The 57,278-nt window shown below is 61.5% G+C and carries 54 protein-coding genes and 1 pseudogene (2 of these 55 only partly in view); 34 read left to right on the top strand and 21 right to left on the bottom strand.

From position 1 onward, the window contains the following. On the top strand, positions 1-321 hold the end of the coding sequence (gene nrdE / locus N2600_RS19745) for a class 1b ribonucleoside-diphosphate reductase subunit alpha (RefSeq protein ID WP_260297182.1). It extends 1,884 nt beyond the left edge of the window; 321 of the gene's 2,205 nt are visible here — the last part of the coding sequence; its start codon lies beyond the left edge, outside the window; it ends in the stop codon at positions 319-321. Positions 322-379: 58 nt separating this feature from the next. Here nrdE and N2600_RS19740 read toward each other — a convergent pair whose 3' ends face one another. Together N2600_RS19740 and N2600_RS19735 are read right to left on the bottom strand one after the other, a co-directional pair. Then, positions 380-1,300 (bottom strand): IS4 family transposase, encoded by a 921-nt coding sequence (locus N2600_RS19740; RefSeq protein WP_260297181.1) that lies wholly within the window; start codon positions 1,298-1,300, stop codon positions 380-382. Then, positions 1,297-1,689 (bottom strand): hypothetical protein, encoded by a 393-nt coding sequence (locus N2600_RS19735; protein WP_260297180.1) that lies wholly within the window; start codon positions 1,687-1,689, stop codon positions 1,297-1,299. Before N2600_RS19735 ends, N2600_RS19740 begins: the two co-directional genes overlap by 4 nt. A 368-nt stretch (positions 1,690-2,057) precedes the next feature. Here N2600_RS19735 and nrdF point away from each other — a divergent pair, with 368 nt between their 5' ends. Together nrdF and N2600_RS19725 are read left to right on the top strand one after the other, a co-directional pair. Beyond that, positions 2,058-3,032, top strand: a complete 975-nt coding sequence (gene nrdF, locus N2600_RS19730) for a class 1b ribonucleoside-diphosphate reductase subunit beta (protein WP_260297178.1) — start codon at positions 2,058-2,060, stop codon at positions 3,030-3,032. 104 nt (positions 3,033-3,136) lie between these two features. Beyond that, on the top strand, positions 3,137-4,369 hold the full coding sequence (locus N2600_RS19725; RefSeq protein ID WP_260297176.1) for an adenylate/guanylate cyclase domain-containing protein: 1,233 nt from the start codon (positions 3,137-3,139) through the stop codon (positions 4,367-4,369). Positions 4,370-4,386: 17 nt separating this feature from the next. Here N2600_RS19725 and queE read toward each other — a convergent pair whose 3' ends face one another. The 5 genes from queE to N2600_RS19700 form a co-directional block, all read right to left on the bottom strand. Then, entirely contained in the window at positions 4,387-5,115 is a 729-nt protein-coding gene (gene queE, locus N2600_RS19720; protein ID WP_260297175.1) for a 7-carboxy-7-deazaguanine synthase QueE, read from the bottom strand. After that, positions 5,112-5,468: a 6-carboxytetrahydropterin synthase QueD gene (gene queD / locus N2600_RS19715; RefSeq protein ID WP_260056795.1), complete on the bottom strand. Its 357-nt coding sequence runs from the start codon at positions 5,466-5,468 to the stop codon at positions 5,112-5,114. The genes queE and queD overlap by 4 nt, the downstream gene beginning before the upstream one ends. Beyond that, on the bottom strand, positions 5,468-6,178 hold the full coding sequence (queC, locus tag N2600_RS19710) for a 7-cyano-7-deazaguanine synthase QueC (RefSeq protein ID WP_260297174.1): 711 nt from the start codon (positions 6,176-6,178) through the stop codon (positions 5,468-5,470). The genes queD and queC overlap by 1 nt, the downstream gene beginning before the upstream one ends. Before the next feature lie 173 nt (positions 6,179-6,351). Then, positions 6,352-7,404 (bottom strand): LacI family DNA-binding transcriptional regulator, encoded by a 1,053-nt coding sequence (locus tag N2600_RS19705; protein ID WP_260297173.1) that lies wholly within the window; start codon positions 7,402-7,404, stop codon positions 6,352-6,354. Beyond that, positions 7,401-7,712 carry a hypothetical protein gene (locus N2600_RS19700; RefSeq protein WP_260297172.1) on the bottom strand — a complete coding sequence of 104 codons (312 nt, stop codon included), beginning with the start codon at positions 7,710-7,712 and terminating at the stop codon, positions 7,401-7,403. The genes N2600_RS19705 and N2600_RS19700 overlap by 4 nt, the downstream gene beginning before the upstream one ends. Between N2600_RS19700 and N2600_RS19695 the strand changes: the two genes are divergently transcribed. The 4 genes from N2600_RS19695 (at position 7,711) to N2600_RS19680 (ending at position 12,151) form a co-directional block, all read left to right on the top strand. Beyond that, on the top strand, positions 7,711-8,970 hold the full coding sequence (locus N2600_RS19695) for an ABC transporter substrate-binding protein (protein WP_260297171.1): 1,260 nt from the start codon (positions 7,711-7,713) through the stop codon (positions 8,968-8,970). The two genes, N2600_RS19700 and N2600_RS19695, sit on opposite strands and share 2 nt — an antisense overlap. A gap of 125 nt (positions 8,971-9,095) precedes the next feature. Beyond that, complete coding sequence (locus tag N2600_RS19690; RefSeq protein ID WP_260297170.1) at positions 9,096-10,049, top strand: carbohydrate ABC transporter permease; 954 nt, start codon at positions 9,096-9,098, stop codon at positions 10,047-10,049. Continuing rightward, complete coding sequence (locus N2600_RS19685) at positions 10,046-11,032, top strand: carbohydrate ABC transporter permease (RefSeq protein WP_260297169.1); 987 nt, start codon at positions 10,046-10,048, stop codon at positions 11,030-11,032. The genes N2600_RS19690 and N2600_RS19685 overlap by 4 nt, the downstream gene beginning before the upstream one ends. Before the next feature lie 3 nt (positions 11,033-11,035). Next, positions 11,036-12,151 carry an ABC transporter ATP-binding protein gene (locus N2600_RS19680; protein ID WP_260297168.1) on the top strand — a complete coding sequence of 372 codons (1,116 nt, stop codon included), beginning with the start codon at positions 11,036-11,038 and terminating at the stop codon, positions 12,149-12,151. Between the two features lie 3 nt (positions 12,152-12,154). Here the strand turns inward: N2600_RS19680 and N2600_RS19675 are convergent, their stop codons facing one another. From N2600_RS19675 to N2600_RS19660, 4 genes and pseudogenes are all read right to left on the bottom strand, one after another. After that, positions 12,155-14,398 carry a glycoside hydrolase family 2 protein gene (locus N2600_RS19675; protein WP_162119133.1) on the bottom strand — a complete coding sequence of 748 codons (2,244 nt, stop codon included), beginning with the start codon at positions 14,396-14,398 and terminating at the stop codon, positions 12,155-12,157. Between the two features lie 253 nt (positions 14,399-14,651). After that, a complete protein-coding gene (locus tag N2600_RS19670; protein WP_170259903.1) occupies positions 14,652-15,563 on the bottom strand; it encodes an SMP-30/gluconolactonase/LRE family protein in 912 nt (303 codons plus the stop codon). 95 nt (positions 15,564-15,658) lie between these two features. Continuing rightward, positions 15,659-16,481, bottom strand: a pseudogene (locus N2600_RS19665) (SDR family oxidoreductase). Between the two features lie 164 nt (positions 16,482-16,645). After that, positions 16,646-17,833 (bottom strand): phytanoyl-CoA dioxygenase family protein, encoded by a 1,188-nt coding sequence (locus N2600_RS19660; protein ID WP_260297167.1) that lies wholly within the window; start codon positions 17,831-17,833, stop codon positions 16,646-16,648. Between the two features lie 95 nt (positions 17,834-17,928). Here N2600_RS19660 and N2600_RS19655 point away from each other — a divergent pair, with 95 nt between their 5' ends. Together N2600_RS19655 and N2600_RS19650 are read left to right on the top strand one after the other, a co-directional pair. Next, positions 17,929-18,954, top strand: a complete 1,026-nt coding sequence (locus N2600_RS19655; RefSeq protein WP_260297165.1) for a LacI family DNA-binding transcriptional regulator — start codon at positions 17,929-17,931, stop codon at positions 18,952-18,954. 65 nt (positions 18,955-19,019) lie between these two features. Beyond that, on the top strand, positions 19,020-20,237 hold the full coding sequence (locus tag N2600_RS19650; RefSeq protein ID WP_026154555.1) for an adenylate/guanylate cyclase domain-containing protein: 1,218 nt from the start codon (positions 19,020-19,022) through the stop codon (positions 20,235-20,237). 17 nt (positions 20,238-20,254) lie between these two features. On the opposite strand, the gene N2600_RS19645 is transcribed toward N2600_RS19650, so the two are convergent. The 4 genes from N2600_RS19645 to N2600_RS19630 form a co-directional block, all read right to left on the bottom strand. Beyond that, positions 20,255-21,034, bottom strand: coding sequence for an SDR family oxidoreductase (locus N2600_RS19645; RefSeq protein WP_260297163.1), 780 nt, complete (start codon positions 21,032-21,034; stop codon positions 20,255-20,257). Positions 21,035-21,115: 81 nt separating this feature from the next. Then, the gene (locus tag N2600_RS19640; protein ID WP_017968005.1) at positions 21,116-21,511 is read right to left on the bottom strand and encodes a DoxX family protein; all 396 of its coding nucleotides are present in this window, start codon (positions 21,509-21,511) and stop codon (positions 21,116-21,118) included. A gap of 152 nt (positions 21,512-21,663) precedes the next feature. Beyond that, a complete protein-coding gene (gene dgoD / locus N2600_RS19635; RefSeq protein ID WP_018497475.1) occupies positions 21,664-22,812 on the bottom strand; it encodes a galactonate dehydratase in 1,149 nt (382 codons plus the stop codon). Positions 22,813-22,879: 67 nt separating this feature from the next. Continuing rightward, positions 22,880-23,635: a FadR/GntR family transcriptional regulator gene (locus tag N2600_RS19630; RefSeq protein WP_260297162.1), complete on the bottom strand. Its 756-nt coding sequence runs from the start codon at positions 23,633-23,635 to the stop codon at positions 22,880-22,882. Positions 23,636-23,848: 213 nt separating this feature from the next. On the opposite strand from N2600_RS19630, the gene N2600_RS19625 reads away from it, so the two are divergent. The 10 genes from N2600_RS19625 to N2600_RS19580 all read left to right on the top strand — a co-directional run bounded on the left by N2600_RS19625 (position 23,849) and on the right by N2600_RS19580 (position 37,070). Continuing rightward, a complete protein-coding gene (locus N2600_RS19625; RefSeq protein ID WP_222384490.1) occupies positions 23,849-24,832 on the top strand; it encodes an arabinose ABC transporter substrate-binding protein in 984 nt (327 codons plus the stop codon). A 70-nt stretch (positions 24,833-24,902) separates the two neighbouring features. Beyond that, entirely contained in the window at positions 24,903-26,408 is a 1,506-nt protein-coding gene (araG, locus tag N2600_RS19620) for an L-arabinose ABC transporter ATP-binding protein AraG (RefSeq protein ID WP_260056785.1), read from the top strand. Positions 26,409-26,427: 19 nt separating this feature from the next. Then, positions 26,428-27,378, top strand: a complete 951-nt coding sequence (gene araH / locus N2600_RS19615) for an L-arabinose ABC transporter permease AraH (protein WP_222384492.1) — start codon at positions 26,428-26,430, stop codon at positions 27,376-27,378. Further along, positions 27,375-28,265 carry an aldose 1-epimerase gene (locus tag N2600_RS19610; RefSeq protein WP_222384493.1) on the top strand — a complete coding sequence of 297 codons (891 nt, stop codon included), beginning with the start codon at positions 27,375-27,377 and terminating at the stop codon, positions 28,263-28,265. The genes araH and N2600_RS19610 overlap by 4 nt, the downstream gene beginning before the upstream one ends. Next, complete coding sequence (locus N2600_RS19605) at positions 28,266-29,045, top strand: SDR family oxidoreductase (protein ID WP_222384494.1); 780 nt, start codon at positions 28,266-28,268, stop codon at positions 29,043-29,045. Between the two features lie 207 nt (positions 29,046-29,252). Next, positions 29,253-29,684, top strand: coding sequence for an OsmC family protein (locus N2600_RS19600; RefSeq protein ID WP_170257601.1), 432 nt, complete (start codon positions 29,253-29,255; stop codon positions 29,682-29,684). Positions 29,685-29,957: 273 nt separating this feature from the next. Beyond that, a complete protein-coding gene (locus N2600_RS19595; RefSeq protein WP_170282091.1) occupies positions 29,958-30,566 on the top strand; it encodes a TetR family transcriptional regulator in 609 nt (202 codons plus the stop codon). Positions 30,567-30,616: 50 nt separating this feature from the next. Beyond that, complete coding sequence (locus N2600_RS19590) at positions 30,617-31,756, top strand: efflux RND transporter periplasmic adaptor subunit (protein WP_162119120.1); 1,140 nt, start codon at positions 30,617-30,619, stop codon at positions 31,754-31,756. A gap of 27 nt (positions 31,757-31,783) precedes the next feature. After that, the gene (locus N2600_RS19585) at positions 31,784-34,930 is read left to right on the top strand and encodes an efflux RND transporter permease subunit (RefSeq protein ID WP_260297161.1); all 3,147 of its coding nucleotides are present in this window, start codon (positions 31,784-31,786) and stop codon (positions 34,928-34,930) included. A 229-nt stretch (positions 34,931-35,159) separates the two neighbouring features. Further along, positions 35,160-37,070, top strand: a complete 1,911-nt coding sequence (locus N2600_RS19580; protein WP_260297160.1) for a beta-N-acetylhexosaminidase — start codon at positions 35,160-35,162, stop codon at positions 37,068-37,070. A gap of 48 nt (positions 37,071-37,118) precedes the next feature. Here N2600_RS19580 and N2600_RS19575 read toward each other — a convergent pair whose 3' ends face one another. Then, complete coding sequence (locus N2600_RS19575; protein WP_222384498.1) at positions 37,119-38,030, bottom strand: ROK family protein; 912 nt, start codon at positions 38,028-38,030, stop codon at positions 37,119-37,121. Between the two features lie 326 nt (positions 38,031-38,356). Here N2600_RS19575 and N2600_RS19570 point away from each other — a divergent pair, with 326 nt between their 5' ends. The 9 genes from N2600_RS19570 (at position 38,357) to N2600_RS19530 (ending at position 48,281) form a co-directional block, all read left to right on the top strand. After that, a complete protein-coding gene (locus N2600_RS19570; protein WP_246730980.1) occupies positions 38,357-38,926 on the top strand; it encodes an exopolysaccharide biosynthesis protein in 570 nt (189 codons plus the stop codon). A gap of 150 nt (positions 38,927-39,076) precedes the next feature. After that, positions 39,077-40,030: a sugar-binding transcriptional regulator gene (locus tag N2600_RS19565; protein ID WP_017967990.1), complete on the top strand. Its 954-nt coding sequence runs from the start codon at positions 39,077-39,079 to the stop codon at positions 40,028-40,030. Positions 40,031-40,176: 146 nt separating this feature from the next. Beyond that, a complete protein-coding gene (locus N2600_RS19560) occupies positions 40,177-41,487 on the top strand; it encodes an ABC transporter substrate-binding protein (RefSeq protein ID WP_017967989.1) in 1,311 nt (436 codons plus the stop codon). Between the two features lie 138 nt (positions 41,488-41,625). Beyond that, a complete protein-coding gene (locus tag N2600_RS19555; protein ID WP_017967988.1) occupies positions 41,626-42,498 on the top strand; it encodes a carbohydrate ABC transporter permease in 873 nt (290 codons plus the stop codon). 1 nt (position 42,499) lies between these two features. Continuing rightward, the gene (locus N2600_RS19550; RefSeq protein ID WP_017967987.1) at positions 42,500-43,330 is read left to right on the top strand and encodes a carbohydrate ABC transporter permease; all 831 of its coding nucleotides are present in this window, start codon (positions 42,500-42,502) and stop codon (positions 43,328-43,330) included. Between the two features lie 18 nt (positions 43,331-43,348). Continuing rightward, complete coding sequence (locus tag N2600_RS19545; protein ID WP_222280346.1) at positions 43,349-44,347, top strand: ABC transporter ATP-binding protein; 999 nt, start codon at positions 43,349-43,351, stop codon at positions 44,345-44,347. A gap of 82 nt (positions 44,348-44,429) precedes the next feature. Next, positions 44,430-45,911, top strand: a complete 1,482-nt coding sequence (locus N2600_RS19540) for a mannitol dehydrogenase family protein (protein WP_260297159.1) — start codon at positions 44,430-44,432, stop codon at positions 45,909-45,911. Positions 45,912-46,008: 97 nt separating this feature from the next. After that, positions 46,009-46,698: an HAD family hydrolase gene (locus N2600_RS19535; protein WP_017967984.1), complete on the top strand. Its 690-nt coding sequence runs from the start codon at positions 46,009-46,011 to the stop codon at positions 46,696-46,698. Beyond that, the gene (locus N2600_RS19530; protein ID WP_260297158.1) at positions 46,698-48,281 is read left to right on the top strand and encodes an FGGY-family carbohydrate kinase; all 1,584 of its coding nucleotides are present in this window, start codon (positions 46,698-46,700) and stop codon (positions 48,279-48,281) included. Before N2600_RS19535 ends, N2600_RS19530 begins: the two co-directional genes overlap by 1 nt. A gap of 53 nt (positions 48,282-48,334) precedes the next feature. Here N2600_RS19530 and N2600_RS19525 read toward each other — a convergent pair whose 3' ends face one another. Next, a complete protein-coding gene (locus N2600_RS19525; protein WP_260109464.1) occupies positions 48,335-49,189 on the bottom strand; it encodes a MurR/RpiR family transcriptional regulator in 855 nt (284 codons plus the stop codon). A gap of 238 nt (positions 49,190-49,427) precedes the next feature. Here N2600_RS19525 and N2600_RS19520 point away from each other — a divergent pair, with 238 nt between their 5' ends. Then, positions 49,428-50,141, top strand: coding sequence for a sulfate transporter family protein (locus tag N2600_RS19520; protein ID WP_222294258.1), 714 nt, complete (start codon positions 49,428-49,430; stop codon positions 50,139-50,141). Positions 50,142-50,144: 3 nt separating this feature from the next. Here N2600_RS19520 and N2600_RS19515 read toward each other — a convergent pair whose 3' ends face one another. Further along, complete coding sequence (locus N2600_RS19515; protein ID WP_222294256.1) at positions 50,145-50,570, bottom strand: VOC family protein; 426 nt, start codon at positions 50,568-50,570, stop codon at positions 50,145-50,147. An 80-nt stretch (positions 50,571-50,650) separates the two neighbouring features. Here N2600_RS19515 and N2600_RS19510 point away from each other — a divergent pair, with 80 nt between their 5' ends. Further along, a complete protein-coding gene (locus N2600_RS19510) occupies positions 50,651-51,229 on the top strand; it encodes a TetR/AcrR family transcriptional regulator (protein ID WP_170282084.1) in 579 nt (192 codons plus the stop codon). On the opposite strand, the gene nth is transcribed toward N2600_RS19510, so the two are convergent. Next, a complete protein-coding gene (gene nth / locus N2600_RS19505; RefSeq protein ID WP_260297157.1) occupies positions 51,194-52,000 on the bottom strand; it encodes an endonuclease III in 807 nt (268 codons plus the stop codon). The two genes, N2600_RS19510 and nth, sit on opposite strands and share 36 nt — an antisense overlap. On the opposite strand from nth, the gene N2600_RS19500 reads away from it, so the two are divergent. Further along, complete coding sequence (locus tag N2600_RS19500) at positions 51,999-52,496, top strand: DUF2244 domain-containing protein (protein WP_260298849.1); 498 nt, start codon at positions 51,999-52,001, stop codon at positions 52,494-52,496. The genes nth and N2600_RS19500 overlap by 2 nt on opposite strands. Positions 52,497-52,675: 179 nt before the next feature. Next, entirely contained in the window at positions 52,676-53,548 is an 873-nt protein-coding gene (locus N2600_RS19495) for a bifunctional helix-turn-helix domain-containing protein/methylated-DNA--[protein]-cysteine S-methyltransferase (RefSeq protein WP_260297156.1), read from the top strand. A gap of 146 nt (positions 53,549-53,694) precedes the next feature. Here the strand turns inward: N2600_RS19495 and N2600_RS19490 are convergent, their stop codons facing one another. Then, the gene (locus tag N2600_RS19490; protein ID WP_260297155.1) at positions 53,695-54,675 is read right to left on the bottom strand and encodes a sugar-binding transcriptional regulator; all 981 of its coding nucleotides are present in this window, start codon (positions 54,673-54,675) and stop codon (positions 53,695-53,697) included. A 425-nt stretch (positions 54,676-55,100) separates the two neighbouring features. Between N2600_RS19490 and tal the strand changes: the two genes are divergently transcribed. Both tal and N2600_RS19480 read left to right on the top strand, forming a co-directional pair. After that, entirely contained in the window at positions 55,101-56,066 is a 966-nt protein-coding gene (tal, locus tag N2600_RS19485; protein ID WP_170282082.1) for a transaldolase, read from the top strand. 93 nt (positions 56,067-56,159) lie between these two features. Beyond that, positions 56,160-56,828: a DUF1345 domain-containing protein gene (locus tag N2600_RS19480; RefSeq protein WP_170282081.1), complete on the top strand. Its 669-nt coding sequence runs from the start codon at positions 56,160-56,162 to the stop codon at positions 56,826-56,828. 54 nt (positions 56,829-56,882) lie between these two features. Here the strand turns inward: N2600_RS19480 and N2600_RS19475 are convergent, their stop codons facing one another. Next, positions 56,883-57,278: the 3' portion of an anti-sigma factor family protein gene (locus N2600_RS19475; RefSeq protein ID WP_170282080.1), read on the bottom strand. Its footprint extends 405 nt past the window's final position; the window shows 396 of its 801 coding nt (coding positions 406-801); its start codon lies off the right edge, out of view; its stop codon occupies positions 56,883-56,885.

Below are 57,278 nucleotides of genomic sequence, written 5' to 3'. Positions count from 1 at the left end.
ATCGAGATCCGCAAGGAGGGCAAGATCGGCCGCGTCTACTATCCGGCGCCGTTCATGACCAACGACAATCTCGACTATTATCAGGACGCCTATGAGATCGGGCCGGAGAAGATCATCGACACCTATGCGGCGGCGACCCAGCATGTCGACCAGGGCCTGTCGCTGACCTTGTTCTTCCGCGATACGGCAACGACGCGCGACATCAACAAGGCGCAGATCCACGCCTGGAAGAAGGGCATCAAGACGATCTACTACATCCGCCTTCGCCAGATGGCGCTGTCCGGCACCGAGGTGCAGGGCTGCGTGTCTTGTACACTGTAAGTTGATATTTCGCGCCGGAGCATTTTCCCCTCACCCTAATCCTCTCCCCGTTCTGACGCTAGGGCATATACATATCTCGCAAAGCCCATCCATCGGCGACGGCTCGAAAGTATTTGAGGCCGTTGAAGAAGGTGATTGGGCCCGGCGGCTTGGCCGAGGCGTAGCCGTTCCAGCCGCCGAGCTTGGCGATGATCCAGGCGGCCCAAGCCAGCGAGGCCTTAGAGTGGGGATTGGACTGCAGCTTGGTTGTGCCCTTGAAACGGCTTTCGAGGGCGGCGAGGGTATCGATCTCGGCTGCCGTGAAGGTCAGGCTTGCCGGCTGGTGATCGCCGCCGCTGCGGGCTTGGACGAGCTGGAGGACGATTGCTGCGGCCTTGGCGGCGATGGCGACGAGCTTTTCCAGCCGTGCCGCCAGATGCAACTGGCTGTCCTCGATCTTGAAGCCTTGGTTCTTCATCACCCGAAAGAACTGCTCGATCATCCAGCGCTGCTTGTACCAGGCGACGATCTGCCAGGCATCGGCCGGGCTGCTGAGCCAATGGGTGGTCAGGAGCAGCCAGTGCAAGGGCTCGACACCGTCGGGGGCGGCCGGTTCAACGATCTCGACCCAGCTCAGCCTGACGCCATCGGGCAGGCCGGCCTCGCGCAGGTTTTGCGGCCGCCGGATCGTCGCTTCGCCGAAGCGCAGGCACACCGTCGCCTGCCGCGCCGGACGGTCGGCGCGCTCGCGCAGATCAATCGTCTGAGTATCGCAAAACGCCACCGTTTCGACCGCGCGGCGCAGTTTGGAACCGTCGATGAGCGCATGGTCATGCATGACGCGCGACAAAAGATCGAAGCGCCGATCGGGCAGGCGCGCCCACATGATGAAGAAGTCACCCTCCCGGTCGGCGATCGCCGTGACCCGGGCCGCACGCGAAAGCACCAGTTTGGCCGCCTCTGCCGTCTCCACCCAGCGCCGCGATTCCTTTTCGTTCAACGGCCGCTCGGCATGCGGCGTAAGCTCTTCGCTACCCCGCGTCCAGACCCGCCGCCGCCCACCAGGCCAAGGCAGCTGCCGGTGTCGGCATCGAGCGCCAGCATCGGATGCAGCAAAAGGCCAAAGCAATTGCCTTTTTTGATCTTGCCCAATTCCCGCCGGCTGTCCGGCGTCGTCGCAAACTTGATCTCGCTGGTGTCCTGCAGCGCCAGCACGTGGCGACCCTCAACCGCAGACCGGGTCTCCTGGCTCCAGCCGGCAATGATCTCTTCCACGCTCACCGCACTGTTGTTGAGAAAACGCCCGAACCGGATCTCCTGCGAATGGTTGCCCTCGGCCAACTGGCGAAGGCAAACCGTCTCGCGCAGCACAATGCGACGGAGCAGCACCGCCCCCCTTTATCGAGACGACGATCTCCAAACCGGCCCAACGAAAAATCATGCCCTACATCCATCGGCGACGCTCCCAAATCAAAACGTCGCCAAAACAATCATACGGCCCGCAGTAAAGGAATCCGACCCCCGCAAACCGAGTCAATCCGTCGCACCGACTTATGTATATGCCCTAGCGTTCTGACGGGGAGAGGGGGCTTGCCAACGAACCGGCAATAAAAGACGGAAAAGGGCGCGGCATGTCCTCTTCGCCCCGCTGGCGGGGGTCCGTAGGACGGGTCGAGACCAGTGGCTCGACCCAGGCAACGGTGCCGGCAGGCGGATGAGGGGCAAATCCGGACACATTTCTCAAGAGGGACTACCTAATGAACATGCAAATCAAACCCGCCTCCCGCGTGCGCGCCATCAATTGGAATCGCATCGAGGACGACAAGGATCTCGAAGTCTGGAACCGGCTCACCGGCAATTTCTGGCTGCCGGAAAAGGTGCCGCTTTCCAACGACATTCCCTCCTGGGCAACGCTGACGCCGGCCGAGCAGCAGCTGACCATCCGCGTCTTCACCGGGTTGACGCTGCTCGACACGATCCAGAACGGCGTCGGCTCCATCCGGCTGATGGAGGATGCGGTCACCCCGCACGAGGAGGCGGTACTTTCCAACGTCTCCTTCATGGAAGCGGTGCATGCGCGCTCCTATTCCTCGATTTTCTCGACGCTGTGCTCGACGCCTGATGTCGATGATGCCTATCGCTGGTCGGAGGAGAACGAATTCCTGCAGCGGAAATCGGCGCTGATCATGGAGCAGTATCGCTCCGGCGATCCGCTGAAGAAGAAGGTCGCGAGCGCCTTCCTCGAAAGCTTCCTGTTCTATTCCGGCTTCTACCTGCCGATGTACTGGTCGAGCCGCGCCAAGCTGACCAACACGGCCGACATGATCAGGCTGATCATCCGCGACGAGGCGGTGCACGGCTATTATATCGGCTACAAGTTCCAGCGCGGGCTGGAGCGGCTCGGCGACGAGCGGAAGCAGGAGATCAAGGATTTCGCCTTCGAGCTGCTGCTGGAACTCTATGACAACGAGGCGAAATATACCGAGGCGCTCTATGACGGCGTCGGGCTGACTGAGGACGTCAAGAAATTCCTGCACTACAATGCCAACAAGGCGCTGATGAACCTTGGCTATGAGGCGCTGTTCCCGGCTGAGGCTTGCAAGGTCAATCCGGCGATCCTGTCGGCGCTTTCGCCGAATGCCGACGAGAACCACGACTTCTTCTCCGGCTCCGGTTCCTCCTATGTCATCGGCAAGGCGGTCGCGACGGAGGACGAAGACTGGGATTTCTGAGGCTCGATCGCCGTCTGCCTCTTATCATTTGCTCTCTGATCGCCCACATTCAGCGGAAACTAAATTCGGTCTTCGCCGATGATGCGGCATAGCGGGAGTTTTTGATGTCGTCTATTTTGAACAAGGTCGGGACTGCTGTCGAAGCGGAAGAGGGCGTCTGGCCGATCCGCAGAAGACGGATTCTCGACTGGCTGGTGAACGAGACGCGCGGCGAGCGGTTCATCGACAATATCCTGGTGGAGACGTGCGAGAAGCTTTTGGCCTCAGGAGTGCCGTTGGCGCGGGCGACATTGCATTTCAGGACGAACCATCCGCAATGGATCGGCGCCCGCATCCTCTGGAAGGAGGGCCTGGCCGAGGCGAAGATCAACACTTTCGCCTATGGTGTCGAAAATACGCCGGAGTTCCTGAACAGTCCCGTCAACGCGATCCATCAGGGTGCGGAGGAGGTGCGCAGACAACTGGAAGGCACAGCCAGCGGCGACGAGGATTCATTCTATCAGGAACTGCGCGATGACGGCCTCACAGAGTATATCGCCTGGCCCCTCGAGCATACTTTCGGCAAACGGCATGTCGCGACATTTTCCACCAGTCGCCCGGGAGGTTTTACCGGCGAGCATGTCGATTTCCTGCGCGATCTGCTGCCGGCATTAACCCTCGTCAGCGAAATCCGGCTGAAGAACATCATGGCACGCACGCTGCTGCAGACCTATGTCGGACCGCATGCGAGCGAACAGATCCTGTCGGGCGTCACGACGCGCGGCAGCGGCGCGACCGTCGGTGCCGCCATCATGATCTGCGACCTGCGCGACTTTACGGCGATCTCCGATCTCTGGCCGCGTGACGATGTCATCCATCTGCTCAACGACTATTTCGACGCCATGTCGGACCCGATCGAGCGGTATGGAGGAGAAATCCTGAAGTTCATGGGCGACGGATTGCTGGCGATCTTCCCATTGAGCAAGAACACGGCCTGTCACGATCTGCTGCAGGCGATCCGCGAAGGGCAGGCTTTAATGGCGCAATTGAACCAGCAATATGCGGGCAACGGACGCGAACCGCTGCGCTACGGCGTCGGCGTGCATGTCGGTGACGTCATGTATGGCAATATCGGCTCGCGCCGGCGGCTGGATTTCACCGTGATCGGCCCGGCGGTCAATGTCGCCTCTCGGCTGGAAACCTTGACCAAGGAGGTCAAGCGTCCAGTACTCTTATCGCGGGCCTTCGTCGAAATGGCGGGCTGCGCGAAGGACATGGATAGCCTCGGCACTTTCCCGCTGCGCGGGCTTGGAGAGCCCGTCGATGTTTTCGCCTTTCCGGAGCGTGTTGCCGCATAGTTTCAGTGCAGGCAGGCTCATACGCCTCGCTTGTTTCCCCAGAGCAGCACGTGCAATTGGGGCAGTACGCGTACCGCAAACCATTGGTCGGCCGTCACCTTATCGACAAGCCAGTGCATCCGATCCATCACGCCGTCGATATCAACGCGCGCGTCATCGTCATCGGGCGGCGGCGGCGTATGATTGCCGGGCTGAAGGAACAAGGGAATTTGGGGATAGCGCTGCCCCGCCTGTTGGGCGAATTCGTAGTCGGTTTCATCGAAGACAACGATCTTCAATGCGACCTCCGGTCCGCCGGCGGCCAGTTGAAGACAATGATCCACCTGGTTCCAATCCGTCAGCATTCCGCTTGATGGCGGTTTGGGGCTGATGACCAGGGTGTCGAGATCGCGAAACCAGCCCTGGGCTACGCTTCCCTGTGTTTCCAGGGCGAAGCGATATCCTTGCGAATGGCCAAGCTCGATCAGCGGCTTTAAGGGCTGAATCGCCGGATTGCCTCCGGAAAGGGAAACCGTCAGTGGCTTTCCCCCGGAGAGTTCGGTGACTTTATGCCAGATCGCCTCAGTGGACATGGGAATCCATTGATCCCGGAATGCGCTGTCGACCGCGTGAAGACTGTCGCACCAGGAACACCGATAGTCACAGCCGCCTGTCCTCACGAACACAGTCGGCAGCCCGATCAAAGCACCTTCACCCTGTATGGTCGGGCCAAAGATTTCGCTGACGCGAATGCTCCCCACGCTCACGGCCTGTACTCCGCCCAGGTTTTAGGGGTCTCGCTGACGCGAACGGACGATGTCTCCGGGAAGCGCTGTTTGCACCAGTCGTAAAAGTGCCTTGCCAGAAATTCGGAGGTAACTTTCGAATGGCCGAAGACATCGTTCAGGTGACGATGATCGAAAGTTTCGTCGATATAGCGTTTGAGCGGCGAGAGGTCGTGATAGTCACGGACGAAGCCATCATCATTCAGGTTTTCCGCAGCCAGTTCGACGACGACGACGTAGTTGTGACCGTGGAGCCGAGCACATTGATGGTCGACAGGCAGGTGATCCAATTGATGGGAGGCGGAGAGATGAAACTCCTTGGTGATGCGGTACATCAACGCACCTCCGTGGCCGAGTATCGCGACACGGCCGCTCTCCAAAAGTCCGGGTCTTCGTACTCCGTGGGATCGGGAACATTGGCAAGATGGAACGCTTCGCGGCGTTCCACGCAGGTTCCGCAGCACCCACAGTGAAGTTCGCCGCCTTTGTAGCAGGACCAGGTTTCCGAAAACGGCGTGCCGTGTTTTTCGCCGTCAACAACGATCGCGGCTTTGGAAACATCGACGTAGGGAGCAAGCAGTTTCACGCTGGCATAACCGTCCAGCGCTTCGTTCTGCATGCGCTGGAAGGCATCGATGAAGCCAGGCCGGCAGTCCGGATAGATGAAGTGGTCGCCGCCATGCACGGCGACGGCAACGGCATCTGCTTTTTGCGCCGCAGCCAGACCGAATGCGATTGCCAGCATGATGGCATTGCGGTTGGGCACGACGGTGGCTTTCATGGTTTCCTCGGCGTAGTGGCCATCCGGAACCTCGACATTGTCTGTCAGGGCCGATCCGCTGAGATGGCCGCCGATGCCGGCGATGTCGATGATATGATGGGGAACGGAGAGGCGTAAGGCACATCTGGCGGCGAAGTCGAGTTCCTTGCGATGCCGTTGGCCGTAGTCGAAGGAGACGAGACCGATAAGTTGTTTTTCCGTCGCTACCTTATGAGCAAGCGAAACGGAGTCCAGTCCGCCGGAGCAGACGACGATGGTTTTCATATTTTGGATCCCTTGTTTTGACCGGGTGGGCTGCGACCGGATTACGCGGTGCTTCTAGGACAAATCACGCGTCATGGAAACAGTTTTGAAGCGTGAGCGTCATTAAACGATGAGATGACATTGATTTCACGGCGGTGGCTTCGGGGTGCTAGCGCCTCCCATAGCCGAGTAGCCTAACCGATCGGAAAGTTGATCTGCGGCGGCAGCAGGAGCTGCAGATCCTCGGCGTCCGGATTGCTGATGCGCTGCAGCAGCATGCGTCCCAGATCCTCGCCGGCCGCCGTCAGGTCCTCGTGGATAGTGTCGACCTTCGGCTGCAGCTGGGTGAGAAGGCGGGACGTCTCCTTAGCGACGATATCGTAATCGACGGCGAGTATGCGGCCGGCATCGCTCATGCCGCTGATGACGGCGAGCGCCGAAACTTCGCCGGGACAGATGAAACCATCAGGAGCATCCGGGTCATCAGCGCGGCTGCGGATGAAGTCGCGCAGCACGTCTGCCGGTGTATCGAGATCGACTGCCTCGGGGATTTCATAGGCAATGCCTGCCTCCCGCACCGCCGTCATGAAGCCGTGCAGGATATGCTGGCAGAAGGTCAGCCGTTTTGGCGGCAGGATCAACATTACCTTTTTGCGGCCCTTGGCGATCAGCCGGCGCGCCGCCTCATAGGCAAAAGTGAAATTGTCGTAGTCGACATAGGGGTGCGGCGTCGAAAATTCGGTGCGGCCGTGGCAGACAAAGGGAAAGCCGGTTTCGAGCAGCAGGCGGACGCGGGCATCGAGCGGTTCGGTGCGCGTGAAGATCAGCCCGTCGGCGAGATGGTTGCGGATGATGTATTCGGCGGCCTCGATATCGGTCGTCAACAGGAAGTTCGGGGCGACGACAAGATGGTAGGAGGTCTCCTTCAGCGCCTTGGCGATGCCGTACATGATCGAGGTACTGAAACCGACCACTTCCTCGTGCGAATCGAGCAAGATGGCGATGACGTTGGTGCGGCCGGTCTTCAGACGTTGCGCGGCGCGGTCGGGGAGGTAGCCGATCTCGCGGGCGATGCGGTGCACCCGTTGACGGGTCTCGAGCGAAATCTGCGGCGCATCGGAAAGCGCCCGTGACACCGTCGTCACCGCAAGGCCGGCGATCGTGGCGATCGTTCGCAAGGTCGGCTTGCCGCGCTTATGCGTGATATCGAGATTTTCGCCGCGCTGCGGTCGGGACGGTTCGGTCACCCTTGGTTTTCCATGCTGGATTTGCCGACACAATAACACGACGATTCCCGCACGCAATCGACGAATGAAAACGTTTTAAATTTTAACGTTTTGTTGGTCACGAATATAATTCGCAGCAAATTCAATATAATGGCGAAATAGCCATATTTTTCTCGACTGTCGAGAGAGGGCTTGACGGCCAGTGACTTATAACGTTTTAAATTAGCAACCGCGCGGAGGAGTGCGGCCGTATGCTGACCGCTGCAAGAGCGGGAGGCATCGGGCGGCAGGGAGGTCCCGCCGCCGATTTGCAAACGGGAGGAATTCATGCGCAAGTTTTTGAGCTCGGCAGCTGTTGCTGTCGTGATGATGGCTGGCCTCAGTGCGGCCCACGCCGCCGATGTCAAGGAAGTCCAGATGCTGCACTGGTGGACGTCGGGTGGCGAGGCAGCGGCGCTGAACGTTCTGAAGCAGGATCTTTCGAAGGAAGGGTATGCCTGGAAGGACGTGCCGGTTGCCGGTGGTGGCGGCGATGCGGCGATGACGGCGCTGAAGGCGATGGTGGCGGCCGGCACCTATCCGACGGCCTCGCAGATGCTCGGCTATACCGTGCTCGATTATGCCCAGGCCGGCGTCATGGGCGATCTGACGGAGACGGCGAAGAAGGAAGGGTGGGACAAGTCGGTTCCGGCAGCCCTGCAGAAGTTCTCGGTCTATGACGGCAAGTGGGTTGCAGCGCCGGTCAACGTCCATTCGGTCAACTGGCTGTGGATCAACAAGGCTGTCATGGACAAGATCGGCGGCACCCAGCCGAAGACCTTCGACGAGCTGATCGCACTGCTCGACAAGGCCAAGGCCGCCGGCGTCATCCCGCTGGCGCTTGGCGGCCAGAACTGGCAGGAGGCGACGATGTTCGATTCCATCGTGCTGTCGACCGGCGGTCCGGAGTTCTACAAGAAGGCCTTCAACGACCTCGACGAGGAATCGCTGAAGTCCGACACGATGAAGAAGTCGTTCGATAACCTCGCGACGATCATCAAATATGTCGACCCGAACTTCTCGGGCCGCGACTGGAACCTGGCGACCGCCATGGTCATCAAGGGTGATGCGCTGGTGCAGGTGATGGGCGACTGGGCCAAGGGCGAATTCGTCGCCGCCAAGAAGACGCCTAACACCGACTTCCTGTGCTACCGCTTCCCCGGCACCGACGGCAGCGTGGTCTACAACTCCGACATGTTCGGCATGTTCAACGTTCCCGACGACCGCAAGGCGGCGCAGGTGGCGCTGGCGAAGGCAACGCTGTCGAAGAGCTTCCAGTCGGCCTTCAACGTCGTCAAGGGTTCGGTACCGGCTCGTACCGACGTTCCCGATACCGACTTCGACGCTTGCGGCAAGAAGGGCATCGCCGATCTGAAGGCAGCCAACGAGGGCGGCACGCTGTTCGGCTCGCTGGCGCAAGGCTACGGCGCCCCGCCGGCGATTGCCAATGCCTACAAGGATGTCGTCTCGAAGTTCGTCCACGGCCAGATCAAGACCTCCGACGAAGCCGTCAAGCAGCTCGTCCAGGCGATCGACGACGCCCGCTGAGACCAGGTGTGATGACAATGCTTCCCCGCATCTCGCGGGGAAGCTTCAGGCTCCGCGCCGATCATGCGGGATGATCATGCAGGGCGGATTGCCCGGACGATTATGCAGGGAGGAGATGATATTCCATGAGCACCGTTGCGACCACCGATCCGGTTCTCACGCCGCGGCATTCGACGGCGATCTCGTTGCGGGGCCGGCTGCAGGATGCGCTGCCGAAGATCGTCTTGGCGCCGAGCTTCGTCATCACCATCATCTTCGTCTACGGCTTCATCGTCTGGACGGCCTATCTGTCGTTCACCAATTCCAAGACCTTTCCCTCCTATGCGCTGACCGGCGCACGCGCCTATCAGCGGCTGTGGCGCTGGACCTTCGAGAGCGATCCGCCGTCTTCCTGGTATACCTCGATCACCAACATGGCGGTCTTCGGCTTCCTCTATGTCGGCATCTGCCTGGCGCTCGGCCTCTTCCTCGCCATCCTGCTCGACCAGAAGATCCGCGGCGAGGGTCTGCTCCGGCCGATCTTCCTCTACCCGATGGCGCTGTCGTTCATCGTCACCGGGGTTGCCTGGAAATGGTTCCTCGATCCCGGCCTCGGGCTGGAACAGACGCTGCACCATTTTGGCTGGACCAGCTTCCACTTCGACTGGATCAAGAACAAGGACTTCGTCATCTACACCGTCGTCATCGCCGGCGTCTGGCAGGCGTCGGGCTTCGTCATGGCGATGTTCCTGGCGGGCTTACGCGGCATCGACGGCGAGATCATGAAGGCAGCCCAGATCGATGGCGCGTCAGCCTTCCAGCTCTACCGGCGCATCGTCATTCCGCTGCTGCGGCCGATCTTTCTGTCGGCCTTCATCGTGCTCGCCCATATGGCGATCAAGTCCTACGACCTGGTGGTGGCGCTGACCTCGGGCGGCCCCGGCGGCTCGGCCTGGCTGCCGTCGAACTTCATGTATGAATACACCTTCAAGCGCAACGAGATGGCCGTCGGCTCGGCCAGCGCCATCATCATGCTGATGACCATCTCGGCAATCATCGTTCCCTATCTCTATTCCGAACTGAAGGAGAAGGCGCGATGAGCAGCGTGACCTCTTCAACCCAGACCTTGGCAGCAGCTTTGCCACAGGTCCGCGACGACAGGAACGACAGTAAGAACAGCACCAACACTCGCTGGATCGGCCGCACCGTCATCTATGGCCTGCTGCTGATCTTTGCCGTCCTCTATCTGATGCCGCTCTTCGTCATGCTGACGACCTCGTTCAAGACCATGGACGAGATCCAGAACGGCAACATGCTGGCGCTGCCGCAAGCGCCGACCTTCGATCCCTGGATCAAGGCCTGGGGCGAGACCTGCGTCGGGCTGACCTGCGCCGGCATCAAGGGCTACTTCTGGAACTCGATCAAGATGGTGGTGCCGGCGGTCGCAATCTCCACCATCATGGGGGCGCTGAACGGTTATGTGCTCACCAAGTGGCGCTTTCCCGGCCACACGCTGGTGTTCGGGCTGATGCTGTTTGCCTGCTTCATCCCGTTCCAGTCGGTGCTGCTGCCGATGGCAACGATCCTCGGCTCGCTCGGCCGCTTCGGCGCCACGCTGCAGAACGCCACCGGCTTCAACTTCGGCTTCGGCAATCCGACGGTCAATCTGGTCTTCGTGCATGTCGTCTATGGCTTGGGCTTCACGACGCTGTTCTTCCGCAATTTCTACGAGGCCTTTCCGACCGAGCTGGTCAGGGCCGCCCAGGTCGATGGCGCCAGCTTCTTCCAGATCTTCCGCCGCATCATGCTGCCGAACTCGCTGCCGATCATCGTCGTCACGGTGATCTACCAGTTCACCAATATCTGGAACGACTTCCTGTTTGCCTCGGCCTATGCCGGCACCGGTGAATCCATGCCGATGACGGTGGCGCTGAACAATGTCGTCAACACCTCGACGGGCGTCGTCGAATACAATGTCAACATGGCGGCGGCGATGATCGCCGCCGTGCCGACGCTCATCGTCTATATCCTCGCCGGCCGCTACTTCGTGCGCGGTCTGATGGCGGGCGCTGTCAAAGGGTAATCCATGGCCTTCCTCGAAATCTCCGGTCTCAAAAAGCGCTTCGGCGCCGTCGACATTCTCAAGGGGATCGACCTCGAACTGGAAAAGGGCGGCTTTCTCGTGCTGGTCGGCCCGTCCGGCTGCGGCAAGTCGACCCTGCTCAACACCATTGCCGGGCTGGAGACGATCACCTCTGGCGGTATCAGGATCGACGGGCGCGACATCAGCGGTCTGCACCCTTCCAAGCGCGACATCGCCATGGTGTTCCAGTCCTATGCGCTCTATCCGAACATGACGGTATCAGGCAACATCGCCTTCGGCATGGAGATCCGCGGCGTGCCGAAGGAGGAGCGCGCCAAGGCGATCGCCCAAGTCTCCGACATGCTGCAGATCGGCCATCTGCTCGACCGCAAGCCGAGCCAGCTCTCCGGCGGCCAGCGCCAGCGTGTCGCCATGGGAAGGGCGCTGGTGCGCAATCCGCAGGTCTTCCTGTTCGACGAGCCGCTCTCCAATCTCGACGCCAAGCTGCGCGTCGACATGCGCACCGAGATCAAGCGGCTGCATCAGCGCATGGGCACCACCTTCGTCTATGTCACCCATGACCAGATCGAGGCGATGACGCTGGCGACCAAGATCGCCGTGCTGAAGGACGGCGTGCTGCAGCAGTTCGGCACGCCGTCCGAGATCTATAACAGCCCCTCCAACATCTTCGTTGCCGACTTCATGGGATCGCCGGCGATGAACCTCTTGACCGCCACCGTCGAAAACGGCGCCGGCGGTCTCGAAGTCTCGCTGGAGCGGCCGAATGCCGCCCCGCTCCGATTGCCGGTCATCTCAGGCAATCACGGCCTGACCGCCTATACCGGCAGACAGGTGATCTTCGGCATCCGCCCCGAGGCGCTGACCGATCCCGATGGCGCCGACCGCAAGGCGCGCGCGCTGACCGAGGGCGATTGCCTGATCGAGGTGGTCGAACCCGCCGGCTCCGACACCTTCGCCGTCACTAAGCTCGGCGGCAAATCCGTCGTCGCCCGCCTGCGCGCCGATACCGGCATCGCTCCCGGACAACAAACCCGCCTGGCCTTCAATCTCGACAAGGCCGTGTTCTTCGATCCAGCGAGCCAGGTCCGGATTGGGTGAGGGTCAGGCAGCCGTGACACCGAGTGTCACCGGCGCGAAACGCGTGGAGACCGCTTCGACGGTGATCTCGCCAGTGAACCCCGTCGCCTCCAGCCAGAAGCCGGCGGTGCCGCCCTGCAGCGGCACATTGGTCGGTCCGACGATCCTGGCCGGGCCGTGAACCTTCAGCGAAATGCTGTCGTTCATGAAAGGCAGGCGCTGGCCGCGCTGGTCGAGGGCGCGGATGATGACGCGCGTGCTGTCGCGTTCACGGGCCTTCAGCGTCGAGCTATCGGCAACGACTTCCAGTGTCGTCGGCAGCGGATCGGCCGCCAGCGTCAGGCTGGCCACCGGCTCGCCGCCGATATAGCCGGTGAAAGTGCCGTCGATCCACTCGAGACCCCAGGTGCCGAGCTCATCGGCGGTGAAGTGCCGATGGTCGAGCACGACGGGCGGATGCGGCAGATGCGGATAGTTCTCGCGGTCCGGACCGATGCGCTTGCTGAGCGAGCCATATTGCAGCTCCACCTCGTCGCAGTTGGTCAGGATGATCAGCGGCAGCACGCCGCCGATATTGCGTTCGCCGCGCGCCCAGAAGGTCACCGGCTGCATGACGATCTCCTCGGAAGGGTCACACTGGCTGATATAGGCATAGGCCGCGAATTTCGGCTCGCGGAACATGTCCATCACGCCGTGATAGCAGATGCGGTCGCCGGAGCCGAAATCCTTGTGGGTGTTGTAATCGAACATGCACCAGCCGATGGCGCCGGATATATCGGGGTCGCCATAGGCGGCATTCAGCACTTCCAGGTGACGGCGCACATGCTCGGCCTGGCGCTGCTCCTGGTCATAAATCTTCGTCGGGTGCATGTGGCCGTTGAACTCGGTGATGAGGTACGGCACCTTATGGGACAGTCCGGTATTTTCCTGCTGGGCGCGCAAGGCGGTGCGCGGGCGGTTGGCGCCCGGCAGCTCTTCATTGCCAAGGATGAAGTCGTTCATCGTATAGACGTCTTCGAGCAGCTCGCTCTCGGTGAGATAACGCACGCCGCCGGTCTGGCGGGTGCTGTCGAGTTCACGGGCGAGGCGATTGGTCTCGGCGTAGAAATCGTGATTATCCTGCGACTCGTTGATGCGCACGCCCCAAATGATGATCGAGGGGTGGTTCCAGTCGCGCTCGATCATGCGACGAACGTTCTCGATCGATTCCTGCTGCCATTCGGCATCGCCGATATGCTGCCAGCCAGGGATCTCTTCGAAGACCAGCAGGCCGATCCCGTCGCATCGGTCGAGGAACCATTTCGACTGCGGATAATGCGAGGTGCGGACGATATTGCACTTCAGCACCGTCTTCATGATGTCGGCGTCACGCTCTTGGGCGGAGCGGCCGGCGGCATAACCGACATAGGGGAAGGCCTGGTGACGATTGAGGCCGCGCAGCTTCAGCGGCTTGCCGTTCAACAGGAAACCTTCCGGCGTGAATTCGGCAGTGCGGAAGCCGATCCGGGTGGAAAGACGGTCGGAGCCGTGTTCAGTCCTGAGCTCGACGGTGACGTCATAGAGCGTGGGATCGGTGATGTCCCAGAGAGCGATGCCGGTGAGCCCGCCAAAGGAGAGCGTGGTGCGGCTGCCGATCGTTTCGGTTGCGGCAGTGGCGACCACCGTGCCGTCGGCCTGTTTCAGCGTGGCGGTGACGGTCGCCGAGAAGCTGCGGCCCTCGGGGTTGGCGATGTCGACGCGTATGGTCGCCGATTTCTCTGGGCGAAGAACGTCGGTGGTTTCGATCTTGAGATTGCGGATCGAGACCGGGTTGGTGACCTTCAGCCAGACGTCGCGGTAGATGCCGGCATAGGTCAGATAATCGATGCGGCCGCCGAAAGGGGGAATGTCAGGGTTTTCGCTGCCGTCGATCTTGACGGTGACGAGGTTCTCGCCTTTGACCAGCTTGCCGGTGAGGCGGGCCTCGAAGGGCGTGTAGCCGTCCTTATGGGCAATGATCTCTTCGCCGTTCAGATAGACGACGCTGTCGGCCATAGCGGCATCGAAGACGAGCGAGATCTCGCGGCCCTCGAATTCCGGCAGCCAGCGCAGCACCTTCTGATAGGTGAAGGCGCGCTGATAGCTGGTCTCATCGAAATAGCTGAAGGGCAGTTCGACGGCGGTATGCGGCAGGCTGACCGACTTGGCGGCATCGAAAGCTTCGAGCAAACGCTGGCCGAAGCCCTCATGGAAACTCCAGCCTTCGTTGAAGGAAACGACGGAACGCATGTCAGGCTCTCCAGGTTGCGGCATCAAGGACGGTGCGGCGCCCTTCGGCGCATGAAAATTGGGTCATAATATTCCTCCTTGATGCAATCGATATGCTCGCCACCAGAACCGGATGCGGTCAGAAAACCGCTCACAAGTTTCGGCATCAGGCTCTGAGGCGCGCACATCGAATCTCATTCGTGTGACGCGCTTTAGCTTTTTTTACGGAACTCGTCATCCCGGAACGGCGATCTTGAAGCCGGCGCCCTGATCCTCACGGATATTGTGCGCCGGTCGTTTTGATGTAAATCGAATAGACCGAGCGCGTCGCGGTGATGAAGAGCCGGTTTTTCTTGGGGCCGCCGAAGGTGAGGTTGGACACCGTCTGCGGCACCCTGATCTTGCCGAGCAGGGTGCCGTCCGGCGAAAAGCAGTGTACGCCGTCGGACGCGCTCGTCCAGAGATTGCCGCTGACATCGAAGCGGAAACCATCAGGGTTGCCGACGTCTAGGCTGCAGAAATAGCGGCTGTTGGCAAGCGCCCTGCCGTCTACGACGTCGAAGACGCGGATATGGCGCGGCACTTCATGTTTTGCTGAGCCGGAGTCGGCGATGTAGAGCTTCGTCTCATCGGGCGAGAAGGCAAGGCCGTTCGGTTGGATGAAATCCTCGACGACAGCGTCGATCGCGCCGCTTAAGGGGTCGATCCGGTAGACGTTGCGCGTCGGCTGCTCGGGCTCGGCCTTGTGGCCCTCGTAATCCGACAGGATGCCGTAGGTTGGATCGGTGAACCAGACCCCGCCGTCGGAGTGCACGACGACGTCGTTCGGCGAGTTCAGCCGTTTGCCTTGGTAGCTGTCGGCGAGAACGGTGATGGTGCCGTCCGTCTCGGTGCGGGTGACGCGGCGGCCGCCATGTTCGCAGGAGACCAGCCGTCCCTGCCGGTCGCGGGTGTTGCCGTTGACGTAATTGGAGGGCGAACGGAAGACGGAGACGGTCCCATCCGGTGTCCAGCGCATCATCCGTTCATTCGGGATATCGCTCCAGAGAAGGCAGTTCAGGTCGGCAAACCAGACCGGGCCTTCCGTCCAGCGGCAGCCGGAATAAAGCTCCTCGAGGCCGGCGCTGCCGATGACCATTGCACCGAAGCGTTCGTCGCGGATCTCATAAATCGGATTGTCGCCCATGCCAGTTTCCTCCCTGAATGCTGCCGTTCTTTTCCTAGCGGCAAAAACCTGGAGGTGCCAGAGCCCGGCGATGGAAATGCCGGGCTCCGGTTTCGTCAGAGCGCCGCGACCGGATGCGGCGAGCCGTCGTAAGCGCCCCAAATCGACTGGTCGAAACAGATGACCGAGCCGGTCATCAGGCCGGATTCGGAAGACGACAGGTAAGCGCAGGCGCGCGCCACCTCGTTCGGATCGACGAGGCGGCCGAAGGGCTGGCTTGCCGCCGCCTTCTCCAGCCAGTCGGCGGGGGCATCGTGATATTCACGCTGGATCCGGTCCTCGCCTTCGGAGGCCATCCAGCCGATGTTCAGACCGTTGACGCGGATGCGGTTGCGCAGGAGCGCGTAGGCGGTGTTCTTCGTCAGCGTTTCCAGCGCGCCCTTGGAGGCGCAATAGGCGGCGATGAAGGGTTGGCCGGCTTTGGCCGACATCGAGCCGATATTGACGACCGTACCCTCGATGTTTTCGCGGCGCATGACCTTCACCGCCTCCTGCATCAGGAAAAACGGCGCGCGAACATTGACGGCGAACATGGCGTCGAAGAGCTCCGGGCTGGTATCGAGGATGGTGCCGCGATCGGTGATGGCGGCGGCGTTGACCAGCGCGTCGACGCGGCCGAAGGTCTCGTCACAGGCGCGCACGACATTCTGTGCATCCTCGACCTTGCCGAGGTCGGCTTTGACGTAGACGATCCTGGCGCCGGTCGCAGCCGAAATTTCCGCCGCCTTCGCTTTGCCCTTGGCTTCGTTGCGGCCGCAGATGACGATGCCTTCCGCGCCGCGTTCGGCGAAGATGACGGGCAATGGTTGCGCCCAATCCTTGCGTGCCGCCGGTGACGATGGCGATCTTGCCGTCGAGGCGGCCGTGGTCTGTGCTCATGTGGTTCCTCCATGTGTAATTGATTTGCGTGGCCTCCCGCCGGTTCGGGAGGCTGTTATGTCCGTGCGGATGAGAAGAGATTCGCGGCAACGTCTCGATTTCCCCTTCTCCCCTCAGGGAGAAGGTGCCGTAGGGCGGATACAAGGGGGCTCCAGCCTCCCAAGTTAGCTCAACTTCTTGCTGGTCTGCTCGGCAAGTGCTGCCGCAAATACTTCAGCGCTCCAGCCTTCCTTTAGCGCCTCATGCATCAGCTGCGCCTGTGTCTTCGGCGCCAGCCCGCCGAGCGGCGGGTCGCGGTCGAGGTTGGTCGGGAAGGAGTAGCCCTCGGAGCAGGCGGCGACGGCGTTGGCAATTTCGTCAGGTGAGAGCCTTCCCTGCAAGGCCTTCAAGGCGGGAAACAGCCTGGCGCTCATCCTCTCGCGGTTGACGGTTTCCATTGCCCGGCCGAAGGCGGAGGAGATCTGAAGGAGATTGGCGACACGTTTGATATCGGCCGAGTGGTTGGTGCCGGCGGCATGGAAGAGGGCGGGATTGAAGAAGACGACGTCACCTTTTTCGAGCGGCAGCTGGACATGGTTGGTCTCGAAATAATCCCGGAACTCCTGCCGCTTCAGCGCCAGGTAACCCGGCACATAGGTCTGGCTGTGCGGCAGGAAGAGCGTCGGGCCGCTTTCGAGCGGCATATCGCAATGGGCAACCGCACCCTGCAATGTCAGTACCGGCGAGAGCCGATGCACATGTGCCGGGAACTGCTCGATCACCTTTGAGGACTGAAAGCCGAGATGGTAGTCGCGATGCGCCGACTGCGCCGAACCGCCCGGATTGACGCGGTTGACCTGCGCCGTCATCTGGTAGTTCGGGCCGAGCCAGGCTTCGCTTGCCAGCGCGACGATGGCGTTGCCGTAATATTCGGCGAAATTTGCCGGATCGGCAAGGCAATGTTTTTCCAGCGAATTCCAGATGCGGTCGTTGGCGCCAGGCTTGGCGAAGTGGTCGCCACCGCCGGTCGAGGTGCGGTGCTGTTCCTCGATGATCGCATCGAAGATCGTGCTGGCGCGGTCGACGATGCCGGTGTCTTCGTAAGCGCGCTTGAACACGACGACGCCAGGACCCTCGCCGAAGGCCTCGCAGATTTCCGCCAGCAAGGCGCGTCGGCCTTCTGGCGTTGCGGCTGCCGTCATCACCTTGCGGCTGTCATAGATCAGCACGTTTTTTTCGACCGCAGACGCTGCGGGGTAATCGGCAAGTGCCGTCGTCTTTTCCGCAAGGGCGCGAAACTCATCGAGATCGCAGGCGTCTTCGCTCAGCCAGACGCGGTCGGCGCGCAGTTTCTGCTGGTTGTCGGTTTTCATGGCGGGCTCCTCCCTCTTTCCAATGGAGGCACTATACGCCGCGATGCCTGGTGATATAGATCAGAAATCCATCAAAAAACCATCAGGCCGGTCGCATGGCACACCCCTTTCTCGTCAAGGATATTGCCTTCCAGGCAGGGCTCAGCACCGCGACCGTCGACCGGGTGCTGAACGGCAGACCGGGTGTACGCCGGCAGACCGAGATGCGGGTGAAGGCGGCGATCGCGGAGCTGGAGAAGCAGCAGGCCGGGGCGATGGGCAGCGGCCGCATGCTGGCGATCGATATCGTCATGGAGACACCGCAGCGTTTCAGCGATGCGGTGCGCGCCGCCTTCGAGGCGGAGATGGCGACCTTCCTGCCGGGCATCTTCCGCTGCCGGTTCCATTTTGCCGAGGTGATGAAGCCGGCCGAGCTGGTGCAGCTTCTCGATCGCATCCGGCTGCGCGGCACGCACGGCATCGTGCTCAAGGCGCCTCACGTCGCCGAGGTGGCTGCCGCCGTCGCGCGGGCGGATGCGGCCGGCATTCCCGTCGTGACGCTGGTGACCGACCTGCCGAATTCGGCACGCATCGCCTATGCCGGCGCCGACAACCGGGCAGCGGGAGAGACCGCTGCCTATCTGATCGGCGAATTCCTCGGGGCTGGCGGCGGCAAGGTGCTGGTAACGCTGTCGAGCGGACGGTTCCGTGGCGAGGAGGAGCGCGAAATCGGCTTTCGCCGCGTCATCCGCGCCCGTTATCCCGACATCGGCATTACCGAGATCAGCGAGGGCCACGGCACCGATGCTGCGACGGGAACGCTTGCCGCGGCAGCGCTTGCGGCCGATCCCGCCATCAACGCCGTCTATTCGATCGGCGGCGGCAACCGGGCGGTGCTTGCGGCCTTCGACATGGCCAAACGCCCAGTCCGCGTTTTCGTCGCCCATGATCTCGATGCCGATAATCGCGCCCTGCTTGCGGCGCGTCGGATCGGCTTCGTGCTGCATCATGATCTCAGAACCGATGCGCGTTCGGCCTTCCGGGCGATCATGAGCCGGGCGACCGCCTTGACGCGCGCGGCTACGCCCTCGCTTTCATCAGTCGAAATCGTCACGCCCTACAATATGCCCGCGGCCGATTGAGCCAATTGACTTTCCTTCGATGCCGAATTCGGGCTACAGCTTTGACACGAGTGAAGGTGAGTGGCATGGATTACAGCGACGTCAGCACGATTGCAGCCTGGATCACGGAGCAGGGACTGAAAGGCGCTTCGGAGGCCGAACTCATGACCGGTTTCTGCTCGGCTTGCCGGGATGCCGGCCTGCCGCTCGACCGCGGTCTGGCGCTGATGGATACGCTGCATCCGGTGCATGAGGGCCGCGCCTTCCGCTGGGACAGCGTCGAGGAAGTCCAGACCGAATTCGAATATGGTCCGACGATCTCGGGGGAGGCGGCGTCGAACTGGCAGCGTTCGGCCTTCTATCATCTTTGGTCTCGCAACGAGCGGGAGATACGCCGGCGTCTCGGCTTCGGTGATCCGATCGATTTCTCCATGCTCGATACGATCGCTGAAGCCGGTCACACGGATTTCGTGGCGATGATGCATCGTTTTTCCGAGGCCGGCACGATCGGCGAGATGGATTGCTTCTTCTCGCATTTCGCGACGAAACATCCGGAGGGCTTTTCCGATCACGACCTCGCCATCCTGCGCAAGCTGGTGCCGGTGCTGGGGCTGGCGATCAAATGTATCGCGCTCGGGCGTATCGCCCGCACCATCGCCGAGGTCTATCTCGGCGAGGACGCCGCGCGCCAGGTGATGGAAGGCAAGATCAGCCGCGGCAAATCGGAGCGGATTTCCGCGGCACTCTGGTTTTCCGACCTGCTGAACTACACCAAGATCTCCGACAGCGTGCCGCCGGAGGAGATCATCCCGCTGCTTAACGACTATAGCGAGGCGGTGATCACGGCGATCCACGAGTCCGGGGGCAACGTGCTGAAGCTGATCGGCGACGGTGTGCTCGCTATCTTTAAGGGTGCGGTGCCGGCGGAGACATGTCGTGCGGCGCTGAGCGCCGAATCGTTGCTGCGGGAAAAGCTGACCACGCTGAATGCCGTGCGTGCGACCGACGGCCGGGCGACGACCGACGTCTATATCGGCCTGCATATCGGCGACGTCTTTTACGGCAATATCGGCAGCCAGGACCGGTTGGACTTCACCGTCATCGGACCTGCCGTCAACGAGGTCAGCCGCATCGCCTCGATCTGCCGCTCGGTCGATCTCAACGTCTTGATGTCCTCCGATTTCGCCGCAGCGATACCAGAGGAGGAACGCACATCACTCGCCTGCATCGGGCGCTATGTGTTGCGCGGCGTGCAGCGCGCGCAGGAACTGTATACTCTCGACAGCGCCCGGCTGAACGGCTGAGTTCCTGACTGCAAGGGCTATCGCAACAAGCCCTGGCCACCGTCGATCCAGATCGGCGTACCGGTGATATGTCGGGCGCGTTCGGATGCGAGAAAGAGGATGGCTTCGGCAACATCCTCGCTCTTGCCTGCCTTGCCGCCGGCGATCGGAATATCGCCCTCAGGCCAAATGACCGGAACCTCCGTCTCCTCGCGATGGCGGCTGTCGGTATTGGCGCTGATATTGGTGTCGATCTCGCCCGGGCAGACGGCATTGACGCGAATGCCGTGCCGGCCGAGTTCGAGGGCGAGTTGCTGGGCCATGGCGACCTGGCCTGCCTTGGTTGCGGTGTAGGCGGTGGCGCCCGGCGTGGTGAAGGTTCGGGTGCCGTTGATCGAGGAGACGACGATGATCGAACCGCCGTGCCGCTTCAGATGCGGAACCGTCAGATGCAGGGTCAGGTAGGTGCCGCGCAGATTGACGGCGATGGTCTTGTCCCATTCTTCCGGCTTCAGATCGTCGATCGGCGCCCAGACGCCGTTGATCCCAGCATTGGCGACAACGATGTCGAGGCCGCCGAAGGTGTCGGTCAGTTGCGCGACGGCGCCCCGCATTTGAGCTTCGTCGCTGGTATCTGCCGTCAACGCTATTGACTGGCCACTGGCGGCCTTGATCTCGGCGCAAGTTTTTTCGACCTCGTCGGTGGTGCGGCTCAATGCTGCGACCCTTGCACCCTCGGCGGCGAGCCGCAATGCGGCCGCTTTGCCGATGCCGGAACCGGCGCCTGTCACCAATGCGATCTTTCCCTTCAGCTCCATGGGCGGGCTCTCCTTGCCGTTTTGCCGCTAGGCCAATGTTCGGCACGGCTCTTGGTTCCGGAAGAGAGCGGGTCGTCGCGGTTATCTTAGAAGCGTTTGCTTCAAGGCCCATTTTTCCGGTCCATGGACGGCGGCAAAGAGCAGGCCGGCGAGGAAGGTAAAGTGATCGATGAAGAAGCCGAACTCGGCCTGGTTCTGCTGCCAATGGGACGGACCGTGGAAAGCGAAAGCGAGGAAGATCACATAGATGCCTGCGAGCAGGCTGGCCTCGGTGAAGAAGGCGCCTGATATGAAAGCGAGCGCCAGCGCGATCTCGAAGAAGGCGGCGACCCAAGCAAGAAATGTCGCCATCGGAAAGCCTGCGGCGGCGATATAGCCTGCCGTCGCGCCGATGTCGGCGAACTTGAAGCCGGCGGCCATGAAGAAGACGAAGCTGAAGATGATGCGGGCGACGATGATTGCGATTGCTCTGGCCATTTTGAAATCTCCTCTTTGAGCTTCCACTATGACGGACGAGACACGCGATATCCGACACGAGCAATGAAAAAGGGCCGCTTGCGCGGCCCTATCACTTTGAATTGCACAATTCTTTCCGAAAATCGGTTCCGATTTTCGGGGGTTATGCGCTCTCACCATTCGGCGAAGCTGCCGTCGGCGTGTCGCCAGATCGGGTTGCGCCAACGATGGCCTTCCCTCGCGCGCTCGATGACATAGGCTTCGTCGACCTCGATGCCGAGACCCGGACCCTGCGGGATTGAGACGAAACCATCGGCATAATGGAACACCTCCTTGTTGGAGATGTAGTCGAGGATGTCGTTGCCCTTGTTGTAGTGGATGCCGAGACTCTGTTCCTGGATGAAGGCATTGTAGCTGACGGCATCGACCTGCAGGCAGGCGGCGAGCGCGATCGGGCCCAGCGGGCAATGCGGCGCCAGCGCCACGTCATAGGCCTCGGCCATCGCCGCGATCTTACGGCATTCGGTGATGCCGCCGGCATGGGAGAGATCCGGCTGGATGATGTCGACATAGCCGTCGGACAGAACCTGCTTGAAGTCCCAGCGCGAAAAGAGCCGCTCGCCGAGTGCGATCGGCGTCGAGGTATGATTGACGATATCGCGCAGCGCTTCCTTGTTTTCGGAAAGCACCGGCTCTTCGATGAACATCAGCTTGTAGGGATCGAGCTCCTTGGCGAGAACCTTCGCCATCGGCTTGTGGACGCGGCCGTGGAAATCGACGCCGATGCCGATATGCGGGCCGATTGCCTCACGGATGGCGGCAATGGTCTCGACTGCTTTCTCCACCTTCTCGTTGGTGTCGACGATCTGCATTTCCTCGCAGCCATTGAGCTTGATCGCCTTGAAACCGCGGGCAACCACTTCCTTGGCATTGTTGGCGACATCCGAGGGACGGTCGCCGCCGATCCAGGAATAGACCTTGATGCGATCACGGAGCTGGCCGCCGAGCAGGGAATGGATCGGCTGGCCGAGCGCCTTGCCTTTGATGTCCCACAGCGCCTGGTCGATGCCCGAGATCGCACTCATGTGGACGGCGCCGCCGCGATAGAAGCCGCCGCGATACATCACGGTCCAGTGGTCCTCGATCAGGAAAGGATCCTTGCCGATCAGGTAGTCTTCCAGCTCATGGACGGCGGCCTGAACCGTGAGTGCGCGGCCTTCGACGACCGGTTCGCCCCAGCCGACGATGCCTTCATCGGTCTCGACCTTCAAAAACAGCCAGCGCGGAGGAACGATATAGGTGGTGAGTTTGGTGATCTTCATCGCTGTTCTTTCAGTCTCTTCCCGGGTTTTGCGATCGGCGGCGCGTCCGCAGATTTGTCGTGATCGGTCATTTCGTTCTGCCGATCGCTTTTTCGGCCGCGGCTAGATCGCGCACCGCAAGATCGAGCATGCGGTTGGCACATTCGCGGGCGCCCGCCTTGTCACGCATGCGCAGGGCCTCGACCAACTGGCCATGAACGAGCACCGCGTCCTCGCGGTTCTCGACGCCGATATTGGAGGCATGCAACGCATATTTCAGCGCCGCGTGAATGGCGCTCGACAGGCGGCGAAAGACCTGATTGTGGCTGGCGGTGAGCAGCACCGTATGGAACATGACGTCGGCCTCGGTGAAGCTTTCCGGGTCGCGGGCGCTGTCGCGCATCTGCCGCCAGGCATTGTCGAGATCGGCGATCTCCTGGGCGCTGGCGCGTTCGGCGGCATATTCGGCGGCTGCCGGCTCGATGGTGCGGCGGGCTTCGAGGATGCAGCCGAGCAGGTCGAAATCCTTGATATAGGGACCCATCCATTCAAGCACGTCGGCGTCGAGGATATTCCAGTCGTCCTTGTCGCAGACGGTGGTTCCGATGCGCGGCTTGCCACGGACAAGGCCTTTCGACTCCAGCACTTTCAGCGATTCGCGAATGACGGTGCGGCTGACGCCGTATAGCTCGCAGAGATCGTTCTCGCGGGGCAGCGGCGAGCCTGCGGGATAGCGGTCCGCACAGATATCCTGAGCGATCGCCGCCGTGACGTTGCGGCGTACGCGCGGGCGGCGCTCGATGCGGCGGCTTTCGGCCCCGCCCTTTCGTTCGATTGTTTCCAATTCACCTCTCCGCTCTGTCTCGCGTGCTAGGCAACCGAACCTGATTATCGGAATTCGATCCGCTTTGCGACGCTTCCTCCCGCCACCTCGTCAACAATCCTATTATTCCAATCATCATACATTGGCAATTGACTGGTATGATGATTTGTCATAATTCATTGGGCGTTGCCTGGGAGGCAGCTGCTCGGTTTTTGAGAGTTTAGGGAGAGAGACATGCGCTTGTTCAAAGCAGCCATTCTGGCTGGCACTTTCGCCATTCTGGCAGCCGGCTCGGCATTTTCCGCGGACGTCAAGATAGGGTTCATCGTCAAACAGCCCGAGGAGCCGTGGTTCCAGGACGAATGGAAATTCGCCGACCAAGCCGCCAAGGAAAAAGGCTTTACCGTCGTCAAGATCGGCGCCGAAGACGGCGAGAAGGTCCAGTCGGCGATCGACAATCTCGGCGCCCAGGGTGCGCAGGGCTTCATCATCTGCACGCCCGACGTGAAACTCGGCCCCGGCATCGTCGCCAAGGCCGAAGCCAACCAGCTGAAGCTGATGACGGTCGACGATCGCCTCGTCAGCGCCGACGGCAAGCCGCTGGAAGACGTGCCGCATATGGGCATTTCAGCCACCAAGATCGGCGAGACCGTCGGCCAGGCGATCGTCGATGAAATCAAGAAGCGTGGTTGGGACATGAAGAATGTCGGCGCCGTGCGGGTCTCCTACGACCAGTTGCCGACCGCCGTCGACCGCGTCGAAGGTGCGATCTCGGTGCTGAAGTCCGCCGGCTTCCCGGCAGAAAACATCTACGACGCGCCGCAGGCGAAGACGGATACGGAAGCGGCGCTCAACGCGGCGACCACCGTTCTCAACAAACATGCCGACGTGAAATACTGGGTCGCTTTCGGCCTCAACGACGAAGCCGTCCTCGGCGCCGTCCGCGCCTCCGAATCGGTCGGTATTCCGGCTGCCAACGTCATCGGTGTCGGCATCGGCGGTGCGGAATCGGCGATCAATGAATTCAAGAAGCCGACAGCGACGGGCTTCTTCGGTACCGTCATCATCTCGCCGAAGCGTCACGGCTATGAGACGGCGCTCAACCTGTACGACTGGATCGCCAACGACAAGGAGCCGGCAAAGCTGACGCTGACCTCCGGTTCCCTGGCGCTGCGCGGCGATTACGAAAAGGTCCGCAAGGATCTTGGCATCGAGTGATCGTCCTTCCAAGATGATATCGTCCGGCGGCCGCTCAGCGTGCCGCCGGGTCTTTCTCGGCGGAGCGATGATGGCTTTCCTCGAATTCAGCAATATCTCCAAAGGTTATCCCGGCGTGCAGGCGCTGGCGAACGTGTCCTTCACGGTCGAGAGGGGCGCCGTCCACGGCCTGATGGGCGAAAACGGTGCCGGTAAATCGACACTGATCCGCGTACTGTCAGGCGATCAGGCGGCCGATGCCGGCAACATCCTCATCGACGGCGAGGAGCAGAAATACGCATCCGTTCGCGACGCCTTCCATGCCGGCGTGATCGTCATCCATCAGGAACTGCAGCTCGTTCCCGAGCTGACGGTCGCCGAAAATCTCTGGCTTGGGCGTTTCCCGGCCAAGGGCGGCGTCATCCATTCGAAGACGCTGATCGAGACGGTGCGCTCGAAGCTTGAGGAGATCGGCATCGATATCGATCCGTCGGCCAAGGTCGCTTCGCTGTCGATCGGGGCACGCCAGATGGTCGAAATCGCCAAGGCTGTCATGCTCGATGCACGGGTGATAGCGCTCGACGAGCCGACCTCATCGCTCTCCTCGCGTGAAAGCGAGATTCTGTTTTCGCTCATCGATACACTGAAGGCCAAGGGAACGGTCATTCTCTACGTCTCGCATCGCCTCGACGAGATTTTCAGGCTTTGCGACAGCCTGACGGTGCTGCGCGACGGCAGACTTGCCGCCCACCATCCTCAGATCGCCGAAACGACGCGCGAGCAGATCATCTCGGAAATGGTCGGACGCGAGATCAGCAATGTCTGGGGCTGGCGCGAACGTCCGCTCGGCGGCGTACGGCTGGAGGTCAAGGGCCTGTCGGGGCCGAGGCTGCGCCATCCGATCAGCTTTTCCGTCCGCCAGGGCGAAATCCTCGGTTTCTTCGGGCTGATCGGTGCCGGCCGTAGCGAGATGGCGCGGCTGCTTTACGGCGCCGACACCAGGCATCAAGGGCAGGTGACGATCGACGGCGTTGCCGTTTCGCCGAACAATCCGAAAGCGGCGATCAATGCCGGCATGGTGCTCTGCCCCGAGGACCGCAAGTTCGACGGCATCGTCCAGGGACGATCGATCGAGGAGAATATCGCCATCTCTTCGCGCCGGCATTTTTCGCCTTTCGGCATTCTGAGTCCGAGACAAGAGGCGGCGCTGGCGGACCGGTTCATCGCCAAGCTTCGGGTGCGAACGCCGTCGCGCCGGCAGGACATCATCAATCTCTCGGGCGGCAACCAGCAGAAGGTCATTCTCGGCCGCTGGTTGTCCGAGCAGGGTATCAAGGTCCTGGTCATCGACGAGCCGACGCGCGGCATCGATGTCGGGGCGAAATCGGAAATCTACGAAATCCTCTACGAACTTGCGGCCGGCGGCATGGCGATCGTGGTCATTTCAAGCGAGTTGCCGGAAGTCATCGGCATTTCCGATCGTATCATGGTGATGTGCCAGGGCAGAGTGGCGGCCAATGTCGCCCGTCCGGATTTCGATGAGCGCAGCATCCTGACGGCAGCGCTGCCCGACAAGAACGCCGCAGGCACCCTTTAGGACCGGGAAAATACGGACGATGAATTCGTTGAAAAAAATCCTTCTCGGCGAACAGGGGCTGGTGGTGATCTTCGCTGCTGCCTTCGTGATCGTCTCGCTTTTCGTTCCGAACTTCCTGACCGAGCGAAACATGCTGGGGCTGCTGCAGTCGGTCGTCACGATCGGCATCGTTGCCTGCACGATGATGTTCTGCCTGGCGTCGCGCGATTTCGACCTTTCGGTCGGATCGATCGTCGCCTTCTCCGGCATGATCGCGGTGATGGTCTCGAATGCGACGGGCTCCATTCCCGTCGGGCTGCTCGCCGCCCTGCTTTGCGGCGCCGTCGTCGGCCTCGTCAACGGCATCGTCATTGCGCGGTTTCGCATCAATGCGCTGATCACCACGCTTGCGACCATGCAGATCGTGCGCGGGCTGGCGCTGATCGCCTCTGACGGCCGGGCCGTCGGCATCAACGATGCCGATTTCTACCAGCTTGCCCTGTCGCGATTTCTGACCGTGCCGACGCCGATCTGGATCATGCTGATCCTTTTCATCCTCTTCGGTTTCGTGCTCAACCGCACCGTCTTCGGCAAGAACACCCTGGCGATCGGCGGCAATCCCGAGGCCTCGCGGCTTGCCGGCGTCAATGTCGTCAATATGCGGGTCTGGATCTTTGCGCTGCAGGGGCTTGTCTGCGGCATTGCCGGCATTCTGCTTGCCTCGCGCATCACCTCCGGCCAGCCGAATGCGGCGACAGGGCTTGAGCTTTCGGTGATTTCGGCCTGCGTTCTCGGCGGCGTTTCGCTGGCCGGCGGCCGGGCGGCGATGAGCGGCGTCATCGTCGGCGTGCTGATCATGGGTATTGCCGAAAACGTCATGAACCTCTTGAATATCCAGGCGTTTTATCAGTATGTGGTCCGCGGGCTGATCCTGCTGATCGCAGTGCTGCTCGACAATTTGAGGTCTTCGGCTGCGGGACGGCGCGGATGAACCAGGGACAAGCCGGCGATGACATCGAAATGAGGCACGGCGATTTCGCCGTACGGGCCAGCCGTCGGGGTGCCGCCGTCACCGCCGCGACCTACCGAGGCATGCCCTTTGTCGTGGCGGCCGGCGGCCCGGATGGAGCGATGGCGAATTTCGCAATGGTGCCGTTCGGCAATCGCGTGGAGGGCAATGCCATGTCCTTTGCCGGCCGCGACTATGCCTTCCAGCCGAATGCTTCCGATCCGCTCTATCTCCACGGCGACGGCTGGCTCAGCCTCTGGCAGCTTGAAGACTCAAGCTCGGAGCATGCGCAGTTCTCCTTTTCCCGGAGCGCCGACGGGGTTTCACCTTATGCCTATCTTGCCCGGCAGGAGATCCGTCTCACTGGCGATGCTCTGGTGCTGAGGCTTTCCGTGGAAAACCGCGGCGAAGCGGCTCTTCCTTTCGGGCTCGGTCAACATCCCTTCTTCGCGCGGACGCCAAAGACGCGACTGGCGATTGCGGCCGATCGCTATTGGAGCGAGCGGCCGGACCATCTGCCAGAGATGCCTGGCCCTGTGCCGGACCATTTCGATTTCAGATCCGAAAAGCTTTTGCCGCAGAGGTGGATGAACAATGCCTTCGAGGGCTGGAACGGGCGGGCGGCAATCGCCTGGCCGGAACTTGGAATTCAGGCGGCGCTGAAAGCCGACGGTGCGCTCGATCGCTTCATGCTGTATATTCCGGTCAACCGGAGCGACTTCTTCTGCCTCGAGCCGATGAGCCACCTGCCGAACGGCCACCACCTTCCTGATTTCGGCGGGCTCACGCCGCTTGCGCCGGGAGAGGCGCTTGCCGGCACGGTGACGATCCTGATGTCGGCGCTGCCGGTTCAACCGGAGGAGGGATAGATGAGCGGCCGCCTGCAGGGCAAGAACATCCTGGTCACCGGCTCTGCGCAGGGTATCGGCCTTGCGATCGCAAAGGCTTTCATGCGGGAGGATGCCGCCGTCTTTCTCGTCGATCGCGACGCCGCGCTGCTGGTGAAGACAGCGAAAGACCTCCAGCGCAGTGGTGGCCGGCTTGGTTATCTGCCGGCCGATATCACCGATTCCGGGACGATCACCACATTGGTCGCTCAGGCGAATGAAGAGATCGGACAGCTGAACGCGCTCGTCAACAATGCCGGGGTGAATGTCTTCGCCGAACCGCTCGAGACGACGGACGAGGAATGGAACCGCTGCTTCGACATCAATCTCAAGGGCGCATGGAATTGCTGCAGGGCGGTGCTGCCCGGCCTGATCGAACAGGGTGGCGGCGTCATCCTCAACATCGCCTCGACTCACGCTTTCACCATCATCCCGCACACATTTCCCTATCCGCTGGCAAAACACGCCCTGCTTGGAATGACGAAATCCTTAGGGCTCGAATATGCCGCCCGCAATATCCGCGTCAACGCGCTGGCGCCGGGTTATGTCTCGACGCAGAAGGTGATCGATTACTGGAACGGCTTTCCCGATCCGGAGGCGGCAAAGGCCGAGACGATGAAACTGCATCCCGGCGGGCGCATCGCGACGCCGGAGGAGATTGCCATGGCGGCCGTGTTCATGATCTCAGACGAGTGCCCGTTCATCAATGCCACCTGCCTGACGATCGACGGCGGCCTCAGCATGCTGCAGCATTCCGCCTGAAGGGCTTCGACCCCGCTATTTTACAAGCCTGTCGTCTTCTCGCGATAGAGCATTATATTGCCCATCGGGAAGGTTATCTGATCTCCCGCAGGCATGGAGCGGCGCCCTGCCGCTTCCTGGAAATAGTTGGAGCATGATGTCGTCCGAAAACCGTGTACACTTTTCGGCATCATGCGCTGAAAGCTCAATCAAAAACAGGAGGACGGCATGCAGATCAATCGTACGGCTTCGGCTCACTGGACCGGTGGCCTCAAGGACGGAAGAGGCCTGATCTCGACACAGAGCGGCGCCCTGAAGGATTATCCCTACGGCTTTGCGAGCCGCTTCGAAGGCGTTGCCGGCACCAACCCGGAAGAACTGATCGGTGCCGCCCATGCCGGCTGCTTCACCATGGCGCTGTCGTTGATCCTCGGGGAAGCCGGCTTTACCGCCGAGCATATGGAAACCTCTGCCAAGGTAACGCTCGAAAGCGTCGAGGGCGGCTTTGCCATTACCGCCATCCATCTTTCGCTCTCCGGCCGTATTCCCGGTGCCGATGAGGCGACCTTCACCGAACTCGCCAACAAGGCAAAGGCCGGCTGCCCGGTTTCCAAGGCGCTCGCCTCCGTTCCGATCACACTCGACGTCAAGATCGTCTGACACGTTACTTCATTGACGAGGTGCCGCGCGCTTCTCGCCGCGGCACTTTCCATTTGTCGCCTGCATTCTCGAGTCCGCCTATCCCGAAGTCGTCGGCTGTCGGCATGACACGGGCGGTACAGGCCTTCTCACCGCTTGATTGTCGCTTCCGCCGGATCGTGCTCGTCCCGCGACAATTTGTGCTGCGCCGCGGCATATTGACAAATAACGTCTTATATTTTACGACTGACGAAATTCGAAAATCGTCAGTCGTAAAATCAGGCCTCGGAACTTATGAACGACCTCGCGGAAAATACACTCGACATCACGCGGCAGGAGAATGTCACGCGCATTCTCGATTCAGCCGAGCGGCTGTTCCGTCACTATGGCTACAGCAAGACGACGGTGGCCGACATTGCCCGCGACCTCGGCATGTCGCCGGCCAATATTTATCGTTTCTTCGCCTCCAAGGTAGAGATACACCAGGCGCTCTGCGGGCGCATGCTCGCCATGTGCTATCAGATCGCCTATGACGTCCGCCATCAGCCGGCCAGCGCCAGCGAAAGGCTGCGCCGCTATGTCGAGACCCAGTATCAGTGGACGCTGGATGTGATGCTCGACGAGACGAAGGTGCACGAGATGATCATCGTCGCGATTGAGCGCGACTGGCATGTCATCGAAAAACATATCGACCGCGTTCATGATCTCATCGCCGAAATCATTGCCGAAGGCATTGCATCCGGCGAGTTCGCCGAGCAGGACCCGGTCGTTGCCTCGCGCTGCTTCGGCGCGGCGACGAACACGCTCTGCCATCCGCAGATGGTGGCGCAATGTCTTGCCAAAACGAACCGCGCGAGCGTCGACGAACTGATCGACTACGTGATCAGGGCGCTGAAGAAATAATGGACGGCGGCCGCCGTCGAAACCCCCGAAACGATCCAGGAGTGCGGAAGATGTTTTCGCTCAAGAACCTCAGCCATCGCATGCCGTCCGTCGCCAGTCTCGTGCTCGTGGGCGCCATCGGCATCGGCGTTTCCGCCTGCTCGGAAGAGAAGGCTGAGGTCAAGGAAGTCATCCGGCCGGTGAAGGTCGTCGAGATCGCCAAGGCCGGGGACACGCGCAAGCTCGATTATTCGGGTTCGGTCAAGGCGCGCACGGAGATGAACCTCGGGTTTCGCGTCGCCGGCAAGATCACCGAACGCCTCGTCGATATCGGCGACCGGGTGACGCCGGGCGACGTTCTCGCCCGCGTCGATGCCACGGACTACCAGCTGGCAGTCCGGACGGCGGAAGCCAATCTCGCCTCGGCGGAAAGGGGCGTCGAAACCACCGATCTCGTTAACAAACGCGCCGAGCAGCTTTTCGACAAGAGCGTCGCCCCGAAGTCGCAGGTCGAACAGGCTTCGCTCAGCCATGACCAGGCGATCTCACAGCGCGATGCCGCACTTTCCGCGCTCGACCAGGCGAAGAACCAGGTGAGCTATACCGAGCTCAAGGCCGGTCAGAACGGCATCGTCACTGCGATTAATGCCGATACCGGCCAGGTCGTCGGTTCCGGCACCGCCGTCGTCACGGTTGCGGTCGACGGCGAGAAGGAAGTGCAGATCGCCGTTCCGGAAAACGACATTGCCGAATTCAAGCCGGGCAAGACAGTCAAGGCAAGCTTCTGGGCCGACGACAGGCTGGTACTCGACGGCAAGGTGCGGGAAGTTTCCGGCAGCGCCGACCAGCAGTCGCGCACGTTCGCCGTCCGGGTGAGCCTGCCGAACGATCCGCGCGTGCTTCTCGGCATGACGGCGACGATCGAGGCCGAGGTCAGCAATGGCAGCAGCTATGTCTCGATCCCGCTCAGCGCCCTGGCTGAAAAGGACGGCAAGCAGATGGTCTGGACCGTCGACCGCGACACGGCGACCGTACATGGCCGCGACATCAAGGTCGCCGATTTCACCGGTGACGGCGTGCATGTGACCGAGGGTCTCGATAGCGGCGATCTCGTCGTTTCGGCCGGCACGCAGTTCATGAGCGAGAACCTGAAGGTGAAAGTGCCGGACCAGCAGTCGGCCCTGGCCGCCACGGACCAGGCCGTGCGCTGATCGCGCCATAGGATAGGGAACAAGACCATGGACGCCACCACCACCGAAAAGCGGCCCTTCAATCTGTCGCGCTGGGCAATCGGACATCCGAGCATCGCCCGCTTCCTCTTCGGGCTGATCATCGTCACCGGCGTGCTCGGCCTGATGCGCATGGGCCAGCGCGAGGACCCCGAATTCACCTTCCGCGTCATGGTTGTTCAGGCGATCTGGCCAGGTGCTTCCATTCAGGAAATGGAAGATCAGGTCGTCAACAAGATCGAGCGCAAGCTGCAGGAAACGCCGCATATCGACTGGGTCAAGTCCTATACGCGGGCGGGCAGTGCGATCATCACCCTGCAGGTCAAGGGCGACACGAATTCGCAAGAGGTGGCGGATGCCTTCTACCAGGTGCGCAAGAAGGTCGGCGACATCTCCAACGAGCTGCCGCAGGGCCTGCTCGGCCCTTATTTCAACGACGAGTTCGGCGATACCTTCATCACGCTGCATTCGATCAGCGGCGACGGCTATTCCTATCCGGAGCTGAAGAAATTCGCGATCCAGGCGCGCGACATGTTGCTGACGACGCCGGGCGTCGAGAAAGCCGTCATCATCGGCGACCAGCCTGAGAAGATCTATGTCGACGTCTCGTCCAAGTCGCTCGCCGAGCGCGGCCTGACGATCCTCGATCTGCAGAATGCCATCAAGGGCCAGAACAATGTCGATCCGGCAGGCTCGGTCGATACCGGCCTGCGGTCGGTGCGCATATCGGTCGAAGGCGACGTGAAGAAAGCAGCCGACATCCGCGAACTGCGCCTTCGCGCCGGCGGTCAGGTGACGCGCCTCGGCGATATCGCCACCGTCAGTTCCGGGCTCGAAGATCCCTACCAGCGCAAGTACCGTTTCAACGGCCACGACAGCGTTCAGGTCGGCGTCGTGATGGCCAAGGGCTTCAACGTTACCGATGTCGGCAAGGGCGTGGAGGCGACCTATCAGCGCTTCGAGGAGGCGCTGCCCTACGGCGTTGCCGTCGACCAGATCGCCAACCAGCCCGACGTGGTGACGGATGCTGTCAGCGAATTCATGCATGCGCTCGGCGAAGCTCTCATCATCGTGCTGGTCGTCTCGTTCGTGTCGATCGGCTGGCGATCGGGCCTCGTCATCGCCATCGCCATTCCGCTGGTACTCGCCGCCACCTTTGCGCTGATGTACGAACTCGGCATCGATCTGCAGCGCATCTCGCTCGGCGCGCTGATCATCGCGCTCGGCCTGCTCGTCGACGATGCGATGATCGTCGTCGAGATGATGGAACGAAAGCTGGAGGAGGGGCTCGTCAAGATCGAAGCGGCAAGCTTCGCCTATTCCTCGACCGCCTTCCCGATGCTGACGGGCACGCTGATCACCACGGCCGGCTTCATTCCCGTCGGCTTCGCCGCCTCGACGGCCGGCGAATATGTGCGCTCGCTGTTCTACGTCGTCGGCATCGCGCTCGTCACCTCGTGGTTCGTCGCGGTCTACTTCACGCCGTGGCTCGGCTATATGATCCTCAAGCAGCGCCATCATGCCGGCGAGCATCGCGACGCCTTCGACACCGGCTTTTACCGTCGGCTGCGCGGCACGGTCGGCTGGGCGGTGCGCCACCGGGTCATCGTGCTGCTGCTGACGCTCGGCACCTTCGTCGCCAGCCTCTGGGCCTTCCAGTTCATTCCGCAGAATTTCTTCCCGCAATCCTCGCGGCCGGAAATTCTCGTCGATCTCTGGCTACCCGAGGGCACCAGCATTCGGGAAGTCGAGGTGCAGGCAAAGGCGCTCGAAGCCAAGATGATGGATGATCCCGACAAGCGGTTCATCGCCACCTATATCGGCGAAGGCGCGCCGCGCTTCTTTCTGCCGCTCGACCAGCAGCTGCGCAATCCGAACTTCGCCCAGCTGCTCGTCATGGCCAATGACGAACCGGCACGCGAGCGGCTGATCGTCAAGCTGCGGACGATCCTTGCGGAAGACTTCCCCGACATTCGCGGCAAGGTCGACCGCCTCTTCCTCGGTCCGCCGACCGGCTGGCCGGTGCAGATGCGCGTCATGGGACCCGACCGCCTGAAAGTCAGGGAGATCGCCGATCAGGTAAAGGCGCGCTTCCAGGCCAACCCGGAGCTCGGCGCCATCCATGACGACTGGCTGGAAGAGGTGCCGGCGATGAAGCTGGTGATCGACCAGGACCGCGCCCGGGCACTCGGCGTCACTTCGCAGCGCGTACGCCAGGTGCTGCAGACCGCCATGTCGGGGACGTCGCTCGACGATTTCCGTGACGGCGAGGAGACGGTCTCGATCGTCGCTCGCGAGCCGAATTCCAGCCGTTCGCTGCTGTCGGCCGTCAATTCCGTCTATGTGCCGACGGACTTCGGCAGTTTCGTGCCCGTTTCGCAGGTCGCCAAGGTCGTGCCCGTCATGGAGCAGGGCGTCGAATGGCGTCGCGACCGGCTGCCGACGATCACCGTGCGCGCCACGCTGCCGGACGGCGTGCAGCCGAACGACGTGGTGATGAAGATGTATGCCGACATGAAGGACCTGCGCGACAGCCTGCCGGCCGGCTACAATGTCGAGATCCAGGGCGGCGCCGAGGATGCGGCGGAGAGCCAGATGTCGATTGCCGCCAAGGCGCCGATCATGCTCGCCGTCATCATCGTGCTGCTGATGATACAGCTGCAGCATTTCGGCAAGGCGATGCTGGTGCTCGCCACCGGCCCGCTCGGGATCATCGGTGCGGCGGCCGCATTGCTGATCAGCGGCGCGCCTTTCGGCTTCGTGGCGATCCTCGGCGTCATCGCCCTGCTCGGCATCATCATGCGCAACTCGATCATCCTGGTCGATCAGATCGATCAGGATATCAAGGCCGGCATGCACCGGCAGGAGGCGATCGTCGGTGCTGCCGTGCGGCGTTTCCGGCCGATCATGCTGACGGCGCTGACCGCGGTGCTGGCGCTGATCCCGATTTCGCGCGGCGTCTTCTGGGGCCCGCTCGCCTACGCGATGATGGGCGGCATCCTGGTTGCCACAGTGCTTACCATTCTGGTTCTGCCCGCCGGTTACGCCCTCTTCTTCGGCCGGGAGCCGAAGGCAAAGGACGAGCCAGGCCAGCATGCCGACGCCATCCAGGAAGAGGCGGATGACAGATATCCGCCGGCGTTGGCAGCAGAGTGAGGACGGCGCGGCGAAAGCCGCGCCGTTTTCTTGCAGGGTCAGCTCTCCGTCAAAGCACGTTGCTGCTTAGCCGCGGCTCGGCAGCCAGCCTTTGAACGGCTCATCGCTGTCCGCTCCGCCTCGGACCCGGGCCACGATTCCATTGCCGCCTCGAAAAAGCTAAGCTGCGAAAGCATGCCGGGAGACCAACCGCGATCCCGGCCACTCAGCGACGAGGCAGGGCACGACCATGGTCGATTACCATCTGGAAGCAAGCTGGAGCCCGATCGAGGACAGTTTCGGGCGCCTCACCTTCACGCTTTTCAATCTTTCGGCAGAGCTGCTGTCCGGCTTCTCGCTCGCCTATACGTCAGAGACGCGGGTTGCCGACAAACATGTCTGCGACGGCGGCAGCCTCAGGCGGCAGGTCGCGCATTTCCACGAATTCCTGCCGCCCGAAGGGCTGAGCGTGCCGCCCGGCGGGCGCTGGCGGTTCACCGTCGAGGGGCTGACCAGGGCGCCGAAACATATGACATCAGGCGTCAAATCGGCCTATCTGACACTTGGCGACGGACGCCACGTTCCGGTTGGTTTCGGCGATCTCATGCTCGAAGGCCGGGATGCTGGCGTGGCGCCGCCGCTTCTGCCGCCGGGCCGCGCCGAGGAACCTTATTCGCTGCTGCCTTGGCCGCTGGCGCTTGGGCTGAAGGCGGGAGAGCTGCCGGTCGTCCTTCATCCGGTCGAGCGGACGCCGCCCGATGCGGTCAAGGCGCTCTCGCTGGTTCTTGCGCTTTACCAGCGGCTCTATCCGGCCGACAATATGCCGTTTTCCCTCAGTGCCGTCGAAGGCGGGCGGGCCATTCGTTTCGTTACCGAATCGTCGATCGCCGCCTCTGCTTACGAATTGCGTTTTACGGCGCATGAGATCGTGCTTTCGAGTGCGGATACGGCCGGGCGGCATTACGGGCTGATCAGCCTGGCGCAACTGCTGCACGGCTCCCGCGCCGATCGCGAGCGCTTCAAATTCCCCAATTTCGGCACAATCGCCGACCAGCCGCGTTATGACTGGCGCGGCTGCCATCTCGATGTGTCCAGGCAGTTCTATCCGGTGGCAGACGTCGTGCGGCTGATCGATATTCTCGCCTGGAACAAGCTCAACATCTTCCACTGGCATCTGACCGACGACGAAGCGTGGCGGCTGGAGATCAAGGCCTATCCGGCGCTGACGGAGATCGGTGCCCGGCACGGGCCGGATGAAGTGCTCGTGCCGCAGCTCGGCGACGGGGCTGAGACGCGCTCCGGCCATTACACGCAGCAGGACGCCAGGCGGATCGTTGCGCATGCAGCCTCGCTGCATATCGAAGTGGTGCCGGAAATCGATATTCCGGGTCACAGCACGGCGACGCTGTTCTCGTTGCCCGAACTCGTCGACGGGCAGGAGGCGCCGGACAGTTACCGCTCGGTGCAGGGTTATCCGAACAACGCCCTTAATCCGGCGGTGGAATTCACCTATGAATTTCTCGGCAAGGTGTTCGATGAGATGGTGACGCTGTTTCCCGGCGAATATCTTCATATTGGCGGCGACGAGGTGGCGCATGGCTCCTGGCTTTCCTCGCCGCTCTGCAAAGTGCTGATGGAGCGGGAGAAACTTGCCGGCACTGCCGAGCTGCAATCCTATTTCCTGAAACGCATCAAAGCCATGCTGTCGGAGCGCGGCAAGAAGCTCGCCGGTTGGAACGAGGTCTCGCATGGCGGCGGCGTCGATCGCGACGGCACGCTGCTGATGGCCTGGGAAAAGCCGGCCGTCGGCATCGAGCTCGCGCAAGAAGGTTACGACGTGGTGATGACACCGGGGCAGGCCTATTATCTCGACATGGCGCAGGCGGAGGCCTGGGCCGAGCCGGGCGCCAGCTGGGCGGGCCACGCACCGCCGGAACACACCTATGCTTACGAGGCCGAGGGCGAGCTGCCGGAGGCGCTGCAGGAGAAGATGCGCGGCATCCAGGCCTGTATCTGGACCGAGAACTTCGTCTCGCGCGCCTATTTCAACCGGCTGGTTTTTCCGCGTCTCCCGGCAATCGCCGAGGCTGCCTGGACGCCTTTGGCGCGCAAGGACTGGGATCGGTTCGCAGCAATCGTGCGGATGTGGCCGGTGCTTTAAGGAATGGCTGCGGACGGAAGATCGCTTCGCACTTTTCGCGGAATTGCTTCAGTCCGCCTTGGCCTTCAGTCCCAGCAGTGCCGCGCCGATCAGACCGGGTTCGATGCGGCATTCGCTGCGCACCACCAGCGGGCGATCGAGCTTGCGCAGGATGCGGGCGCGCACCGCGTGGTCGAGCGCGGCAAGCAGCGGCTCGGCATTGGAAAGCCCACCGCCGACAGGCACGATGGTCGCGCCGGTGATGTTGATCGTCAGCGCCAAGGGCGAGGCGACGAGATCGACATAGACGTCGATCGTCCGTGTCGCCTTCTCCTCTCCATGGCGCCACTGAGCGATGATCTCCTCGCTGGCAAGGTCGAGATCGTGCAGCGTCTTGTGCAGGCGTTCGAGGCCGCGGGCGCCGCCGACGGTGTCGACGCAGCCCCTCTGGCCGCAGCCGCAGGCATAAGCGGGAATGGCGACGGGCGGGTTGCCGGCCGCGGATGCGATGATCGGCCCGTGACCCCACTCGCCGGCAAAGCCGCCGGCCTCGTTGACGAGGCGCCCGTCGGCAACCAGGCCGCCGCCGACGCCGGTGCCGAGGATGGCGCCGAAGACGATGCGGTGGCCGCGGCCGGCGCCGAGACCGGCTTCGGCCATCGCGAAACAGTCGGCATCGTTGGCGATCAGCACCGGCAGGCCGAGTTCGGCTTCGAGATCGGCGCCAAGCGTGCGTTCGTGGATGCAGGGAATGTTGGCGCAGATCAGGCGCTGCGTATCGGGATCGACGACGCCGGCGATGGAGAGGGCGATGCCGTTCGGTTGTTGGCCGGTTTCGGCGATGATGTCGTGCAGGGTCTCGACGAAAGCGGCAAAATCATCCCTGGGCGTCGGGCGGCGGCCGAGGGGAACGATGTCTGTCTCGGAACGAGCGATGCCGCCCTTGATGGCGGTGCCGCCGATGTCGAATGAAATGATCATTGCCACTCTGCCGTTTCTCTCCCGCGTCTGCTTGCATTGTTGGCGGGGAATTTCAAGCGCTCATTCGGCGGCGGTGTCGCCGGGTTTAGGGTCGTGCCGTGTGGCACCTCCGCTGTTCTGCCGGACATCTCTCCTACAAGTGGGGAGATCAGATAGGCGGGACGGGTTTCCGTCCCCGCAAGTCATTCAATTGGCATATTGCATCGCCAGAATCCGGCCCTACACTTTCATCAACTGCCGGACCCACGACCATCGATACGAGAGAAAACAGTACCATCCGAAGACCACGTCCCAAAGGCCGCCGCCTCTCATCCATTTTGCGGCAAATGGCCGCCGATCAAAGCCGCGAACGGATCTCGATCGGCGATCTGTTCGACACGATGGGCGACAGGGCGATCAGCGCGTTGATGCTGATCTTCGCGCTTCCGAACGCCTTTCCTACGCCGCCGGGCACCTCGGCCGTGCTCGGGGCGCCATTGGTCTTCCTGGCAGCGCAACTGACCTTTGGGCTGAAACCCTGGCTACCGAAGGTGATTGCCAACCGTTCGATGCGCCGGGAGGATTTCGAGGCCATTGTCGGCCGCATCTACCGCTGGCTCGCCTGGGCCGAACGCATGCTGAAACCAAGGCTTGCGATCTTCGCCGAACCGCCGGCGGAATATCTTGCAGGGGCGGCATGCCTGCTGCTGGCGATCGTGCTGCTGCTGCCGGTCCCGCTCGGCAACATGCTGCCGGCGATCACGATCTCGGTCTTCGCCTTCGGCATATTGGGCCGTGACGGTCTCTTCGCGCTCATCGGCTTCGTGATGACGGCCGTGTCGCTCGTCGTCGCCGGCGGGGTGATTTACGGTCTCGTGAAGGCGGCGATCTATCTCGTCGTGCAATGGTTTGCCTAAACGGAGTTTGCTTGAGTGACGGCCGTTATTTGGCGAGGCTCTTTGCAATAGGCTCGACATTTGCCGGAATTTTGTTTTGATCTGGCGCGATACAGACTCAAATCATGTTCGGCGCCGGCCCGCCGGCTCACTTTGCGCGATAGGCATTAGATGGTAAAAAGATCCGAGACCCCCGCACGGCTGGACGATGCGGCGCGTGCCGGCTGGCTCTATTACGTCGCCGGGCGCACGCAGGATGAAATCGCCGCGGCGATGGGCATTTCACGACAATCGGCGCAGCGGCTGGTGTCGCTGGCGGTCGCCGAGCGCCTGATCAAGGTGCGGCTCGATCATCCGATCGCCGCCTGCCTGGAACTCGGCAATCAGCTGCGTCGGAAATTCGGGCTGAAACATGTGGAGGTGGTGCCGAGCGATCCCGCGTCGTCGTCGACGACGGTCGGTATTGCCGAGGCGGCCGCGGCCGAGATCGAGCGGTGGCTGAAACGGCCGGAGCCGATCGTACTCGCCATCGGGACCGGCCGCACGCTGAAGGCGGCCGTCGACCAGCTTCCGGCGATCGAATGTCCCAATCACCGCATCGTTTCGCTGACCGGCAATATTGCCCCGGACGGATCGGCCGCCTATTACAACGTCATCTTCAGCATGGCCGATGCCGTGAAGGCGCGGCACTATCCGATGCCGTTGCCGGTGCTCGTCACCTCGGCGGAGGAGCGGGAGCTGCTGCATGGTCAGCAGCTGGTACGCTCGACGCTTAATATAAGCGCGCAAGCCGATGTCACCTTCGTCGGCATCGGCGAGCTCGGCATCGATGGGCCACTCTGCGTCGATGGTTTTCTCGAGAAGGACGAGATGATGGAACTGATGCGCGGGGGTGCTGTCGGCGAAATCTGCGGCTGGATCTTCGATGTCGACGGCAGGTTGATCGACAACCCGATCAACGAGCGCGTCGCATCTGCCCCGATCCCGTCCCGCGATGCATCGATGGTCATTGGGCTGGCCAAGGGCAAGCGCAAGTTCAAGGCGATCAGGGCCGCCGTTGTCGGTCATCAAATCAATGCTCTGATCACTGACGAAGAGACGGCCGAGTTTTTGCTCAAGAGCTGAGCAAAAAATATCCGATTTAAATCAAGGGTATCACTACTGCCTTCGGCGTTGCAGCAACGATTGCCGATTGACATTCTTTATCGTTTGTTGAGTAATTGCCCATGAGCGAAGCGAATGCTCACACCCCATCTTCTGGGAGGAAGATTATGACATTGAGAACTTTTCTGCTGGGCGCCTGCTCAGCACTGGCGTTTGCCGGCATGGCTTCGGCCGAGACACTGACAATCGCGACCGTGAACAACGGCGACATGATCCGGATGCAGAAGTTGACGGATGATTTCAAGGCGAAGAATCCCGGCATCGACCTTGAATGGGTAACGCTCGAAGAAAACGTGCTGCGCCAGAAGGTCACGACCGACATCGCGACCAAGGGCGGCCAGTACGACGTCTTGACGATCGGCACTTATGAAGTGCCGATCTGGGCAAAACAGGGCTGGCTGGTGCCGCTCGACAATCTCGGCGCCAACTACGACGTCGACGACCTGCTGCCGGCGATCCGCAGCGGCCTGACCGTGGACGGCAAGCTCTATGCGGCGCCGTTCTACGGCGAAAGCTCGATGGTCATGTACCGCAAGGACCTGTTCGACGCCGCCGGCCTGAAGATGCCGGACGCGCCGACCTGGGACTTCATTGCCGACGCTGCCCGCAAGATCACCAACAAGGACAAGGAAGTCTACGGCATCTGCCTGCGCGGCAAGGCCGGCTGGGGCGAGAACATGGCCTTCCTGACGGCCATGTCCAATTCCTTCGGCGCACGCTGGTTCGACGAGAAGTGGAAGCCGCAGTTCGATCAGCCGGAATGGAAGGACACGCTCGACTTCTACGTCAAGCTGATGAAGGATGCAGGCCCTCCTGGCGCCTCCTCCAACGGCTTCAACGAGAACCTGGCGCTGTTCCAGACCGGCAAGTGCGGCATGTGGATCGACGCAACGGTTGCCGCTTCCTTCGTCGCCGATCCGAAGCAGTCGCAGGTCGCCGACAAGGTCGGCTTCGCGCTCGCCCCGGACAAGGGCCTCGGCAAGCGCGGCAACTGGCTCTGGGCCTGGAGCCTTGCCATCCCGGCAGGTTCGCAGAAGGCCGAAGCTGCCGAGAAGTTCGTCGCCTGGGCCACGAGCAAGGAATACAGCAACCTCGTCGCCGAGAAGGAAGGTTGGCTGAACGCACCTCCGGGCACTCGCAAATCTCTCTACGCGAATGCGGACTACCAGAAGGCGGCTCCCTTCGCCAAGATGACGCTCGACTCGATCGAGTCGGCCGACCCGACCAAGCCGACCGTCAAGCCGGTCCCCTATGTCGGCGTCCAGTTCGTGGCGATCCCGGAATTCCAGGGCATAGGCACGGCAGTGGGTCAGCAGTTCTCGGCAGCCCTTGCCGGCCAGCTTTCGGTCGACCAGGCCCTGAAGAGCGCACAGCAACTGGCAACCCGCGAAATGACCAAGGCCGGTTACATAAAATAGAACCTCCCGAGCAAGAGGCGGATACTTGACATTCCGCCTCTCTGGGCCGCCGATTGCCCGAACTGCATCGGCGGCCTCTTTTTTCAGACATAGCTGCCTTGCGGCCGCTCCCCGCTTCAGTCCAGATCGGTGATTGCCATGGCAACCTTACACACCCGCTCCTCCGCGCGTCTGATGATTGCGCCCTCCGTGCTGCTGCTTTTTGCATGGATGATCGTCCCACTTGCGATGACGATCTATTTCTCGATGCTGAACTACAATCTGCTCAGCCCCGGCATGGAGAGCTTCGTCGGCTTTCTGAACTACGAATATTTCCTATCCGATCCGGCCTTCATCGCCGCGCTGGTCAATACGCTGCTGCTCGTGGCCGGCGTTCTGTTGATCACCGTCATCGGTGGTATCGCCTTTGCGCTGCTGCTCGACCAGCCGATGTACGGCCAGGGCATCGTGCGCATCCTGGTGATCGCGCCGTTCTTCGTCATGCCGACGGTGGCAGCACTCGTCTGGAAGAACATGTTCATGAACCCGGTCAACGGGTTGTTTGCCCATCTTGCCAAGGCGATCGGCTTGCAGCCGATCGATTGGCTGGCGAATGCGCCGCTGTTTTCCGTCATTCTGATCGTCGCCTGGCAGTGGCTGCCCTTTGCCACCCTCATCATGTTGACCGCGTTGCAGTCGCTCGACGAGGAGCAGAAGGAAGCCTCCGAAATGGATGGCGCCGGTCCGATCTCGAAGTTCATCTACATCATCCTGCCGCACATGGCGCGTGCCATCACCGTGGTGATCCTGATCCAGACGATCTTCCTGCTTTCGGTCTTTGCCGAAATCCTCGTCACCACCAACGGCGGACCGGGCACCGACAGCACCAACCTCACCTACCTCGTCTATGCCCAGGCGCTGCTGCAGTTCGATATCGGCGGGGCATCGGCCGGCGGTATCGTGGCTGTTATCCTCGCCAATATCGTCGCGATCTTCCTCGTGCGCCTCGTCGGCAAGAATCTGGAGGCTTGAGATGGCCAGAAAAGTCACAACGAAGCGCAAGCTCATCGTCACCGCGATCGCCTGGACGCTCGGTATCCTGATCTTCTTCCCGATCCTGTGGACGTTCCTGACCAGCTTCAAGTCGGAAGCCGACGCCATTGCCTCGCCGCCGCAGTTCCTATTCTTCCACTGGACGACGGAAAACTATGCCGAGGTGCAGAGCCGGTCGAACTATCTCAGCCACTTCATGAACTCGGTGATCATCTCCTTCGGCTCGACGCTGATCGGCCTGATCATTGCCATTCCGGCCGCCTGGGCGATGGCGTTTTCGCCGACCAAGCGGACCAAGGACGTGCTGATGTGGATGCTGTCGACCAAGATGATGCCACCTGTGGGCGCACTGATCCCGATCTATCTGATGTTCCGCAATTCGGGTCTACTCGACACGCGCACCGGCCTGGTGGTCGTGCTGACGCTGATCAACCTGCCGATCATCGTCTGGATGCTCTATACCTACTTCAAGGAAATCCCCGGCGAGATCCTCGAAGCGGCCCGCATGGACGGAGCGTCGCTGATGAAGGAAATCGTCTACGTGCTGACGCCGATGGCCGTGCCCGGCATTGCCTCGACGCTGCTTTTGAACATCATCCTTGCCTGGAACGAGGCGTTCTGGACGCTCAACCTCACCGCCTCGAAGGCGGCGCCGCTGACGGCCTTCATCGCCTCCTATTCCAGCCCCGAGGGCCTGTTCTACGCCAAGCTGTCGGCGGCATCGACGATGGCGATCGCGCCGATCCTGATCCTTGGCTGGTTCAGCCAGAAACAACTCGTCCGCGGCCTGACCTTCGGCGCTGTGAAATAAGATAAAAGGGAGAGAAACATGGGCAGCATTACCCTTCAGAAGGTTTCCAAGGTCTTCGGCGAAGCCAAGGTCATCCCGTCGATCGATCTCGACATCAAGGACGGCGAGTTCGTCGTCTTCGTCGGCCCGTCGGGCTGCGGCAAGTCCACGCTGCTCAGGCTGATCGCCGGGCTCGAAGACGTCTCGGGCGGCAAGATTGTCATCGACGGCCGGGACGCCACCGAAAAGGCGCCGTCTGAGCGCGGCCTTGCCATGGTGTTCCAGTCCTATGCGCTTTATCCGCATATGAGCGTGCGCAACAACATCGCCTTCCCGCTGAAGATGGCCGGCATCAACAAGGCGGAGATCGACCGTAAGGTGACGGATGCGGCCCGGGTGCTCAACCTCACCGACTATCTCGAGCGCAAGCCGCGCCAGCTTTCCGGCGGCCAGCGCCAGCGCGTGGCGATCGGCCGCGCCATTGTGCGCCAGCCTTCGGCCTTCCTGTTCGATGAACCGCTGTCGAACCTCGATGCGGCGCTGCGCGTCAATATGCGCCTTGAAATCAGCGAGTTGCATCAGCAGTTGAAGACGACAATGGTCTATGTCACCCACGACCAAGTCGAGGCGATGACCATGGCCGACAAGATCGTCGTCCTGAACAGGGGCAATATCGAGCAGGTCGGCTCGCCGCTCGAACTCTACGGCCGCCCCCGCAACCTCTTCGTCGCCGGCTTCATCGGATCGCCAAAGATGAACTTCATCACCGGCCAGCACGCCGCCGCGCTCAACGCTCATACCATCGGCGTCCGGCCCGAGCATGTGCTGTTGTCGATGGAGAGCGGCGACTGGAAGGGCAGGGTCGTGGTCGCCGAACATCTTGGTTCCGACACCTTCCTGCATATCGATGCCGATAGCATCGGCATGGTGACGGCGCGCGGCAGCGGCGACTTCCCGGCCAAAGCGGGAGACACGGTTTTCCTGACGCCGGACCGTTCGCGTATTCACAAATTCAACGAGGGCGGTCTTGCCATTTGAAGCGGACCGCGGGTGGGGGCAGGCATGCGAGCCGGACGATGGCGCCCGGCCGTCTCGGCAAGACCTTCAAGAGGACTGAAACATGACGTGCAAATTATCGCTGGCAACACTTTCGGATGTGGCGCGCACTGCTGCCATTCCTGGATATGACAGGGCATCGCTGAAAGCCGGCATCGTGCACTTCGGCGTCGGCAATTTCCACCGTGCCCACCAGGCGATCTATCTCGACGATCTCTTCAACGCCGGCATGGATCACGACTGGGCGATCGTCGGAGCCGGTGTGCTGCCGTCGGATGCCGCCATGCGCGAAAAGCTGGCGGCGCAGGATTTCCTGACGACGGTGGTCGAACAGGACAACAACAAGACGGCGGCGCGCGTCACGGCACCGATGATCGATATCCTGCCGGTCGGCGATGCCGCTGCCATCATCGCCAAGCTTGCCGATCCCGAGATCCGCATCGTCTCGATGACGATCACCGAAGGCGGCTATTTCATCGATGCATCGGGCACCTTCAATCCGACCCATCCGGCGATTGCCGCCGACGGACAAAATCCCAACGCGCCGAAGACGGTGTTCGGCCTGATCGTCGCCGGCCTGAAGGCGCGCAGACACAAGGGCATCGGTCCCTTCACCGTCATGTCCTGCGACAACATTCCCCATAACGGCGTCGTCACCGCCAATGCCGTCGTTGGCACGGCCGCACTTTCGGACCCAGCCTTTGCCGATTGGATCCTGGCGAACGTCGCCTTCCCGAATGGCATGGTCGACCGCATCACGCCGGCGACCAGCCAGCGCGAGGTCGATTTCCTTCGGGACAATTTCCAGATCGAGGACAGTTGGCCGGTCTATTGCGAAGAATTCAAGCAATGGGTGCTCGAGGATAAGTTCACGGCCGGCCGGCCGGCGCTGGAAAAGGTCGGCGTCACTTTCGTTGCCGATGTCACGCCCTACGAGCACATGAAGATCCGCATCCTCAACGGCGGGCATGCCGCGATCGCCTATCCGGCGGCGCTGATGGACATTCATTTCGTTCATGATTCCATGGAAGATCCGCTGATCCGCGCCTTCCTTGCCAAGCTCGAGAAGGACGAGATCATCCCGATCGTGCCGCCGGTGCCGAACACGTCGCTGACGGATTATTTCGCGCTGATCGAACATCGCCTGCTCAATCCGAAGATTGCCGATACCATTCCGCGGCTGGCGCAGGATGGCTCCAACCGCCAGCCGAAATTCATCCTGCCGTCGACGCTCGACAATCTGCGTCAGGGTGGTGACGTCATCGGCCTGGCGCTGGTTTCAGCACTCTGGTGCCGCTATTTCGCCGGCAAGACCGACAGCGGCAAGGATATCGTCTTCAACGACGCCAGTGCAGAGCGCCTGCATGCGGCAGCGCTGAAAGCCAAGGACGACCCGTCGGCCTTCCTCGTCTTCGACGATATTTTCGGCGAAGTGGCGAAATCCGAACTTTTCCGCAAGCGTTTTGCCCATGCTCTCAAAACGCTGTGGGAAAAGGGCACGCGGGAGACGCTGCAGCTCTATCTCGACGGCAAGCTCGCAGTGTAAGGAATCCCGATGGCGGTAACTGCTGCCGCCATTCATCCGGCCTTGCGAGCGACGCGGGACGGTAACACGTGCGATTTGAACTCAGGTTGGGTCTTCCATGGCTGATGCTGAAACACGGCTGGTCATCTTCGATTGCGATGGCGTACTCGTTGACAGCGAGCCGATCTCGATCAGTGTGCTCGTCGGGGCGATGAACGATCTCGGCGTCTCGATCACCGAAGACCAGGCTTATGAGCGTTTTCTCGGCCGCAGCCTGTCTACTCTCATCGATACGCTGGAGACCGAATTCAACGTTCATGCCGGCGAGGAATTCCTCGAGCGCATCCGCACCGATCTTTACGCCCGTTTTCGCACAGAACTGAAGCCGATCGAGGGTATCGCCGCGGCCATCGACGGGCTTGGCGTTCCCTGTTGCGTTGCCTCGTCCAGCCAGATGGAGCGAATCCGGCTGTCGCTGTCGGTGACCGGGCTTCTCGACAAGCTGCCCGATATCTTCAGCGCGACGATGGTCAAGCGCGGCAAACCGGCACCCGATCTCTTCCTGCATGCGGCGCGTGAAATGCAGGTCGAGCCGGCTCATTGCCTTGTCGTTGAAGACAGCCCGGCCGGCGTTGCCGCCGCCAAGGCGGCAGGCATGACGGTCTTCGCCTTCACCGGCGGATCACACGCCAACTTCGCCGGATACCGTGCCGAACTCGACCGCCTTTCGCCGGAAGTGGTGTTTGACGCCATGCCGGATTTGATACACCTTGTCCGCAACCATAAGCTGGACGGGACCAAGACTTGATGCGTGATCATGTGGTTGCGGTGGATATCGGCACGGGCAGTGCGCGCGCCGGCGTCTTCGATGCACGCGGCCGACTGCTCGCCAAGGCCGAGCATCCGATCGTGATGAACCGGCCGCGCGAAAACCATGCCGAGCATGATTCCGAAGATATCTGGTCGGCCGCCTGCACGGCAGTGCGCAGGGCGATGGAGCAATCCGGCATCGCCGCCGCCTCGGTCAGAGCGATCGGTTTCGACGCCACCTGTTCGCTCGTCGTCCGTGACCTCGAGGGCCGGCAGCTCAGCGTTTCCACAGGCGGGGAGAGGCGTTTCGACACGATCGTCTGGCTCGATCATCGGGCGCTGAAGGAAGCCGATTTTTGCACGGCGACGCAGCACAGGGTGCTCGAACATTCCGGCCACGTGATGTCGCCGGAAATGGAGATGCCGAAGTTGATGTGGCTGAAGAAGAAGCTGCCGGCCACATGGGAAAAGGCTGGCTATTTCTTCGATCTCGCTGATTTCATGACGTGGAAATCGACCGGATCGCCCGCCCGTTCACGCTGCACGCTGACGGCGAAATGGAACTATCTCGCCCATCTCGAAGAGGGCTGGCAGCAGGATTTCCTCGAACGGATCGGTCTCGAGGATCTTCAGGCGCGCGGTCATCTGCCGGATGAGACCACGCCCGTCGGAGACAGCGTCGGCCGGCTGACGCAGGAAGCGGCGGAAGCACTGGGTCTGACGACGGACTGCCATGTCGCTGCCGGGATGATCGACGCCTATGCCGGCGCACTTGGCGCGCTCGGCGGCTACGCCGCCGATCCTGTCAAACGCGAGCACCAACTGGCGCTGATTGCCGGCACGTCGAGTTGCATCGTTACCTTCTCGCGGGAACGCAAGCCGAGCCATGGCATGTGGGGTCCCTATTACGAGGCTGTCTTCCCGCAGTCCTGGCTGGTGGAGGCCGGGCAATCGGCGACCGGCGCGTTGCTCGACCACATCGTGCGCATGCATGCGGCCGGTGGCGAGCCGACGGCAGCGCTGCATCAGAAGATCGTCGCGCGCATCGCCGAATTGCGGGCCGAGGAGGGCGATGACTTCGGTGCGCGGATCTTCGTGCTGCCGGATTTCCACGGCAACCGTTCGCCGCTCGCTGATCCGCATGCCGTCGGCGTTGTCAGCGGGCTGACGCTCGACACGTCCTTCGACGGGCTCTGCGCACTCTATTGGCGCTCTGCAGTGGGGATTGCGCTCGGCATCCGCCATATCCTGGAAATGATGAAGGAATACGGCTACATGCCCGATACGCTGCATATTGCCGGCGGGCATGTGAAGAACCCGGTGCTGATGGAGCTTTATAGCGATGCAACCGGCTGCAAGGTTGTGATGCCGAAGATGAACGAGGCGGTGCTGCTTGGCACGGCGATCGCAGCATCCGTCTCCTGCGGCTTGTACAAGGATCTGGCGGCGGCCGGGGAAGCGATGTATCCGGGCGGCGACGAACGACTTCCCGACAAAGCGAAGCAGGCGCTCTACGACCGCGACTACCGCCGTCTTCTCGCCATGCACCGGCACCGCGCCGAATTGGAAACGATGCAATAAAGCGACGCTCTAAGGACGCTCCATCACATTGAATCTGCGTATAACCGTTCAAATTAATGGTTTACCGTCTCGCCGAGGACGGTCGCGAATTCCATCATGCGGCGGCGGCGAAGTGCGGCCTCCTCTCCGACTTGGAGGATGACGGATTCCGACAGGCAATCGAGCAGCGCGATCAGCGGCGGAAGATTGTCGAGATCGGGGGCGCGAGCGGGCGGCAAGGGCAGCATGACGTTCGACTGGTCCGCCATCCAGTCCGCTTGCTGCGGTGAAATGAGCACGACCTTATAGCCGTAGCGCCGCGCCGTTCTGGCCAGCAGCCGCGCCTTGGCGAAGCGGCGACAGTCAATGATGACAAGCAGCGCGTCGTCGACTGCCAGTCGGGCGAAAAGTTCCGCGAAACGGTTGTCGGCGGCGTCGAGCGTGTGCACGCCGTCGCGAGCTTGCGTCAGCCGCTGGCAGAAATGATTGGCCAGGCTCGAGAGCCGCGCATGCGTGGCGATCGACACTTCGCGGGCAGTGCTGATCAAACTGACGGCTTCCGACCAGTGCGGCTGCGCCGTCAGATGATAGATATGATGGAGGGCCTGGATCTGTTCGGCAACCAGCACAGCGAGCGGTTTGCCCGCCGCGGCGTCCGCATGCAGCTCGCTCATGGCGCTTTGCAATTGCGCCGGCGATGCTGTCACGGTCTCGCGAATCTCCACCTTGACGCTGTCCAATCCCTGATAGCCAAGCGCGCGCAGGAAGCGCCCGACGGTCATCGGCGAAAGATCCAGCCTGTCGGCGACAGACGCAGCCGTCTCGAACGGCAGGTCGTTCAGGTGTTCGGTGAAATATTTCGCGATACGGCGTTCGGCCGGCGTGCCGGTTTTTGCGTATTGCCTGAGTTTGTGCACAAAGTCTTCCACGTTAGCCTCCCCCGTCTCCCCTCAGAGGCGTTCCGTGGGTGCGCTTTCTCGCCCCCTTGTCTTTGCAACTATTCTCGGAAGCTGCTTCTCAGGCCCATGCGTATTTTTAGATGCCTCACAATATTATATTAGCATTCAGTTTTCGACAAGTTTTCTATTACAGAATGCAATTTTATTCTCTCTTGCCGATGGCCTCCACCCTTCCTACATCTTCGGCGCAACCGGAGACGCCTGGGACATGATTCTTGACGCCGCTCGACTATCGCTCGCCAATTTGTTCGCATCGGAAACGCGTTCTGTCTTCTGGAAGGTACTCGGCCTGACGATTCTCGTGCTCGTCGGCCTCTGGTTCGTGCTGCGCGGGGCCTTCATGATCTTCCTCTTTCCCTGGCTCACGGGTTTTTTTCCCGATCTGCCGGATTGGGCGGGATGGCTCGCTTTCCTCTTCGCGATCCTGGCCGGTATCGGCCTTGCGTTGATGCTGGCGCTGCTGCTGTCGCCGGTCACGGCGCTGATCGCCGGCCTGTTTCTCGACGATGTCGCCGATGTCATCGAAAAGCGCGACTATCCCAAGGATGCGCCGGGCACCGCCATGCCGCTCGGTCCGGCGATGGCGAGTTCGATCAAGTTCCTCGGCGTGGTGATCCTCGGCAATATCGTGGCATTGTTGCTGCTGTTTATCCCCGGCGTCAATCTGGTCGCGTTCTTTCTGGTGAACGGCTATCTGCTCGGACGGGAATTCTTCGAATTCGCCGCCATGCGCTTCCGTTCGCCGGATGAGGCGCGGCTCTTCCGCGCCAAGCATGCCTCCACCGTCTTTCTCGGCGGGCTGGTAATCGCCCTCTTTCTGGCCATCCCGATCGTCAATCTTCTGACGCCCCTTTTCGCAGCCGGCATGATGGTGCATCTGCACAAGCTGATTTCCGCACGGGACACCGGGTTGCGAGCCTGAGGCTCAACCGGGCAGGGCGGAGGCCTCGTACATCGCCGCGAATTCGGCGCTTGGCGGGATCAGCTTGATGATGTCGATCAGCACGCCGTTCGGATCGGCGGTGATGAAATGCCGCTGGCCGAAATCCTCGTCGCGGATTTCTCTCAGAATTGGCAGGCCGGCGCTCCGGCAGGCTGCACAGATCGCATCGACATCGGCGACCTCAAAATTGAGGAGCAGGCCGGACACCCTGCCGCGGGCTATGGCCGGAATGGTTTCGTGGCCGCCGTCAAGGACGGCAAGCGAGATATGCTCCTCCTCTGCCGATTGCAGGTGTACATACCAGTCGCTCTCGAACAGAGCTTTAAAGCCGAAATGCGTGCAATAGAAGCTGGCGGTGCCGGCGACGTCGTCGGTCATGATGACCGGATAATAGCTCGTCGCTTTCATCTCTTTCCTCCTTTTATTTGCATACAATCTGTATGTTTTTGGGTATTAACATACATTCTGTTTGTATGTAAAGAGGATGTATGAGCCGCAGCAATCGCGAGAGAACGGAACAGACGAGACAGGCGCTGATCGATGCCGGTCGACGTCTCTTCGTCGAGAAAGGTTATCCCGAAACCTCGACGCCGGAGATCGTTGCGGCGGCTGGGGTAACGCGTGGCGCGCTCTATCATCATTTTGAAGACAAGAGGGCGCTTTTTCGCGCAGTCATCGAATGCGAGGCGAAAGCGGTGGCCGAGGAGATCGAGGCGCGCTCGGCGTGCTACGACGCGCCGCGTGCCGGGCTGATTGCCGGCGCCTCGGCCTATTTCGATGCAATGATGGCGCAAGGGCGCACGCGGCTACTGCTGATCGAGGCACCTGCCGTGCTCGGCCCGCCGGCGAGCGCGACGATCGATGCAGAGAATGCGCAAGCGACGCTGCGGGCAGGGCTTGCAGCTATGCTTCCGGAGGCCGGCGCTATGCTCGAACCGCTGACGTCGCTGCTATCGGCAGCCTTCGATCGCGCGGCGATCGCGATCGAGGCGGGCGCGGAAAGGCTGCATTACGAGCAGGCGATCGCTGTCCTACTCGACGGCCTCGCCGATCACCTGCGGCGGTAGCTCGACCAGCGGAGCCGGCACATCCCAACTCTTCTCCGGTGATTTGCAGAGATCGGCAATGATACAACGCTCGCATTCGGGCCGGCGCGCCTTGCAGGTGTAACGGCCATGCAGGATCAGCCAGTGATGGGCGTGATAGAGGTAGTGGCTGGGGATCACCTTCATCAGCCGCGCCTCGACCTCGTCGGGCGTCTTGCCGGGGGCAAGCCTGATGCGATTGGCGATTCGGAAGATGTGCGTATCGACGGCCATCGTCGCCTGGCCGAAGGCCATGGAAAGCACGACATTGGCCGTCTTGCGGCCGACGCCCGGCAATTTCACCAGTTCGTCGCGCGTCTCCGGCACCTTGCCGCCGAATTGGTCGACCAGCATCTGCGAGAGCGCGATAACGTTTTTCGCCTTGTTGCGGTAAAGGCCGATCGTTCTGATGTAATCGCGCAGCCGCTCCTCGCCGAGATAGAGCATCTTTTCCGGCGTATCGGCAACCCTGAAGAGCGCGCGCGTCGCCTTGTTGACGCCAACATCGGTCGCTTGCGCCGAAAGTGCCACGGCGACGACGAGCGTGAAGGGGTTGGTGTGCTCGAGTTCGCCCCTCGGCTCCGGCCGCTGCACCGAGAAGCGGCGGAAGATCTCCTCGCGCTCGGCCTGGGAATAGGCCGTGCGCACCGCGGCTGGCGGTTTGCGGCGGACGATCACTTTCGTGTCCTGAGGCATCTTGTTAACGGATTTGAGTTTCGGATTTGCCATGGAAACTCTATACTCAGCAGCCATGATGGAAAGCAACGCCGACAGCTTCAACGAGCAGCCTGTTTTCGCCGCCGAGCTCTTTCCCCACCGGTCGCTCGGCCGCCGGGGCTTCAAGGTGTTGCTTGCCCTATCCGGTGCCATCTGCTTGCTTTACGGCATGTTCTTCATCGCGACGGGGGCCTGGCCGATCGGCTTCTTCTTCGGACTGGATTTCGTGCTTCTCTACGGCGCATTCTGGCTGAATTACCGCTCCGGGAAAGCGCGCGAACAGGTGACGGTGTCGCGCACGGATGTGTCGGTGCGTAAGTTTGCGCCATCGGGACGGATGGTGGAGCATCATTTCAATCCGTTCTGGGCGCGCTTCCTCGTTCGCCGGCACCAGGAGATCGGCATCCTTTCCATGCATATCTTCGGCGAGGGCCGGCGTACGGATATCGGCTCCTTCCTCAATCCCGACGATCGCGAAAGCTTCGCCAAAGCCTTCAAGGGAGCACTGGCGACGGTCAAGCAGCGGATCTGAGCTAGAGCGGTTCAGCTTTTCACGGAAGCGCAGAACCGCTCTAACTTTTGTTTTTACGCAATTCCGGACGGAAAACCGCTTCGCACTTTTCCTGGCATTGCTCTATCCAGCGACCGCGCAAGAAACGGGTGGTTTGCTCACCCCCTATTGACTATCTCCTTGTTACAAGGAGAAAGACGATGAATATGATTGCCAACCCGCAGACAGACATCACGCCTGACGGCCCTGATTATGACATTGTCCGTCGGGTAATCGAACTCATCACCGAGGATTACCGCGACCAGCCTTCGCTGGAAACGATCGCTGCGCGGCTCAACCAGTCGCCGACCCAGCTGCAGAAGACCTTCACCCGCTGGGCTGGGCTATCGCCCAAGGGCTTCCTGCAGGCGGTGACGCTCGACCACGCCAAGCGACTGCTGCGCAAGGAAGACATGCCGCTGCTCGAGACCTCGATCGAGGTCGGCCTCTCCGGGCCGAGCCGCCTGCACGACCTTTTCGTCACGCATGAGGCGATGTCACCCGGCGAATGGAAGGCGAAGGGCGGTGGTCTCACCATCCGCTACGGCTTCCACATCTGCCCCTTCGGCGTGGCGCTGATCATGGTGACCGACCGGGGCCTTGCCGGCCTTGCCTTCAGCGATTCCGGCGACGAGCGGGCCTGCCTCGAGGATATGACCTGCCGCTGGCCAAACGCCTGTTATGTCGAAGACCTGCAGGCGACGGTTCCCTATGCCGCCCGCATCTTCGAGCCCGGCAAATGGTCCTGCGACCAGCCGCTGCGTGTCGTGCTGATCGGTACGGATTTTCAGGTGCGCGTCTGGCAGAGCCTGCTGAAAATCCCGTTCGGCAAGGCCGTCACCTATTCCGATATAGCCAACGATATCGGCCGGCCGACGGCGCAGCGCGCCGTGGGTGCGGCGGTCGGGGCAAACCCGATCTCCTTCGTGGTGCCTTGCCATCGGGCGCTCGGTAAGAATGGCGCGCTGACGGGCTACCATTGGGGCCTCACCCGCAAACGGGCGATGCTCGGCTGGGAATCGGCGCACGCCTGAGCGGGTTTGTGGAGCGAAGCGGTGGGTCATTCGCCGCTTATCGCTGCGACCGCTCGCTCCCCCAGCCGCCTGCCGGCACCGACCGAGGTCGAGCCACGGGTCTCGACCCGTCCTTCGGACCCCCGCTGGTGAGAAGAGTCAAGCCGTTATGTCTCCGCCAATTCCAGCAACGCGCGTGCGGCACTTTCGTCGGTGATCAGCGTGTTGCAGCCGATGCGCTTGATCGTCGCACGGATCGCCACGGCCCGATGGGCGCCGCCGGAGGAAAGCACGATGTGCTTTGCCTCCTTCAGCGTGTCGAGGTCGACGGACATGACGCGGCGGTTGATCGAATGGTCGACCGAATTGCCGTCCTTGTCGAGGAAGTTGAACATCGTGTCGCAGACGCAGCCGGCATCGATCAACTCCTGCAACTCGGCCTTCGATATCCAGCCTTCCGACAGCGAGGTCGAATGCGGGCCGATATCGCCGCAACTGACGATCGCCAGATCGAGGTTCTCGGCGAGACGATAAATCGTGTCCAGCCCGCATTTTTCGATCAGATTGCGCTTGGTCTCGATGGAATCGACGAGAAGCGGCGCCAGGAACATGTAGCATTCGGCACCGAGCTGGTTTGCCAGTCGCCATGTGTAATCGATCGGGTTCGTCTGATGCACGGCGACGATACCGCCGAGCAGCGAGACGACCTTGCAATTGGCGCGGCGCGGCGGCCGGAAGCTCGACAGCGAGGCGGTCATGGTGCGGCCCCAGCCGACGCCGATGGTGTAGTCGTTCGGGATCGCTTCTGAGAGGAACTGGCCAAGCGCCAGGCCGACATTTTTAGCCAGTGAATTGACGTCGCCATTGACCGGCGCAGGGACGACGATCGCCTCGTCGAGGCCAAAGGCATGCTCCAGCTTCACCGAAAGTTCAACGCAGTCGCCAATCGGATCGTTGATCCAGATCTGGACTTCGCTGCGTTTCATCGCCTCGTCGAGCAGGCGGATGACGGTGGTGCGGCTGATGCCGAGCTGTTCGGCGACATCCTTCTGGGTCAGACCCTCGTTGTAATAGAGCCATGCCGCCCTTAGCCGCAGCGAGGATGCCTCCGAATAGGCCGTGTGCGTACCGCGTTTGAGCTTGACCACATCTCCTCCGCACGATTTCGTGCCCTAGATCCCTCATGGGATGAAAGGCCTTAGCGACGCCCTTGTTGCCGGGGATAATGACGGGTGTGACACTTATGTCAATTGAAATGCACAAATGTCCTTGACTTTTCGTAGGGCAAATGGCGATAGTCCGGGTGACATACGTCGTTCTTGTCCGTCCGAGGAGGACATAGTGCGGGCATACCGAAAGTCACGACTGGCCCTCCAGCCGCAAGCGGCATCGCTTGCGTTTGAGCTGCCGTTCGTTCGCGGCCGGAACAGGGCCACTGTCCTTCACGTTTATGAATCATCCGTAACGGATGCGCGCCTTTTCGCCTGCAGCATGCAAACTACCTGTCGGTAGATCACCTTGCCCGGCGGAACGCGCGCCGGTCGCAGCCCAAGTTCAACAAGGATTATTGACCATGACATCCAAGCTTGACCAACTCCGTGAGATTACCACCGTGGTCGCCGATACCGGCGACATCGAAGCCGTCGCCCGCCTGAAGCCTGTGGATTGCACGACAAACCCCAGCATCGTGCTCAAGGCTCTCGGCACGCCGATGTTTGCCGACGCCGTCAAGGAAGCCGTCGCCTGGGGCAAGAAGCAGGGCGGCAATCCCAAAGCCGTTTCTTCTGCCGTCGCCGATCGTCTTGCCATCTCCGTCGGTGCAGCCCTAGTGAAGCTCGTCCCGGGCCGCGTCTCGACCGAGGTCGATGCCGACCTGTCCTTCGATACCGAGGCTTCGCTTGCCAAGGCGCGCGCAATCATTGCCGCCTACAAGGATCGCGGCATCGGTCAGGACCGCATCCTCATCAAGCTCGCTTCCACCTGGGAAGGCATCCGCGCCGCGGAAGTGCTGCAGAAGGAAGGCATCGACTGCAACCTGACGCTTCTCTTCAGCAAGGCCCAGGCGATCGCCTGCGCCGACGCCAAGGTGTTCCTGATCTCGCCCTTCGTCGGCCGCATCCTCGACTGGTACAAGAAGTCGACCGGCAAGGAGTTCGCCCCTGAGGAAGATCCGGGCGTCATCTCCGTCCGTGAAATCTACAACTATTACAAGACCAACGACATCAAGACGATCGTCATGGGCGCCTCCTTCCGCAGCGCCGGCGAAATCGAAGCCCTTGCCGGCTGCGACCGCCTGACCATCAGCCCCAACCTGCTCGACGAGCTCGCCAAAGATGAAGGCAAGCTGGACCGCAAGCTGTCGCCGGAGAGCCGCAAGCCGGACCCGAAGGTCTCGGTCGACGAGAAGACCTTCCGCTGGATGATGAACGAAGACGCGATGGCGACCGAAAAACTCGCCGAAGGCATCCGCGCCTTCGCCAAGGATCTCGGAACGTTGCGCACCATGGTGCAGAAGGAACTGCAGTTCGCCGCCGCCTGATAAGGCACGGCATGCAATCGAAGGCGCGGCTGCCGGCTGGCAGGCGCGCCTTTTTCGTGCTGTTATCAAGGGCATATGCTGTCGGAGACCGATATGGCGGATGAGGAACGAGCAAATTCGCTCACGGCATTTGCCTATAAGCATGCGAGCTTCATCATCGCCGCCCTTGCCGGACTGGTGGTCTTCTTGGCTGTGACCTCGCGTGAGGTCAGCGCCGGCAACATCCTGTTCGGCTGGAATGTCAGCGCCGGCGTTTTTGTCGCGCTCACTTGGCGCAAGATGTTGCGGGCGACGGTTGAAAGCATCCGGAAACGCTCCGCGGATCTCGATTTCTCCGACACCGTCCTCTTGGCTCTTTCGATCGGTGCGGCACTTGCCAGCATCGCCGGCATCGGTCTCGAGCTTCATTCGATCAAGGAGGCGGCACCTGATGTCGCGCTGGCACGGGCAGGTGTCGCGGTGCTGACGATCCTGATCTCCTGGATCTTCCTGCACACGCTTTTCACCATTCATTATGCCCACTATTTCTATGGTGGTTCGGACGAAGAAGGCGGCCTCAAGTTTCCTGATGGAATCGAGGAGCCCGGCTACTGGGATTTCCTCTATTTCTCCTTCACCATCGGCGTTGCCGCTCAGACGGCGGATGTCGCGGTCAGTTCGACCAGCATGCGCAAGCTGACGCTGCTGCATGCGGTGCTGTCGTTCCTGTTCAACACGACGATCCTGGCGCTTGCGATCAATGTCGGGGCGAGCTTGCTTTAGATCATTAAAAACTGGAGCGTGATGTCATCTGAAAACCGCTCACACTTTTAGGCATCATGCTCTCGCCGCCGCCCTGAAGACGGACTCGAACTCGGCCAGGTCGCCCGCGGCGACATCCGAAATCGCCCAGAACACGAGCCCGCCATCCGACCATTGCTTCATGTTGTAGCCGTCGTGCACCGTCGTCGTCTGCGCGGCCGATGCCGTCGGCCAGATGAACAGGTTGATGACGTGGCCATGGCGCCGGTAGACGAGGGCCGCAACGGCGCGATCACCGATATAGTCGACACGTCCGCCGACCAGCGGAAAGCCATCCTTGGCGAGATCGCTGACCGGCGGCGAAAAATCGACCTTGCCGTTGAACCAAGGTTTTACTGTATGCTGATCCGAGGTCAGCACATCGGTCAGATGATCGGCCATCATCGACCTGACATGGCTTGCCATGATCTG

This window comes from Rhizobium sp. WSM1274, assembly GCF_025200775.1.
Lineage (GTDB): Bacteria > Pseudomonadota > Alphaproteobacteria > Rhizobiales > Rhizobiaceae > Rhizobium > Rhizobium leguminosarum_I.
The sequence above is the reverse complement of the archived record's forward strand: the minus strand, read 5'-3'. Positions and strand labels throughout refer to the sequence as shown.

Bases quoted from the DNA above. Each gene is read 5' to 3' on its own strand.
- N2600_RS19590 (WP_162119120.1), top strand. From the start codon at position 30,617: ATGTTTTCGCTCAAGAACCTCAGCCATCGCATGCCGTCCGTCGCCAGT.
- N2600_RS19605 (WP_222384494.1), top strand. From the start codon at position 28,266: ATGAGCGGCCGCCTGCAGGGCAAGAACATCCTGGTCACCGGCTCTGCG.
- N2600_RS19575 (WP_222384498.1), bottom strand. From the start codon at position 38,030: ATGATCATTTCATTCGACATCGGCGGCACCGCCATCAAGGGCGGCATC.
- N2600_RS19595 (WP_170282091.1), top strand. From the start codon at position 29,958: ATGAACGACCTCGCGGAAAATACACTCGACATCACGCGGCAGGAGAAT.
- N2600_RS19585 (WP_260297161.1), top strand. From the start codon at position 31,784: ATGGACGCCACCACCACCGAAAAGCGGCCCTTCAATCTGTCGCGCTGG.
- N2600_RS19565 (WP_017967990.1), top strand. From the start codon at position 39,077: ATGGTAAAAAGATCCGAGACCCCCGCACGGCTGGACGATGCGGCGCGT.
- N2600_RS19700 (WP_260297172.1), bottom strand. From the start codon at position 7,712: ATGAATTCCTCCCGTTTGCAAATCGGCGGCGGGACCTCCCTGCCGCCC.
- queD (WP_260056795.1), bottom strand. From the start codon at position 5,468: ATGTACCGCATCACCAAGGAGTTTCATCTCTCCGCCTCCCATCAATTG.
- N2600_RS19645 (WP_260297163.1), bottom strand. From the start codon at position 21,034: ATGGAGCTGAAGGGAAAGATCGCATTGGTGACAGGCGCCGGTTCCGGC.
- N2600_RS19555 (WP_017967988.1), top strand. From the start codon at position 41,626: ATGGCAACCTTACACACCCGCTCCTCCGCGCGTCTGATGATTGCGCCC.
- N2600_RS19640 (WP_017968005.1), bottom strand. From the start codon at position 21,511: ATGGCCAGAGCAATCGCAATCATCGTCGCCCGCATCATCTTCAGCTTC.
- N2600_RS19495 (WP_260297156.1), top strand. From the start codon at position 52,676: ATGAATATGATTGCCAACCCGCAGACAGACATCACGCCTGACGGCCCT.
- N2600_RS19515 (WP_222294256.1), bottom strand. From the start codon at position 50,570: ATGAAAGCGACGAGCTATTATCCGGTCATCATGACCGACGACGTCGCC.
- N2600_RS19530 (WP_260297158.1), top strand. From the start codon at position 46,698: ATGCGTGATCATGTGGTTGCGGTGGATATCGGCACGGGCAGTGCGCGC.
- N2600_RS19680 (WP_260297168.1), top strand. From the start codon at position 11,036: ATGGCCTTCCTCGAAATCTCCGGTCTCAAAAAGCGCTTCGGCGCCGTC.
- N2600_RS19675 (WP_162119133.1), bottom strand. From the start codon at position 14,398: ATGCGTTCCGTCGTTTCCTTCAACGAAGGCTGGAGTTTCCATGAGGGC.
- araH (WP_222384492.1), top strand. From the start codon at position 26,428: ATGAATTCGTTGAAAAAAATCCTTCTCGGCGAACAGGGGCTGGTGGTG.
- N2600_RS19655 (WP_260297165.1), top strand. From the start codon at position 17,929: ATGGCACACCCCTTTCTCGTCAAGGATATTGCCTTCCAGGCAGGGCTC.
- N2600_RS19550 (WP_017967987.1), top strand. From the start codon at position 42,500: ATGGCCAGAAAAGTCACAACGAAGCGCAAGCTCATCGTCACCGCGATC.
- N2600_RS19690 (WP_260297170.1), top strand. From the start codon at position 9,096: ATGAGCACCGTTGCGACCACCGATCCGGTTCTCACGCCGCGGCATTCG.
- N2600_RS19540 (WP_260297159.1), top strand. From the start codon at position 44,430: ATGACGTGCAAATTATCGCTGGCAACACTTTCGGATGTGGCGCGCACT.
- N2600_RS19545 (WP_222280346.1), top strand. From the start codon at position 43,349: ATGGGCAGCATTACCCTTCAGAAGGTTTCCAAGGTCTTCGGCGAAGCC.
- N2600_RS19535 (WP_017967984.1), top strand. From the start codon at position 46,009: ATGGCTGATGCTGAAACACGGCTGGTCATCTTCGATTGCGATGGCGTA.
- N2600_RS19625 (WP_222384490.1), top strand. From the start codon at position 23,849: ATGCGCTTGTTCAAAGCAGCCATTCTGGCTGGCACTTTCGCCATTCTG.
- N2600_RS19500 (WP_260298849.1), top strand. From the start codon at position 51,999: ATGATGGAAAGCAACGCCGACAGCTTCAACGAGCAGCCTGTTTTCGCC.
- tal (WP_170282082.1), top strand. From the start codon at position 55,101: ATGACATCCAAGCTTGACCAACTCCGTGAGATTACCACCGTGGTCGCC.
- N2600_RS19520 (WP_222294258.1), top strand. From the start codon at position 49,428: ATGATTCTTGACGCCGCTCGACTATCGCTCGCCAATTTGTTCGCATCG.
- N2600_RS19695 (WP_260297171.1), top strand. From the start codon at position 7,711: ATGCGCAAGTTTTTGAGCTCGGCAGCTGTTGCTGTCGTGATGATGGCT.
- N2600_RS19510 (WP_170282084.1), top strand. From the start codon at position 50,651: ATGAGCCGCAGCAATCGCGAGAGAACGGAACAGACGAGACAGGCGCTG.
- N2600_RS19650 (WP_026154555.1), top strand. From the start codon at position 19,020: ATGGATTACAGCGACGTCAGCACGATTGCAGCCTGGATCACGGAGCAG.
- N2600_RS19725 (WP_260297176.1), top strand. From the start codon at position 3,137: ATGTCGTCTATTTTGAACAAGGTCGGGACTGCTGTCGAAGCGGAAGAG.
- araG (WP_260056785.1), top strand. From the start codon at position 24,903: ATGGCTTTCCTCGAATTCAGCAATATCTCCAAAGGTTATCCCGGCGTG.
- nth (WP_260297157.1), bottom strand. From the start codon at position 52,000: ATGGCTGCTGAGTATAGAGTTTCCATGGCAAATCCGAAACTCAAATCC.
- N2600_RS19660 (WP_260297167.1), bottom strand. From the start codon at position 17,833: ATGAAAACCGACAACCAGCAGAAACTGCGCGCCGACCGCGTCTGGCTG.
- N2600_RS19480 (WP_170282081.1), top strand. From the start codon at position 56,160: ATGGCGGATGAGGAACGAGCAAATTCGCTCACGGCATTTGCCTATAAG.
- N2600_RS19580 (WP_260297160.1), top strand. From the start codon at position 35,160: ATGGTCGATTACCATCTGGAAGCAAGCTGGAGCCCGATCGAGGACAGT.
- nrdF (WP_260297178.1), top strand. From the start codon at position 2,058: ATGAACATGCAAATCAAACCCGCCTCCCGCGTGCGCGCCATCAATTGG.
- queC (WP_260297174.1), bottom strand. From the start codon at position 6,178: ATGAAAACCATCGTCGTCTGCTCCGGCGGACTGGACTCCGTTTCGCTT.
- N2600_RS19670 (WP_170259903.1), bottom strand. From the start codon at position 15,563: ATGGGCGACAATCCGATTTATGAGATCCGCGACGAACGCTTCGGTGCA.
- N2600_RS19610 (WP_222384493.1), top strand. From the start codon at position 27,375: ATGAACCAGGGACAAGCCGGCGATGACATCGAAATGAGGCACGGCGAT.
- N2600_RS19600 (WP_170257601.1), top strand. From the start codon at position 29,253: ATGCAGATCAATCGTACGGCTTCGGCTCACTGGACCGGTGGCCTCAAG.
- dgoD (WP_018497475.1), bottom strand. From the start codon at position 22,812: ATGAAGATCACCAAACTCACCACCTATATCGTTCCTCCGCGCTGGCTG.
- N2600_RS19570 (WP_246730980.1), top strand. From the start codon at position 38,357: ATGGCCGCCGATCAAAGCCGCGAACGGATCTCGATCGGCGATCTGTTC.
- N2600_RS19560 (WP_017967989.1), top strand. From the start codon at position 40,177: ATGACATTGAGAACTTTTCTGCTGGGCGCCTGCTCAGCACTGGCGTTT.
- N2600_RS19685 (WP_260297169.1), top strand. From the start codon at position 10,046: ATGAGCAGCGTGACCTCTTCAACCCAGACCTTGGCAGCAGCTTTGCCA.